The organism is Borrelia parkeri (genome assembly GCF_023035815.1).
GTDB classification, from domain to species: domain Bacteria; phylum Spirochaetota; class Spirochaetia; order Borreliales; family Borreliaceae; genus Borrelia; species Borrelia parkeri.
Genome location: NZ_CP073174.1, coordinates 1 through 57,671, shown reverse-complemented (window position 1 = coordinate 57,671; position 57,671 = coordinate 1). Strand labels below are relative to the sequence as shown.

The following is a 57,671-nucleotide window of genomic DNA, read 5'->3' as shown; positions in this document are numbered from 1 at the left end:
CCGGCATACCTTTAACACATCTAAAAGATCCTTTTATCAAAATATTTTATACTTTTAATAACAATATTATTACTTATACATTAAGTAATGGTCTACAGTTTCAACAATATTCTTTACTCGAACCCAATGTTATTGCTACTTCCATTATTAAAAATTTAAATAAAAATATTTTATCTTCTATTCATGCATACAAAATTAACTACATCGCTAAAAATATATTCAACTTCTCTATCACTACAAAACATATAATTTCTATCTACTCTTTGATTGCTAAGTCTAAAATTACCTTCAATAATATCTATTACAATAATACTCATCTCAATATCCTATTAGATAATCAACCTTGTATACTAGACTTATACGAAAAAATAAACTATATTAAGTCTTTTAACAGACTAAAACTTAATAAAAATAACCTAGATTCTATTTAAAAACCATACTAATAAAACTCTCTCTACTATTGCTTCTCTGGTTGAATCTTTCTTCCTTGATCAAACATCAAACAAAAACCTACATACCCTCAAATCTTATATTAATCTACACCTCAAACAACTTGGTATACCTTATAAATCTACTAATAGATTGCAAAAACTACTATTATCTCATATATTTTTGTAATTATACATTGTACATTTTTGTGACATCTCTTTAAAAAAAATACATAAAAGAAAATAAATTTGTTCACTCAGCAGCAACTATGTACAAATTGATAATAATATATTGCTTGTACTATTGTAATGAAAACCTAAAAAAATTTTTTCGACCCCCTAGCTTAATATCAATTAGTAAAAACTAACTTCATACTCAGTATCACTAAAGATACTGAGTATTTAGATAAAAAAGCAGGAATTCCTGCTTGTAAAAACTTATTCCAATGAATAACCACACTATATTAATTTGTAGGTTTTACTACACTACTGGAATCTTCTTTTATGCAATCATCAACATCTTTTAAACATTTATCAACTGTTCTTCTTACAATAGATACTATCTCATTTACAGTTTTACCAACTACTCCTATTAATACTGCATTTATTCCTTCTTTTGGTGCATCATTAGCCTTGGTTGCCAATTTACCATCTTTAGCCATTGCTCTCAATGCTAAACCTGCTGCTATTGCTGATGCATTTGTTTGAACATGAGTAGCATTCCCGTTACTCTTATTAGCAATTGCAATTTCAAAAGCATTTGTTGCAGCAGTAATTTGGCCAGCAGGTTTACTTGTATCCTTAACTGCTTCAATTGCTGCTAATATATCTGCACCACTAGCTGCAATTACTGCTTTACTAGCTCCGCTTAGTGCCTTGGCATCAGTAACATTAGCAGTAGCATTAAATAAATTTCCAACTTCTTTAGAATCCTCAATCTGCTTATTAGCATTTCCTTTTAGATCAACACCAACTTCCTTTGCTGCCTCATAGATCATACTAATCCCTTCAACAAGACCCTTAACGCTTGCTGTATTTGCTGGTGCTGCATCCTCACCATCAGCAGTAGCATTAGCAATTTTACCACCAGCATCCTTTGAGGCTTCCTTAATTTTATTTTTTCCTTCAACTATCTTTCCCAAAGTATCAATTGCCTTATTAATTGTACTTTCAGCTTTATCTTTTATTAAATTAAACTGCTCATTTCCCTTTAGCTCTTCTAACTTATCTTTAGCTATTTTCACTGCATCACCAACCTTACCCAATCGTTCTCCTACTGCTTTTTTAGTTGTATCTGCAGTAAGACCAAATGCTTCTTTTAGTAAATTTCCAAAAGAAACAAAAGCATCCAAAAATAATTGTCTTGAGCTTGCAATTACTTCACTTAAACTTCCAACGCCTTGTTTATCGCCTCCTGCTGTTCCAGGACTACCTGAGTTTGCAGCCTGTTGTCCACTGCCACAACCAAAAAGTAAAAATAAAGTCATTAATAATGCACAAAAAGTAATTCTTTTCATTATCACGTGCCTCCTTTTTTACTCAAGGGAGCTAGACATAAACAAAAGGAAAACGGTTCTCATGAAGAGAGAAGAGTTTTCCTCAAATGACTTTATTTAGTTATGTATGTTTTATTAATAATTATTTATTGTTGTTGTCCACCAGTTGCTGCTTCTGCAGGTGTAGTAGAATCTGCAGACTTATCTTCTTGTGTAACTGTAGCAAGAGAATCACTTATTGTCTTTAAACCACTATCAACAGTATTTCTTATTGCTATTATAAGAGTACTTAAAGTCTTACCAACAGCACTAGCAGCTGCTCCCTTAGCTGCTTCAGCTTCTGTCTTCTTAGCAGCTGTATCTTTAACAATAAATTTACCATCCTTAGCCATTGCTCTCAGTGCGATACCAGCAGCAATAACTGCATCTTTCTTTGCTGCATCTCCAAGTTGATCATCATTATCAGTAGAAGTACCCTTAGCTAAAGCCAGAGAAGCTGCATCCGTAGCATCCTTAACTTTACCATCTTTCTTAGCATCAGCATTAGAAGCAGCAATAGCTTTTAGGATATCAGCCCCAGTTACAGCCCCAATTGATGCACCAGCAGCAGCTACATGTTTCTCTTCAGCACCTTTATCAGCCTCATTTTTAGCCCCAAATAACTTACCAATATCTTTCTTATCAGCATCAACAGGATCCGTTTTATCTGCTTGTCCATCACCTTCTTTTAAAAACACATCAACAATAGTCTTAATTCCTTTAACAAGAGCATTGACACTTGTAGCGTCAACGCTAGTACCAGCATCAGATTTCACAACTTCACCAATAGCAGCATCAGTTATAGCCCCACTAGCAGCTTTCTTAGCTCCTTCTGCGATCTTGTCTAATGTGTTAGTGATAAATGTATCAACAACTGATTTAACCTTTGAGTAATTTCCATTCTTAGCAACTTCTGCTTGCAACTTCTTTTTAACAGATGTCATAGTGTCAGCAATATCAGTGAAATACTTACCAATGTCAGATTTCTTAGTATCTGCTTTAATGCCAAAGGCACCAGAAACCATATCAGAAAGGGAAGTAAAAACATCTAAGAAACCTTTACCCAAATTAGCAATAGAAGTTAAGAATAAGGTCTTAGGATCTTCCGTCTTAGTACTACCACTCCCACAACTAAGAAGTAAAAATAAAGTCATTAATAACGCACAAAAAGTAATTCTTTTCATTATCACGTGCCTCCTTATTAACCAGGGGACAAATATAAATAAAAGGAAAACAATTCTCATAAAGAGAGAAATAGTTTTCCTCAAATGACTTTATTTAATTATATATATTGTTATTAATTCTGATTATTGGTTTTTAGCTTCAGAGGTTGTATTATCAGTGGTCACAGGAGTATCAGTAGTATTAATATTTATAGCATCTTTAACAGTTTTAAGTCCTGTATCAATAGTATCTCTTATTGCTATTGTTAATGCATCTAAAGCCTTAGTAACTGCACTTACAGCTGCACCTTTAACGATAGGAGCAACACCCCCTTGATCATCAGCACTAGGACCAGTAAATTTACCGCCTTTAGCCATAGCTCTTAAGGCTATAGCCCCTGCTACTTCGGCATCTTTTTTAGCAGCATTAGCAGCATTTTGAGCAGTTGCTAATTTAGCAGCATCACCATTATCTTTAACGATAGCTTGTAAAATGTCAGAACCAGTTACAGCACCAACAGCCTTAGCAGCATCAGCAGCTGATTTTTTTGCAGCATCTGCAGCCCCTGCATTAGCAGAAGCAAATAACTTTCCTGCTTCATTGTCAGTAGCATTGCCACCGGTTCTTGTAGTAGAACCATCTTCAGCCTTTTTATCATCACCCGAATCAGCACTTCCTTCTTTAAGAACCACATCTACAATCGATTTAATGCCTTTTATTAAATTTTCAGTTTCACCTTTAGCACCTGCAGGAGCTGCGTGAGCAGCAACATTACCAAGTAGGTCATCACCTGTAGTACCAATAGCCTCACTAGCAGTCTTAGCCCCCTGGATTATCTTATCAAGAGTATTAGTAATTAGAGCTTTTACAGCGGTATCAGTAGCCTCTGCATTAGGATTATTATCAGATTTCATGTCAGCAACAATTTTATTAAGCTTATCCTTAGTGCCTTGTACAGTATCCTGAACAGTTTTAAAGTAAGCTCCAACATCAGACTTTTTAGTATTAGTATTAAACCCTAAAACCCCTCCAACCATATCAGTAAAAGAAGTGAAAACATCTAAGAAGTCATTACCTAAACTAATAAGAGATTTCAAGAATCTACTCTGAGGATCCTCAGCATTAGTACTACCAGCTCCACAACTCATAAGTAAAAATAAAGTCATTAATAATGCACTTAAAGTAATTCTTTTCATTATCACGTGCCTCATTTTTTACTCAAGGGGAAATGCTTTAACTTGTCCTTCTTGTGATATAACAATTAATTTTATTTAATTGTCCCTAACAAGCAATTAAATAATTTTGATAAGAAAATAACTAATATTATGTAGCCAAATAAATAAGAGGGATAATTAAATAAATTTACTTTACTAATAATGACATTAATGCTAAAAATATTCCTATATTAAGGGTAATAAGGGTACCAAACATCCAACCATGCAGTCTTAATGTACTCTTAAGCTCCATTTTGTTAACATCAATCTTATTATCAAGGTCTTTAATGTCAGATTTTAATTCACTTCTAACTGTATCAATCTTAGTATTAAGATTATTCTCAACAGAATCGATTTTGGTATCAAGGTCTTTAATATCAGATTTTAATTCACTTCTAACTGTATCAATCTTAGTATTAAGATTATTCTCAACAGAATCGATTTTGGTATCAAGGTCTTTAATGTCAGATTTTAATTCACTTCTAACTGTATCAATCTTAGTATTAAGATTATTCTCAACAGAATCGATTTTGGTATCAAGGTCTTTAATATCAGATTTTAATTCACTTCTAACTGTATCAATCTTAGTATTAAGATTACTCTCAACAGAATCGATTTTGGTATCAAGGTCTTTAATGTCAGATTTTAATTCACTTCTAACTGTATCAATCTTGTTATCAAGTTCATTGAATTTAGTATCAATTTTAGTATCCAGATCAGTTTTGATTGATTTAATCTCAGCTTGTAAGAGTGCTTCAACTTTTTCAAGCTTAAGGTTAAAAGTAGTCTCTAAATACTCAATATCCTTGTGTGTAAGCTCATTTTTATAATATCTGTAAGATAAATCAATAGCAATATCTCTATTTATACCAGCTTTAGTAAGTTCAGCTATAACCATTTGTTGAGTAATAACTGGTTGAGCAAGTCCCATAAAAATCTCCTTATGTAATTATTATATAATATCTTAAGTGTTATAGGAACCTTATTTTAGTAAAATGTGATTTAAAAGGGTTCCTATCTTCAACATAAAGTGTTTAGTCTATTTTTTTTAGTTTATCAAAAAGCTGAAATGAAATCTTACCATCAATCTGTTGTTAAAGGATAGCTATCAATACTATTTAGACCTGAGTATTATTACAGATAGTAAAAAAGGAAAACGAATCTCATGAAGAGAAATAGTTTTCCTCAAATGACTTTATTTAGTTATGTATGTTTTATTAATAATTCTTTATTATTGTCCACTAGCTGTTGAGTCTGCAGGTATAGTAGAATCTAAAGATTTATCTTCTTGTGTAACTGTAGCAAGAGCATCACTAATTGTCTTTAAACCACTATCAACAGTATTTCTTATTGCTATTATTAAAGTACTTAAAGTCTTACCAACAGCACTAGCAGCTGCACCATTAACTGCATGAGCTGATTTCTCTTCATTTTGTTTAGCAGCAAATTTACCACCCTTAGCCATAGCTCGCAGTGCAATACCCGCAGCAATAACTGCATCTTTCTTTGCTTCTGCAGTAGAAATTTCATTTTTGCCATCTACAGCCGGAGCAATAGCAATCCCAGCTGCATCTTTAGCTGCATTAATGCCATTAGTATTATCAGCAACAGGATTTTTTTCAGATTTAGCAATAGCTTTTAGAATATCAACACCAGTTACAGCTCCAATTGATGCGCTAGCTGCAGCTGCCTCTGCGTCTGTACCACTTGCTTTCTTTTCAAACAATTTACCAATTGATTTTTGCTCATCTTCTGCAGTTTTAGTAGCAGTAGCATTTCCTTCATTGTCCTTTAAAACCACTCCAACAATTTCTTTAATTCCTTTAACAAGTGAGTTTACACTTGCAGCATCAGCAGGTGCAGGATCCTGACCGCTATCTTTAGTAGCACCACCAATCTTATCTTCTCCTGTAGCCCCTTTAGCAGCTTCCTTTGCACCATCAGCAATTTTTTCTAATGTGCCTGTGATAAAAGTATCAACGACTGATTTAACCTTTGAGTAATTTCCATTCTTAGCAACTTCCTCTTGTAACTTTTTTTTAACTGTGTTCATAGTAGTCTCAATATCACTAAAGTATTTCCCTATATCAGATTTCTTAGTGTCAGCCTTAATACCAAAAGCACCAGTAATCATATCAGAAAGGGAAGTAAAAACATCTAAGAAGCCTTTACCTAAATTAGCAATAGAAGTTAAGAATGTGGTTTTAGGATCCTCAGCCTTAGTACTGCCACTCCCACAACTAAGAAGTAAAAATAAAGTCATTTGAGGAAATCTCTTCTTTTCATGAGATTTCCTCAAATGACTTTATTTAGATTATTTAATTAGATAATTTATTTAGTAGTAGAGGGTTGAGTAGTACTAGATTCAGTTGATTCAGTAGTAGTCTCAGAGTACTGTATCCCTTTAACAGCTTCTCTTATCTTATTTAGATTACTTGCTACTGTTTTCCTAATATTAGGTCAAGTATTCCTAATATTTTATTTACAGCAGTTAAAGCAGCAACATTTACTGCATTACCAGCCTCTCCAGACTTGATTTCTATTCCAGATTTCTTTGCTTCATCAATAATAGCTTTAACTTCTTTAATAATAGAATCAACACTAGTCTTATCAGTAGCCACTGCATCCGCAGCACTAGCAGTATCACCAATGTCAGAACCATCCTTAGTTACATCAGTAAGTTTAGTTAAAGAAGTAATTAGTTGTTCAAAGACATCATTTGCACTGCTAATTGCACTCTTAACAGCTTCAATTGTGCTACCATTAGCATTTTTTGCTTCAGATATTTCACCTGATAGCTCATTTAACTTATTCTTAGTAGTTGAAAGCCCATCACCTATAGTCTTAAAGTGTTCACCTATTTTATTTCTCTTATCACCCGATTTAACTGCTGTAAGTCCAAAAGCATCCCCAATAGCATTACCAAAAACGCCAAAAATCTCTTGAAATCCTTGACCTATTTTGATAAGTGAATCAAAGAAAGAAATTTTAGATTAAGAAGCCAATTTAACTTCTTACACAAACATAGAAGGCAATTTTAGATATAAATCTAAGATTGCCTTCTACTCTAATTACTTAATAATTTAATTCTAAGTATCTATTTTATTGCTGACTTGCTACCTTTGGAGCTCTTGCTTGATCTATTTTTTCTTTTGCTGTTTTAAGCACATTCTTTACTGTCTTCTTAATTATATCTTCTACCGCTACTAATAACTTATTTGCCGCTGTAATTCCTACTCCTTGTACCTCTTTTCCTCCTCCTTGCCCATCTGCTGCTTTTGCTAGTTTGCCATCCTTAATTAATGAACGCAATGCTATTCCTCCTGCTACCGCTGCTGCCTTAGCTTCAGCTTGTGCTACGTTAGCTGCATTATTTCCTCCTTTTGCAAAGGAAATGGCAGTTGTATCTCCATTTGCACCAGCTCCTAGTACTGCATCAGTGTCTTTTGAATTAACTATCGAAGCTAGCATTTCCTCACCACTCACAGTTGATAGTATTGCTGCGGCTTTACCTGCATCTCCTGCTGCTGGATTACCAGCAGAATTTGTTGCTAATATTTTAGCCCCATCCTTATTATCTACTCCAGTTACATTCAATGTTACAGTACCTGTCTCTGGTTTTGAAATACCTGATTTACCTGCTTCTTCTACAATTCCTTTCAATGCTTTAAGGGATTTCTTTAATGACTCCTCGTTTACTGCTGTTCCTTCTTTAGCACCAGCATCACTTGCTGCTTCCCCTACCTTTTGGTTATCATCACCTATATCTTTTAAAGAGTCTAAATGTGTTTTTAATGTGCTTAAAGTAGCCTTAGCAGAATCAACTGCACTTCTAATTGCTACGGCTATTGGTTCATCTTTAGCGCCCTCTCCTTCTCCTTCTGACTTCTTTGCTACTTGTTCTAATTCGTCTGATGCTTTTCCAAGCTTCGCACCTAAGCTGTTAAAATACCCTCCTACATCACTCTTCTTTGTAGTTGATTTAGCAGTAAAGCCTAATGTATCTGAGAGTAACTCTAAAAAAGAATAAAAAGCATTTTCAGCACTTCTACCTACCTCCATTAGGACTTCGCTTAAACTTCTCCCTCCTGTAGCTGCTGAGCCCCCCTTACCTGCTTCTGGTTGTTGACCACTTCCACAGCTAAGAAGTAAAAATAAAGTCATTAATAACGCACAAAAAGTAATTCTTTTCATTATCACGTGCCTCCTTATTAACTCAAGGGGACAAGATGGTTAACAACCTTTGAATAAAATAAAAAAGCTAAAAACATAGAGACTTTAACATTTCAGAGACTGTGTGTAATATAACAATTAATAAAATTTATTGATTTTGATAAGAAAATAATTGATATTATATCAAAGAAAGAAAGGGTTTACTTAACTTAAATTTACTTACTTAACAATGAATAGACTATGGACATTAATGTTAAAAATATTCCTATATTTAGGGTAATAAGAGTACCAAACATCCAATTATGTAATCTTGATGTACTCTTAAATTCTGATGCGGTTTTATCAAGTTTATTATCAAGCTCCACCCTATTAATTTCCATATCTTTTCTAACAAGAGAAACCTCATTTTTAACATTATCAATTTTTTTATCAAGTTCATTAAATTTAGTATTTATCTTAGTATTAAGATTATTCTCAACAGAATCAATTTTAGTATCCAAGTCTTTAATGGCAGATTTTAATTCATTTCTAACTGTATCAATCTTATTATCAAGTTCATTGAATTTAGTATCAATTTTAGTATCAAGTTCATTAAATTTGGTATCTATTTTGTTATCCAGTTCAGTTTTGACAGATTTAATCTCAGCTTGTAAGCTTGACTCTACAGATTTAATTTCAGCTTGTAAGAGTGCTTCAACTTTTTCAAGCTTTATATCAAAGTTTTCTTTTAAGAATTCAATATCTTTGTAAGTCAGTTCATTACGATAGTATCTGTAGGACAGATCAACAGCGATGTCTCTCTTAATACCGGCTTTAGTAAGTTCATTGATGACCATTTGTTGAGTAATAACAGGTTGAGCAAGTCCCATAAAAACACTCCTTATCTAATTATTATATAATATTTTAACTGTTATAGGAACCTTATTTTAGTAAAATATGATTTAAAAGGGTTCCTAAATCTAACATAAAGTGTTTAGTCTATTTTTTTTAGTTTATCAAAAAGCTCAAATGCAGTCTTACCATCAATCTGTTGTTAAAGGATTGCTATCAATACTATTTAGACCTGAGTATTATTACAAATAGTAAAAAAGGAAAACAATTCTTATGAAAAGAAGAGTTTTCCTAAAATGACTTTATTTAGTTATGTATTTGTTATTAAATACTCTTTAGTCCTGATTATTAGTTCTTCTTAGTTTCAGGAACCTGCTTATCAGTAGTAACAGGAGTATCAGTAGAATTAATATTCATAGCATCCTTAAGGGTCTTAAGCCCTATATCAATAGTATTTCTTATTGCTATTGTGAGAGTATCCAACGCCTTAGTAACAGCACTTACAGCTGCTCCCTTAACTGCTTTCTCCGCATCAGTGTCACCATTATTAACATTAGCAAATTTACCATCTTTAGCCATAGCTCTTAAAGCAATACCCCCTGATATGGTCCCATCTTTAGAATTAACATTAATAGCATTAGCAGCACCATTATTCTTAGCTAACTTAGCAGCATCAGCATTTTTAACCATAGCTTGTAATATGTCAGCCCCAGTTACTGCTCCTACTGCTTTAACTGCATCAGCAGCTGATTTTTTTGCAGCATCAGCACTAGCAGCAGCTGCATTACCAAATAATTTACCTGCTTCACCAGCATCGTTACCCCTTACAGTAGAACCATCTTCAGCTTTTTTATCATCTCCAGCCTCAGCACTTCCTTCTTTAAGAACCACATCTACAATTTTCCAATCCCTTCACTAAGAGACTTAACTGAAGCTTCTTCACCAGCAGCACCTGCACCAGCAGCACCACCTTTAACAACATCACCAATTGAGTCACCAGCATCACCAATAGCATCACTAGCGGTTTTTGCACCCTCAATTATCTTATCAAGAGTATTAGTAATTAGAGCTTTTACAGCGATATCAGTAGCCTCTACATTAGGATTATTTTCAGATTTCATGTCAGAAACAATTTTCTTAAGAGCTTCTTTAGTAGATGAAACAGTATCCTGAACAGTTTTAAAGTAGTTCCCAATATCAGACTTTTTAGTATTAGTATTAAACCCTAAAACTCCTCCAACCATATCAGTAAAGGAAGTAAAAACATTTAAGAAGTCATTACTTAAACTAATAAGAGATTTTAAGAATCTACTCTGAGGATCCTCAGCCTTAGCACTACCACTACCACAGCTAAGAAGTAAAAATAAGCAATCTAAATTATTATTAAGTTCTAAAATAATGTAAAATCAAGCCATAAATATAAGTCTAAAAGATAAAAGTAATCATAAGGAATCTTAAAGAAGTAGACTAAAGTAGTCAAGCAAGTAAATAGAGAATAAAAAGAAACAAAATAAGCTAAGAGAAGCAAACTCCTAGCTTATTATTTATAGACTTTATTTTATAAGAAAATAACGATTGATTAAAAAATAATCTTATAATAATTTATCTTTTAATTAAGACTTAGTAGGCTCTAACTTAGTAGAAGTTGAAAGCGAATTAATTGCAGCTGTTGCTGTAGCTTCAGCAGAAGTTAACAAAGTATCAATTGTTGTGTTTAGTTCACCAAGCTCTTTAGCTCCCTTACTGCCATCACCATCGGCCTTATCTATAGCTTTTTTTGAATCTGACTCAGTATTAAGGCTAGCATGTTGTGCTTTAACCTTCTCTATAAACTTATCACCTGAAGATTTAACAGCAGTAATCTTTTGCTTCATTTCATCAGAAATCCCACTTATTGTTTCTAATTTTTTTAACTTAACACTTATAGACCCCACTACATTATATACTCCTGCAACTAATGATTCATTTTTATCCTTATCAGTAGCCTGAGTAAGTTGACCATCGTTGTTAACTTTCTTACCAATAGCTTTAGCGAGCTCATCAATAGACTTAACTAAAGTATGAATTTCTTTAACACTCTTAGCAAAAGCAACAGCCTCTGTTATTTTCGAACTTATTGTAGCTAAATCAATAAGAGTGCCATCAGATTTAGCCGCTTGCCCATCTTTAGGAGAAGAAGCTGAATTATTACAAGACATAAGTAAAAATAAAGTCATTAATAACGCACAAAAAGTAATTCTTTTCATTATCACGTGCCTCCTTATTACTCAGGGGGACAAGATGGTTAACAACCTTTGAATAAAATAAAAACAAAAACTAAAAGCATAGATACTTTAACATTTCAGATACTGTGTGTGATATAACAATTAATGAAATTAAATTGTATTTAATGAATAATTAAATGATTTTTGTAAAAAAATAATTGACATAAAGTCAATTAAATAAGGGGCTAATTAAATAAATTTACTTTACTAATAATGACATTAATGCTAAGAATATTCCTATATTTAGGGTAATAAGAGTACCAAACATCCAATTATGTAGTTTAAGTTTACTATCAAGGTCTTTAATATCAGATTTTAATTCACTTCTAACAGTATCAATCTTATTATCGAGGTCCTTAATGTCTGATTTTAGTTCACTTCTAACGTTGTCAATCTTGGTATCAAGTTCATTGAATTTAGTATCAATCTTAGTGTTAAGATTACTCTCAACAACATTAATTTTATTATCAAGGTCTCTAATATCAGATCTTAAGGTTGTCTCAACCCTTTGAATCTCAGCTTGTAAGCTTGACTCTACAGATTTAATTTCAGCTTGTAAGAGTGCTTCAACTTTTTCAAGTTTTATATCAAAGTTTTCTTTTAAGAATTCAATATCCTTGTAAGTCAGTTCATTACGATAATATCTATAAGATAAATCAATAGCAATATCTCTCTTAATGCCAGCTTTAGTAAGTTCTGCTATAACCATTTGTTGAGTAATAACTGGTTGTGCAAGTCCCATAAAAATCTCCTTATATAATTATTATATAATATCTTAAGTGTTATAGGAACCTTATGTTAGTAAAATGTGATTTAAAAGGGTCCCTAAATCTAAAATAAAGTATTTAGTCTATTTTTTTTAGTTTATCAAAAAACTGAAATGAAATCTTACCATCAATCCGTTGTTAAAGGATAGCTATCAATACTATTTAGACCTGAGTATTATTACAGATAGTAAAAAAGGAAAACAATTCTCATAAAGAGAGAAAAGTTTTCCTCAAATGACTTTATTTAGTTATGTTTATTGATAATTATTTATTATTGTTGTCCACTAGCTGTTGCTTCTACTGTGTTATTAACTTCTACAGATTTATCTTCTTGATTAACTGTAGCAAGAGCATCACTTATTGTCTTTAAACCACTATCAACAGTATTTCTTATTGCTATTATTAGAGTACTCAAAGTCTTACCAACAGCACTAGCTGCTGCACCATTAACTGCATGAGCAGATTTCTCTTCAGCCTTAGCAGCAAATTTACCACCCTTAGCCATTGCTCGCAATGCTATTCCTGCTGCAATAACAACGTCTTTCTTTGCTGAAACCTCTTTAATTTCTTGCTTACCAGCAACAGCCGGAGCAATAGCAATCTCAGCTGCATCTGTAGCTTTTTCAATTCCTTCAGTAGCATCTGTAGCAGGATTTTCTTTAGAGCTAGCAATAGCTTGTAAAATGTCAGCACCAGTTATAGCCCCTATTGATGCACTTGCTGCAGCTGCCTCTGCATCAGTACTATTAGCCTTGGTACCATCAAATAATTTACCAATATCCTTTTTATCATCACCCGTTTTAGTAGCCTCTGCACTCCCTTCATCCTTTTTTAGAACCACATCAACAATGGTTTTAATTCCTTTAACTAGAGATTTTACACTTGCAGTATCTGCCGGTGCAGCATCTTGACCTGCATTAGTAGCACCACCAATCTTATCGTCACCAACAGCCCCTTTAGCCGCTTCTTTAGCACCATCAGCAATTTTATCTAACGTGTTAGTAATAAACGTATCAACAACTGATTTAAGTTTTAAGTAATTCCCGTTCTCAGCAACTTCATCTTGTAACTTTTCCTTAACTGTGTTCATAGTGTCAGCAATTTTAGTGAAATAAGCTCCAATATCTTCCTTTTTAGTCTCAGCCTTAATACCAAAGGCTCCAGTAATCATATCAGAAAGTGAAGTAAAAACATCTAAGAACCCTTTACCTAAATTAGCAATAGAGTTTAAGAATGTGGTTTTAGGATCTTCAGACTTAGAACTACCACTCCCACAACTAAGAAGTAAAAATAAAGTCATTAATAATGCACAAAAAGTAATTCTTTTCATTATCACGTGCCTCCTTATTACCTCAACAAGGGACAAGATGGTTAACAAACTTTGATAAGCATAAAAACAAAAACTAAAAGCACAGATAATTTAACATTTTAGAGATTAAACACAACATAACAACTAATCTATTAATTATCTCTAACAAAATCATTTAATTTTTTTTACAAAAATTAAATGATTTTGATAAGAAAATAACTGACAGAAATTCAATTAAATAAATTTACTTTACTAATAATGACATTAATGCTAAGAATATTCCTATATTAAGGGTAATAAGGGTACCAAACATCCAATTATGTAGTCTTGATGTACTTTTAAATTCTGATACAGTTTTATCAAGTTTATTATCAAGCTCCATTTTGTTAACATCAATCTTATTATCCAAGTCTTTAATGTCAGATCTTAATTCACTTCTGACTGTATCAATCTTATTATCAAGTTCATTAAATTTAGTGTCAATCTTCACATTTAAGTTACTTTCAACAGAATCTATTTTGTTATCCAGGTCTTTAATATCAGATTTTAACTCATTCCTAACAATATCTATCTTATTATCAAGTTCAGTTTTAACAGAAATAATCTCAGATTTTAAACTACGTTCTAACATCTCAAACTTAAGATTAAAATTACTCTCTAAATACTCAATATCTTTATAAGTCAGTTCATTACGGTAATATCTTTTAGAGAGATCATTTGCAACAAAATCTTGCATACCCATCTTTACAAACTCTTGGTATATAATCTCCTCTGTAATATTCCCATTAAAAATCTGTGTACTAGCAACAGAATGTAGTGATGAATTTTGCATAAAATCTCCTTATGTAATTATTATATAATATTTTAACTGTTATAGGAACCTTATCTTAGTAAAATGTGATTTAAGATGGCCCTCAATCTAACATAAATGTTTAGTCTATTTTATTTAGTTTATAAAAAAGCTCAAATGCAATCTTAACATCAAACCGTTATTGAATGATTGCTGTCAATACTATTTAGACCTGAGTATTATTACAGATAGTAAAAAAGGAAAACAAATCTCATGAAGAGAGAAGAGCTTTCCTCAAATGACTTTATTTAGTTATGTATATTAATAATTATTTATTATTGCTGGCCACCAGTTGCTGCATCTGTAGGTGTAGTAGCTTCTGCAGGCTTATCTTCTTGTTTAACGGCTGCTAGTGCTTCACTGATTGTTTTTAATCCACTATCAACTGTATTCCTTATTGCAATAGTTAATGTATTTAATGCTTTAGTAACAGCACTTACTGCAGCGCTAATAACATTATCTTTAACTCCAGCAGCAGCTGAACTAGCGCCATTTTTAACTATTGCTTTTAGAATATCAGCACCAGTTACAGCACCAACTGCTTTTGCTGCATCAGCTACGGCCTTCTTTGCATTAGCACCAGCATTATCATTAGCAAATAATTTACCTGCTTCACCATCAGCATTATTATTTCTTGCAGTAAGACCATCTGCCTTTTTTTCAGTACCAGCCTCAGGATTTCCTTTACCCTGAAGTACTATATCTACAATACTTTTAATTCCCTTTACTAAGTTTGCAACATCCCCACCAGCAGTACCTGCAGCATCACCAGTAGCAACATTAGCAATTGGGTTATTATCAGAACCAATAGCCTCTCCAGCAGTCTTAGCCCCTTCTGCAATCTTGTCTAATGTGCCTGTAATAAACGTATCAACAACAGATTTAAGTTTTGAGTAATTTCCATTAGTAGCAACTTCTGTCTGTAATTTCTTTTTAACTGTGTTCATAGTAGTCTCAATATCACTAAAGTATTTCCCTATATCAGATTTTTTAGTGTCAGCCTTAATACCAAAAGCACCAGAAACCATATCAGAAAGAGAAGTAAAAACATCTAAGAACCCTTTACCCAAATTAGCAATAGAAGTTAAGAATGTGGTTTTAGGATCCTCAGCCTTAGTACTGCCACTCCCACAACTAATAAGTAAAAATAAAGTCATCAATAATGCACAAAAAGTAATTCTTTTCATTATCACGTGCCTCCTTTATTACTCAGGAGGGCAAGATGGCTAACAAGCATTGAACAAAATAAAAACAGAAAATAAAAAAATAGATACACCTTTATTTACAAAGACTTTGGGGAATGTAACAATGCTCAAAGATAAATTATTTATTAATAAAATAATTTATTGGTTTTGGTAAAAAAATAACTGATATATAATCAATTAAATAAGGGAGATAATCAAATAAATTTACTTATTCAACAACGAATAAACTATGGACATTAATGTTAAAAAAATTCCTATATTAAGGGTAATAAGGGTACCAAACATCCAACCATGAAGTCTTAATGTACTCTTAAGTTCCATTTTGTTAATATCAATCTTATTATCCAGATCATTGAATTTAGTATCAATCTTGATGTTAAGATTATTCTCAACAGTATCAATCTTATTATCCAGGTCTTTAATGGCAGATTTTAATTCACTTTTAACATTATCAATCTTAGTATTAAGATTGTTCTCAACAGTATCAATCTTATTATCCAGATCCTTAATGTCAGATTTTAATTCACTTCTAACTGTATCAATCTTAGTATTAAGATTATTCTCAACAGAATCAATTTTAGTATCAAGGTCTCTAATATCAGATTTTAAGGTTGCCTCAACCCTTTGAATCTCAGCTTGTAATAGAGCTTCAACTTTTTCAAGCTTAAGGTTAAAAGTAGTCTCTAAATACTCAATATCCTTGTGTGTAAGCTCATTTTTATAATATCTGTAAGAGAGATCAATAGCAATATCTCTATTTATACCAGCTCTAGTAAGTTCTGCTATAACCATTTGTTGAGTAATTACTGGTTGTGCAAGTCCCATAAAAATCTCCTTATGTAATTATTATATAATACTTAAAGTATTATAGGACCCTTATTTTAGTAATATGTGATTTAAGAAAGTCCCTAACTATAACATAAAGTATTTAGTCTATTATCTTTAGTTTATCAAAAAGCTCAAATGTAGTTTTACCATCAATCTATTGTTAAAGAATTCCATCACTATGCTTTCGACCTGAATGATTATAAGATAGTAAAAAAGGAAAACCCCTCTCTTCATAGGGATTGTTTTCCTTTTGTTTTACCTACCCTCTGATTGTACAGGAGTCTCAATAAAATGAAGAATTTATTAAAAATTAGTAAATAATAATTTAATAAGTATTATTAAAGGGTTTTCGGGCAATATAGGTAATTCTCTAATGGAATTAGATAAAAGTGTTGAGAATTTCTTTTACGCATTTATGGAGTTATTCTAAGGTGCTTTGGATTGGATATTAATATAACTGTAGCTACAACTAAAGATGGAGTAGGATAACATTTGAAAGATTTAGGTAAAAAACTTGAAGGAACACCAGAAGAATTAGAAAAAATAGCAGATAAAGTAGAAAGATGTAGATAATGGCGGTTTATCAAACAAGTAAATTAGGAATGAGGTTGAAAAATCTAAGTCTACTTTAAATACATTTAAATATATTAAAAACAAATGTAAATTTGTTAGAAACAATAGGTGATAGTAATGTAGTAGGGGTATACACATATTTTTGCTTGTTCAGGAACAATAACATCGGATGATGAATTAAAGAAAACCTTGAAAGTATTTCAATCAATAGTAAAAGTCACAATGAATTTAGCTTTTAAAACACTAGGAAAGGATCTATAACATTATAATCAGTTTGGAGGGATAGATAATAAGGATAGAGTTAAGATATTAGCTACAAGTAAGTAATTCAGAAATACAAGAAGCAGGTAATGCAGCAGTAGCAGGGAAAATAACATTAAGTTTATTTGGTTACAGTATGTAAACTGGCATCAATTGTAGCAAGTACTGTAAAAAGAGGGGAATAAAGAAGTACAAGGAGTAAGAATAACAGCTAATAAATAAATTATTGGTAGCAGTGCAAGAGTTAATTATTAAGACATTAAAGAATACATTTGAAGTTGTAAGGATAAAATAAATTTTATGTGTTTGTGTTACACATATTTTTTATGTAAATATAGTTTTTTTTGATATGTCTTAAACATTAGATTTTATTTTCAATATTTCTGCCAGTAATTGAAAAATAATTTTGAGATTAGGTTTGTATAAATTTATATACATTATATATACATTATTTTGCTAGTTTAGTTGTAGTATTGTATTTAAACCCAACCTTTAATGCTGTTACCTTTGTTTTGAAATTTCATATATTTTTATATTAAAGTTTATTTATAATAAAGAAATTTGAAATATATTTATAGTATTCTTCTCTTAAAAGAAAGGAGGGATGTTTAATGAGAGGCTTATTAAGTGTTGTATTAATAATGGTTTTGTTTATAGGCTGTAATAGTGATGCAGCTGTTAGTTTATTAAGTGAAATTATGAAGTCTGGGACTTTTAAGCCTTATAAAAATATGATGTTAAATGAAGTTAGCCCTAATGATAATGAAATTTTAACGGTTTCTTCTGAGGCTATTGATAATTCTTTGGAAAAAGTTAGAGCAGCTTTTTATAGAGCTTTCGAAGCTAGAGATAAAGTTAATAAACTTTATACCCAAGGTTATTTTAAGGAAAGGGAGCTCAATTATGCTCGTATTGAAGCTTATGAAAATTGGCAAAAGTATTATAAAAATATGAGAGGAGCTGAAGAGGCTTTGGAATGTCTTTTAGATAAAGCTAGAGAAGCTTATGCTAAGAATAAGAATGAAAAAGGTGAGAAAGGAGCCCTTGAAAGTTGGATTATTGATAAAGATAAAGCTTTTGAAACTTTAGAAAAGCCTTATGAAGAGGAAGAAAAAGCCCGTAAAAATTTTGTGAAAGCTAACTCAGCTTATTCTGAATTTTATAGAACAGAGGAAGAGAATTTTAAGCAAGCTGTTGATATTTTGAAGAGAGCTGAAGAAGAAGCTTATAAATTGGCAGAGAATGTTCTTAAAAATTTGAATAATTCTGAGGAAATGAAAAAGGCTGTTGAAACTATTAAGGAAGATTATGAGGACTGAAATAAATAAAAGCTTACTATAAAAGTAGTTTAATATTGCAAAATGGATCGATTATCTTTAATTGTTTTGATAATAGCTATTTTATGGTAATGACATTAAATATCCTTAGTGAAATAATTTTTAATTTTAATTAAAAATTATTGTTAATGAAATACTTAAATTTATTGCATTTAATTTAGTTTTTTTTGTTTGTCTAATAATTTACTGAGTTGTCCGTAGGAACTATCAGGATTTTTGTTAACGTTTACTGTAATATTAAAGAAATGAATAAGGATTCATGGGTGATAACTATTGATAATAGGTGTTCTGTTATTCCCCTTGCTAAATGTGATTAGTGTATCAGGTTCAGTATAATATCTTAATGTTCTTTCATTTATTTCATCTCCTGAAAGTGGAAAAAATATCTCTTAAACTATAGATAATCATAAATGTTTCCTTTTTGATATTTTTTAGTTTTTAATGTTATAGAACATATTTTTATAAAAATAGAGCATAGTGAAAAAATGTATAAAAAAAGAGTTTTTATTTTTGTGTAAATAATATAATAGTTTAATTTTAACTAATTACAGGAGTGTTTCAAGCAGTATTCACTATAAGACTAAATTAACAGCATGAGTAGTGAAAATAGCTGAAGGAATTTTTGGTAAATTAAAGGCACAAGTTACTGCGACTGAGAAAGCAAATCAAACATTCTTAGACAAATTGAAAGTACGACTGGGGAGCGGGGAGGGACCTTGGTAAAGATGTTTCGACTTATGAGTATGCAAAAGAGGCTCTAATGAAGGAAAGTTTTGAAGATATTGAGTATGCTAACAATAGCAATAAGAATCACAATAGATCTAGGATTGAAGAATATTAAAAAGTGTTTGCTGCTGGTACTGGCACATTTTTACTTGAAGTCATTAAATGCATTTTAAAAGAAATTCCAAAGCAAACTGGAAAACAAAAAGACTACATTAATGATCATATACTTAAAAATATATATGGTTTTGAATATTTAATGGCACCATATGCGATTGCTCATTTAAAATTATGTCAATTCTTAAAGGAATTTTATGATTTCAAGTTTCCAAATGAATACTTAAGACCACAAATATTCTTAACAAATACTCTTCATATAACATCAATCTCAAGTCAGGAAAGTTTTAAAGCGTTCTTTCCTGCAATTAGCGCAGAGAATAAACTCGTTAATGAAATTAAAAATAAACCTATTTTGGTAATTCTTAGTAATCCTCCTTACAATACAGGATCAAAAAATAATAATGCTTATATCCTAAACTTAATTAAAAGTTATAAAACAATAAAGAATGAACCATTTAATGAAAAGGCAATAATTTCATTAAATGATGATTATGTAAAGTTTATTAGATTTTCAGAACATAAAATTGAAAGTGCTGATGAAGGCTTTCTAGGTATCATTACCAATAATGGATTTTTAGATAATATCATATTTAGAGGAATGAGATATCATTTACTTCAAACTTTTGATGAAATTTACATTACTAATTTGCATGGTAACTTAAGAAAAAAAGAAAAAACAGATGATGGTAGTAATGATGAAAATATATTTGATATTCAAACAGGTGTTGCAATTAGTATTTTTATTAAAAATAAAGACGAAACAAAGAAAAAAAACTTAGTCATCTAAGAATTAATCTAATAAACGCTCACCTACTAAAAGATACCAGTAAATTAGATAAAAATATTGGTATTCATATTTCAAATACCAATGAAAAACGTCTTGTACAAAAAATTGAATACGTAAAAGAAACAAAGGAACTTATTTATAATAATCACAGTAAATTTATAAATGTGCCTTGCAATGTATATGAATTTGTTATAGGCAGTTATCAAGTACTTAAAAACTATCTTAAATATAGAAAAGGAAGAGAATTAAGTATTGATGAAATTGAGCACCTTGAAAAGGTTATTCAAATAATTCAATATACGATTGATGTTCAAAAACAGATTGATTTGATAATTTATAATCTACAAGAATTTGATAGCTAACACTGCAAACTATAAACCAAACTATTATCTTATCACAAAACATTAGTATCGTTGCTTTATGATAAAGAAACTTGCAAGACAAAGAAGTACTTAAATAAACAAAGTTGCTTTAGCTCTCATCAAATAGGTAATCAAATTGTATATCTTGAATCAAAACTATAAACAAATTTATCTTCCTAAACTCTTCAAACAATTTAGGTAACAAATGTATTCAATTAACAATATCAAATGGAAAATACTTTCAATCCCATTTGCATCACTTGAGATAACTACCTTTAATTTTAAATTACTAATAATTACAATTGTGCCCTATATTTGAACGTACTATATGTGTATAGTATAAACTAAATGCTATTTTTCAAAAAAACACATAAGACAATATCTTTAGAACAAACTACCCATTTTTGCCTTAAAAAACTTTCAAGCATTGAACAATTATTTTATAATTAGCCTTAGCATTCAAACCGTGAAAACGACTTATATAGCATTAATAAAAATTTTTATTTAAATTCTACAATTTTAAATTTTTCCCAAGCTTCTATCTCATCAAGAAGGTATAATTCATCTTCATGTATTTTACCCACCACATTAACGAGACCATTATTAGGTGTATCTTTGAGTGCTATTTGAAATTCTCCACTATATCCTAAATATTTTGAAGAATCTATTAATAAATCGCCTCTTTTAATCTCCTCAGGTGAATGTACTATTAAGTTTTCATCCTTATAGTATTCTCTGGACTTGGTTGACCTAATTCTATAAGAAGTAATATCTCCTCTGTTAAAATGTAAATTATCTAAAATTATTTCTCTTTCTATATAAGTTATATTAGGATTTAATCTGGCTCTCAATTCTAATATATACCTATTTACTCTAGATACTTTCTCTAGCTCTAAATCACTTGGAAAGCAATTTGAGATTAATACAGTGTCCATACCTTCTCTAAAGAGATCTTTAGTTTGAATCTCAATGTCTTTATTTCTATGTTCTTCTAATGTTGGAACACCATCTTTGTTAATTCCTCTTACATCTTCTTCTGCTACAGTTGAAGTTACAAATGCGGCTGTTGGTACCGAGTTAAGCTTAAATGCTTGCGTTTTTTTTCTAAAAAACTCTCTTGAAAGGCCTGTATATTTATGAGGATAAAAGTTATGACATCCAAGTAAATTATCCTTATTTGGCCTAAAAAACATTATTGTATTCATATGATTGTTGATGCTAGTCATATTTAATTCAATTTTTAAGTCATGATCATTAAAAGTCATTAAGGCTTCTTCAATTCCTGTAAATGAATCGTCAAGTCTAATACCCCATACCCCAAGTTTTTTGAAATAATCAAGTTTATAACAATTTCTCAGATCTCTTAAGTCAATGTTAAGTTTCCTAAAAATTTCAGGAGTAACATCTACAACTGACCTCATATTATATTGTCTTGCTACATCAAGCACTTCCTTAAAGGCAATAAATTCATCACCATCAATATAAAGCAACGATGTAAAAACTCTTGTAAAACCCAAAGATGCACTTTTTTCAATATACTCCTTAATTTTACTTGTTGAACTTACAGTTGGATATATCGATATTCCTATTTCTCTCATTTCATACCTCCTAAACTTTATTTGCAGACAATGCATTAATAGCAAGCTTTAGTACATTCTCACCATTCATTGTTCCATAATCAATTGTATTTATTAATTCAAGGGGAATCCCTTTTGGTTTTGTGATTTCTTCTAGTTTACCTTTTTTAAATCTTATTTGTGGTGCTACCAAAGCAATATCAAAATTATCAATTATTTCAATAAATTTTGCTTCTGCTACCGAATCAATATTTGCATCTATATTATTATCTTGAGCATATTTTGCCATTCTTTGCATTAACATACTAGTAGACATACCAGCTCCACATACAAGTAATATATTCATAATTCCTCCTTATTTTTTAAGTTCGTTAATCGCTTTATAAACAGTTATTAATTCCTCAAAAATACTTAAGTCAGAAACTGCTGACATCAAATGATCTTCAGCATGAATTAAGATAAATGGTATTTTAATAAACTCTGGATTTGTTACTGAATATTGAATCACATCTTTATGTGAATCATATGCTTTTGCAAGAGACGCCCTACTCATCTCCATCATTTCTTGTGATTTTTCATAATTCCCAGTTTTAGCTGCATCTAGCGCTTCTCTTAAAAAGCTTTTAGCTTCCCCAGAATATGCTACAACAGGCATACTTACATTATCTATTAACTCTTCGGTCGTATATTTTTTATTAATCATAACATGTTAAACTATAAATATATAGTATTTACAGTTTAACATGTTATGATTAATAAATACAATTATTATTAATAAATTTAATTAAATTTAATTAAATTTAATTATTAAATAAGGAGATTTTTATGAACTTTCAAGAATTTATTGAGAATAAATTAATACCTATTGCAAGCACAACTGCTTCAAATAAATACTTAAGTGCCATCAAAAATGGATTTATAGCATCAATGCCGTTTTTAATAGTAGGGTCTTTCGTACTCCTTTTAGTTAATTTACCTTTAGTTGATCCTAATAATTTTTTATACCAACAGTGGTATGTTGATTTGATGAGTAAATATAAAGTAAATCTTATTCAACCATTTTATGTAAGTATGGGTATTATGACTATCTTCGTGTCCTTTGGCATTGGATATAGTCTGTCAATCTCCTATAAGATAAATGGTATTACGGGTGGTCTTTTATCTCTCTTTACATTTCTCATTTTATGCGGTCAATCAGATCAGATACCTTATGGAGGAGATGTGCCTAAATGGGCAATTTTACCTGGAACATCGTTTCCCATTATCGATGCTAGATATCTTGGTGCACAAGGAATATTTACAGGTATTATTGTTGCCATTTTATCAGTTGAACTGTATAGGTTTTTAATGAATAAAAGAATAATAATCAGGCTTCCAGAAAGCGTGCCTCCTGCAGTTGCAAGATCATTTGAAGCCTTAATTCCTGTAATTTTACTTACAATCATTGCTCAAACTATAAATATTGTGGTTCAAAGCACAACTGGTACTTTACTGCCAGAGATAATGATGAATATATTCAGACCAATGCTGAATATTAGTGATACTTTATTTGGCTCTTTAATGATTGTCTTCATAATTCACATATTTTGGTTTTGTGGTATTCATGGAGGTGCTCTTGTTTCAGTCTTTTTAAGTCCAGTAAGTTTGACAAATCTTGAAATTAATGCAAGGGCTTTGTCAAATAATCTCCCACTGCCTCATATTTTATCTGGAGGATTTCTTGATGCGTTTGTACATATCGGTGGAAGTGGAACAACACTTGGACTTACTATTGCCATGATAATGAGCAAGGTTCCACACCTAAGAAATATTGGTAAACTTGCACTGGCTCCTGCCATTTTTAATATCAATGAACCTATCATTTTTGGTGCCCCAATAGTTTTAAATCCCATCTTAGGCATTCCTTTTATATTAGTTCCTTTGATCAATACAACTATTGCATACTGCTTAACAAATTTTGAATTAATTGAGAAAGTTAGCACTTTACTGCCTTGGACAACTCCATCAGCAATTTCAGCTTTTATTTCTACAGGCCTTGATTTGAAAGCCCTTTTATTGTCCTTATTATTATTGACACTCTCTATTTTAATTTATTTACCGTTCCTAAAAGCTTATGAAAAAGTACTCTTAAAACAATCAAAAAAGTTATAAAAAAAATATTAAAATAGAAAAAATTAGAGATAATAATAATTTCTATTCAATAATGATTAAAGATTAATCAAACTAAAAGAATAAAAATTAGACTTAAAAGTTAATAGCAAGTTAAATTTGACATTTAATAAAAAAATTATATAAAAGTAATACAATTTAATGCAAACATTTAGATCTTTATAGATAACTCTTGAAAAAGAGTTATCTATAAAGATCTAAAATCTTCATAGACGATCCATAAAGGATGTGTCTAAAATGAACACATGCCATTAATAATAAATTACATCAAATTTAAAATAATATCAACTATTGTTTTTAACAATTTACATTTTTTCAAATTTCAATAAAAATGATCATTGATAGACAGGTGTTTTATATTGCTTTAAATCAATTTTTTTTTAAAATAAATATGTTCTTTTAAAAACTCTTTTATAGATTATTTATCTTAATACCTAAATTTTCTAGCCTATTGCTAAATTCCATTTTAACGAATTCAATACCTTTTTTAAACTTTCCCTATATTAATAATTTGTTGTTCTAACAATTTTATCCTTTCTCTTAAGACTGCACAGCTATAATCGTCACTATGAAGGAAAATAAAATCTATCATTTCAACAAATAAACCTCTCATTCCAAACCTCTTCTCCAACCTTCTGTTCTATACACTAAATTACTCATAAAGACTCCTCATTCAGCTTTTTTACTTCTCAAAACCTTTAAATTCATTTATAAATTCCTTTAGTAAATCTTTTTTATGCAAAAATAGTCTATCTAATATAAACTCAGTAAGTCTTACATTTTTCTTATAAAAATCATAACTTTCTTGATTTTTAAGTTGAAATCTTAATGCTTTTATTGGACTTAGTCTTACTTGTTTTAGCGTTAAACCTTCCTTAGCGTGTATATAGTGAAGAGAATCATGGATACCATTCTCAATTATATATTGTTCTTCAACCAATCCTTCCTGCATGGCATTTGCTATTTTCAAATAAACGTAGACTTGACTTTTTGCAAGTCTATAACTTTTTATAAAACTATCAAAAGTCTTATATCCATCCAATTTATAAAACTCATTATCTTTTATTTCTTTTAAAATTTTAATACTATCTATTTTATGAAAAATCTCTTTTCTAAAATTGGCTTTTAATCTCTCTTTCAAAGCATTATAATACAAAATTTTTTCTTCATTAGTAGATAACAATTTTTGCTCATCAGGATCTTCTTCATCTACTAAAACCCTTTTATTTAGCTCAATCTTCATACAAATTCCTCCGTTAACACAATCCGTCCGGAATCCGGACAATCATGCTCAATATATTCTTATATTTGCTTTAAAAGTTTTGATAATGCATCTTCGTATTCCTTGATATAATCCTTACTTAAATCAAAGTTTTCATTTTTTGCAATTTTTTTATTTAAATCTTCTCGTTCGTGAATAAACCCTAAAAATCCTTTTTTCGACTGAACATATTTTAACAACTGTTTATGAGTATTATTTTTTTTAAATCTTGTTATAAGAATGAAAATCGGAAGTTTTATCCTTAACTTTTTCATATAAAATTCCAACAAATCCAGACTTTCAATTGACCACTTTTCAGCTGTCATTGGAACTATTACATAATCACTGGATAATAGGGCATTTGCCAATGTAAACTCTAAACTAGGATTTGTGTCAATTATTATATAATCATATTCTGTTTTCAAAAAAAGCAAATTATCTCTTAATCTCAACTCCTTAAGAGGTATGGATTCACTAGCAAACTTATGTAAGCTTAAATAACTAGGTATTAAATCTAAATTGTCTTTGAGATTCACAACAGATTCATTAATATCTAATCTTTCTTTCAAAACTCTATATATATTTTTACTTACAATACTAATTTTTTTATTTGTAAATTCTTTATAAAAATAACTAGTAGTTGATGCTTGTGTATCGATATCAATTAATAATACTTTGTACTTTCTTGCTAGGAGCGTCGCCAATATAATTGCACTTGTACTTTTCCCAACACCTCCTTTAATTGATGCGATCGTTATTACTTTTGTTTTTTTTCTATCCATTTAACTATATTTCCTTTTTCTGATAATGCCTTGTCATAAAACTCATATACTTCCTTTTCTAGTCTCATTATTATCGCAAGTAATGTTTGGCAATACGTTGTATTTATTTTTTCTCGTTTAATCAAAGAAGAAATTCCTTTAATATAGCAAAAGATACTTCCCTTTTTGAATCTAAACTCCATGTAATAGACCTTTGAAAAGGTGGATGTTTTGAGGATTCCATTATCTTCATATCTTCTTATAATATTTCTTATTGGTTTTCTATATCCGTAGTGTATGCCTAAAAATTTATCATCTCTTTTCAAAGGAAATAGATAGAATATACATTTTTTGTCTTTAAAAAGTTCCTTTAAAATAATAAAGAATTTATCGTTTTTACTTTTGTCTACTCCAAATATATAGAAATCCTTTGTGATTTTTGTGTGATATAGTGTCCTATCGTTTTTTGTCTCTACCTGAATGAAAATATTATTTTTTCTTTCAACTTTGTTTAATGTACATGCCATATTTTATTTTTTTGACTCCATTTGATCGTCATAAAATTTAATGGTGAATTCTTTAATATCTAGATATTCTAACCATTTTTTTGTTCTTATTACACTGTCTTTATATCTTTTTTTGTTTGCATTTTCTTCTATTTTGTCTAAATATCTCATTGTTTTCCATTTAGACACATTCCTTATCAGATAATCTGTGTTGTTTGTTAGTTCACTTTTTATTTCTTTTTCTATTTTTTCTTTATTATTTATATATTTTTTATTATTAGTTATATTATGACTAACATTTTTGGTTGCGTTTTTAGATTTAAAAATTTTAACCCCCTTGTTTTTTAAGTATCTTTTTTGTGTTTCTTTTGTAAATGTGAATATTTTATTTGCATCGTATTCGATAATTTCTTGTTTGGCTTTAAGTAGCCTTTTTAAATTGTTAACACTATATTTGGTTATTGTATATCTTATATATGAACCGTTTCCTTCACCTAGTCTTAATAAAGTTTTTTTAATAATGCTTTTATTGCATAAAAAGGTTAAATCTTTTCTTAAAGTTCTAAGTGTAATTTGTTTAAGATCATCTTTAGATAAAAAAATGTTTAATGTATTTAAAATTATTGTTTGATTGTATTTAATTGATTTTTTCTGAAAGTATCTAAGTATTGATAGTATTTTGTAATACCTATTATGATAGTCCTTTAATGGTTTTGTGTAGGTATTATCCTTAAAGTTTGTGTTGTTCATTTGTTTTCTCCTTTATGGATATTTATATCATTCATAATAACGCAATACCCGTTAAAAAGTAAACTGTTATTTTAATAAAAATATTTTTTGTTAAATTATTTTTATTTGTGTAACATATTGCTTGTAGAGTATCTATTGTTAAGGGTAATAGGTGTTTTTTAGGCAAGAGCACAAGGTGTTCTCGGGACCCTTTAATAAATCCTGACTATTGTACTTTACAATTGCTCTATTTATCATTTTAGTAGTTTTGTACTTTGTAATGATATTTGTTTACTTTTAAAATTTAATTTTTTCTACTCTGTCAACTACAAATTATTTTTTTCTCTTCTTTGAAGATTTTTGTAATCAGTTTAGATTGACTTAGTTGTGTCTCTCTTAAATCTCTCTTTTTAATTGCCTTTCTTAAATACATTTTTTTAAATTTTACCTTTATTTTTTTATTCTTATTTATTTGTTGTCATAAGAATAACTACCTAGTATGTTACACATGTTAGGTAGTTATTATATTATTTAATTATATTATTTAATTATATTATTTAAATTACCAAATTTCTTTATCATTATTCCTTTGTTTAAAGGCATAACCGATGAATTTTTTCATTGTAAAAGTTGGAACAGATTTCCTGAACCATAGTATGAAAGATCTCTTTTAAGGTTTTCAAGTATTGTTTCATTACTATGTTCATTAGAAATGTGCTCTGGAGTAGATTTAAAAAATATGTATATAGCGTTAATTCCATCATGACCATATTTATTACCATCGTCACCTTGAGAAGGTTCGGTTTTATTGACGTGACAGTCAATAGCATCACTTATATAAATATCAAAATCTTTATTACTTGCTTTTAATTTTTTTTTATCATCTAAAAATTTATAAGCAATAGTAAAAGCATTAGCTAATTCTTTTTGTTTTGGTATTTTACCATAAAGTCAATTCAAAAAATTTAAGTATTTATTCAGTCTATTTTTGTTAAGTTGATGCTGTGGTGCTAAAAGTACCTTGTTAAATGCATTTTTTAGTGAATTAAATTTTCTTTTTTCATCATCGGTCAGAGTTATAACCGTTTCTATGTTTCTAGGATTTCTTTTTTGTAAACCATTTCTAGTCTCTTTAGAGCTATTTAGTGATTGCACTGTATCTGCTTCATTTTTTTGTATTTTTGCAAAAAAAATGTACCGCAAAGTATTAATAGTTTTATAAATTTAACCATATCATTCTTTCTCCTTTTTTAACCTTTAGATAATAGGATAAACTAGTTATTTTAATAATGTATAGATATTTGTGTGAATGTAAGTGGTATATTGATTGTGTAAAGTTTACTTTTTGTTATGGAGTTTATGTTTACTTAAATGGCGGTCAAAGAAGTATGAATAGGTTAAAGGAATTATTTGATGAGTATGTTGCATCTTTCAGTGAAGGTAGGCTTAACGGATACTCAAATTGTGCTTATTTATAAAAACTCTGAGTATCTTAAAGAAGAGTTTGATATAAAGTGAAAATACTTGGAGGATAAAATTAAGAATGTTAAAGAGAAACTTAGTGGTAAAATAGATACTAAAAATTTAATGAGCTTGATGATAAGATTGATATTAAAAAAATGGAATTTGGTAGTGCATTAAGACTATATAATTGAATATTTGAAATAATTATTACTATGAATTTAGGAATTTTTATTGACACTAATCTTTGAATAAGTAATTTTAAGTAATTAAAATCCTTATTACCTTTTTTTTAAACAAAAAAAATTAGCAAAAAAATTAATTATTGAATTATGTTTAGTCTTCTTAAAGGTTAAGAGAATTTAATGGGTTTAGGCAGAACCCTAAAAAAATATGAAAACAAGTGCAGTGTATTATTTACTTGGTGTGAGTGTGATATGGCCGCTAAATTAGAATTAGCACATACTTTCACTGCTTCATATATCTTATAAAGAGTAAATTGCCTGAAGACCAAATTTAGATGAGTGTGTATAAAATATCATCAAAATGTGTTATCCTCAAGAAGATAAATATTATTTTTACTATAATGGACAAGCCATATTACGCAGAAAATCATCCTGTTTACCGTCATAATAATGGTTTTTATGGTTATACTTATTATTAAGGAGAAGGTGAGGAAAACAATATTTGTGAAATGATGGATAATGACAATCATCAAAGATAGTAAAGATAATAGTGTTACTTTAGATTTATTATTAAGTTTATTTATTAATGAAGATGTTTCTCTTTTAGGTATGCTTAGAGGCCAGTTTCAAATTGAAGTAGATGATAGTCTTTTTTAGCAGTTGCTTGATATCGTAATATTTGCACAGAATAAGAAAATATATGAAGAATTAATATTATTTGCTCAAGTATGGCTATTATTGATATAATGTTTTATTTTGGAGGTGAATATGAAAGGATTAATTCTTTAAATAAGCGAATTGGTATTAGCAATCATGATTTTTCATATCATTTTATTAATTTTAAAAAAAATAAATTTTGTAATTGTAATAAAAATTTATGATAGAGTGTAAGCATCAAAGATATTATTTTTATTCATTATTTTTATCAGAATTTGCAAGGACATTGCCACATGCTGTTTTAACTATTATTTTAATAAATAAAGGTTTGCAATTGAGAGATATTGCTATAGTGCAAATGTTTTATATGTTAGCAATTATTTTTTTTGAACTTCCTTCAGGTATAATATCAGATATTTTTGATAGAAAAATTGTTTATTTATCATCGATTTTTTTATCAATGATTGCTTATTTTATTATTTTTCAAACATCATCATTTATAATTCTTTGTATTGCTTGGTTTATATATGGTATGTCATCTGCAGTTAATACTGGTACAATTGATATTAGTTTTACTCGTGTATATCAAAGTAATTCGAAAAAGTTAAAAGCATTTATATCATCTATGAAAATAATTTTAGGTATTGGTGCTATTTCAGGTGGATATGCAGGAAGTGTATTATTTTTATATGTTGATAAAAAAATTTATCTTATTTCATTATTTCTGTATCTAGCCTCATCTTTAATTACAATTTTTTTTATATCAAGTGATAAAAATACGGATCATAAGAAGGAATGTTTAAAATTATATATTAATCAATTTAAAAATAATGTGATCACTTTATTAAAGTCTAAAATACTCATAGAGTTATTTATTTTAATAAGTTCTATTCAGTTTTTTTTTCAACCTTTTTATTTGTACTGGCAAGCAATTTTTATTGACAAAAATGTTCCTATTAGTATATTTGGAATTATATATATATTATTTCGTTTATCAAATATTATAGGAGCATGGGTATTTAAAAAACTTAAACATTCAAGTTATGATTCTTATGCTATTTTGAGTATAATATTTTTATTATCAATTTTAATAAAAATAGTTTCACATATTTACATATTTATTACTGTAATGACGTTTCTAGTAGTTTTAGTTTCTATTTATTCTAATAATTTAGAATATTTTTTACGAAAAAATATAGATTCAAAAGTCTTAGGGACTATAACTTCTATTAATAGTACAATATCTCGTTTATTTTCGCTTTTAGTATTGACAGCATGTTCAATTTTAGCTAGCTTTATGAGCATAATAAATACATTTATTTTATTAATACTTATTTTTTGTATTTTGTCTATTCTTGTGATATATGAGTTTACGGATTATAAAAAATAAGACATAAAATAAATAATGAATACTTTCATCAAGTAGTTATATGATTTTGGTATATTGGCACAAATTTATAGTTTTTTATTAGTTTTCCTCTATAGCGTTTAATCTCTTTTTTTCCTTTTTATCACAACTTAACTTTTTTCTCTTCTTATAACATTTTTGTAATCAATTTAATTTATTCCTTTCTCTAATTCTTTTGTGAGAATTTTTATTTATTTGTTTCGTTTTGTTCTTGTTTTTGCTTGCTTTATTCTCTCTTAAATCTTTCTTCTTTAAATACGCTTTCTTGATTTTTCCCAAAATAACACCTGAATTTTGTGTTATGGGTCTTGTTTATCCATCTGTTTCACAAGCGCTTGATGCTTGTTCTTTAAATTTATATAAATCATTACTATTACCTTCAAATGAATCTTTTACTACTTGTTTAAAAATTTCATTTTGTTGGCTAGCATTATGGCCTGTACATTTTGCAATCTCACTTTGTATATGATTTAGTGCAAACTTTATCTTAGATTTGTCAAAACTTAAAAATTTTTTGAAATCATTATCATCACCCATAGCTCCTTTTAAGAAGTCTAATCCTTGTTTTCGGTTATACTTATTAAATCAATTGTAGATGTGGTTCTTAAAGACAAGGGGAATCCTGAGGCGGGGGATAATAAAAAGGCTGAAGATGGTGATAGCGCAAGGAATAATGACGGTGCAGGTAAATTGTTTTATGGTAGTACTGGAGCTGGTGCGGATGATAAAAAAGCAGCAGCTGATGCAGCTAAAGCTGTTGGTGCTGTAACTGGCGCTGATATTTTACAAGCCATTTCTAAAGGTAATGAAAGTGGTGCTGCTAGGTTAGCTAAGAATTCTGCTGGTATTGCTGTTTCCGGTGTTGCTGCTCCTAAAGATGCGAAAGTTGCAGGAGGTATTGCTTTAATAGCTATGGCTAGAGATGGTAAATTTGCTAATGCAAGTGCTGATGATCAAGGGGCTGTTGCTTCTGAAATTAAAGGTGCAGCAATCAGTGCAGTAACTAAGGCTTTAGATACTTTAACTATTCCAATAAGAAATACTATTGACGTGGGACTTAAGGAAGTTAAAGATGCAATAAAAATTAATTCTACTAATACTCCTGTAACTACTGATAAGCAGGTTCCTGAAACTAAAAGTTAATAATCAGAATTAATAACAATATACATAACTAAATAAAGTCATTTTAGGAAAACTATTCTCTTCATGAAAACCGTTTTCTTTTTATCTATATCTTGTAATAATACTCAGGTTTAAATATTATTGATAGCAATCCTTTAACAACAGATTGATGGTAGAACTACATTTGAGTTTTTTTATAAACTAAAGAAAATAGACCTAACACTTTGTGTTGAAGATAGGGATGACGTTTTTGGTCATGGGAATGTGACTAAAACATTTCTTAAACTTAGAGCGGGTATGAGTCATAATTTTAAAATTGCTCCAATTAAACCTATAAGTAATAAATTTACTAGAATTGCTACGTTAATAGAACCATTTGCTACATCTAAACTTAGTATTATGGATTATTCAAGTAAGTCAGCTATATCTGATATTTATAAATACAAAGGAGATGGTAAGGGTGATGATTCATTAGATAGCATGTAAGCATCATATATGTTATTGACTTTGGGTATTCGTAATCTTAAAGCACATTTTACTAAGATAAGGTTCCTATAACACTTAAGATATTATATAATAATTAAATAAGGAGTGTTTTTATGGAACTTGCTCAACCAGTAATTACTCAACAAATGGTTATAGCAGAACTTACTAAAGCTGGCATTAAGAGAGATATCGCTATTGATCTGTCTTACAGATATTATAAAAATGAACTGACTTATAAAGATATTGAGTATTTAGAGACTACTTTTAACCTTAAGCTTGAAAAAGTTGAAGCTCTATTACAAGCTGAGATTCAAAAGGTTGAGGCAACCTTAAAATCTGATATTAGAGACTTGGATAATAAATTCGATACTAAATTCAATGAACTCGATAATAAGATTGATACAGTTAGAAGTGAATTAAAATCTGACATTAAAGATTTAGATAATAAGATTGATGTTAACAAAATGGAACTTAAGAGTACACTAAGACTGCATGGTTGGATGTTTGGTACCCTTATTACTCTTAATATAGGAATATTCTTAGCATTAATGTCATTATTAGTAAAGTAAATTTATTTAATTATCCCTCTTATTTAATTGACTTTCTGTTAATTATTTTTTTTACAAAGTTATTTAATTTTTTGTTAAAAACAATCATTAGAATTAATTGTTGTATCACACACAGTATCTGAAATGTTAAAATATTTAATGCTTTTAGTTTTTGTTTTTATTCTTATCAAAGTTTGTTAGCCATCTTGCCTTCCTGAGTTGAGTAAAAAAGGAGGCACGTAATAATGAAAAGAATTACTTTTTGTGCGTTATTAATGACTTTATTTTTACTTATATCTTGTAATAATTCAGCTTCTTCTCCTAAAGATGGACAAGCGGCTAAATCTGATGGCACTCTTATTGATTTAGCTACAATAAGTTCGAAAATAACAGAGGCTGTTGCTTTTGCTAAAGATGTTAAAGAAGTTCATACCTTAGTTAAATCCATTGATGAGCTTGCTAAAGCTATCGGGAAGAAAATTAAGTCAGATGGGCAGTTTGATACTGAGTCAGGTAAAAATGGATCATTGCTTGCAGGAGCACAAAGTATAATGTTAGCTGTAAAGGCTAAGTTAGGACATTTAGAGAATAAAGAAGGATTTTCTACTGAACTAAAGCAAAAGATTACTGATTCTAAGACAAAAACAGAAACTTTCTTAACTAAATTGAAAGACAATCATTCTGATCTTGGTAAAAATGAAGCTACTGATGATGACACAAAAAAAGCTATAAAGAAAGATAATGATGATAAAACAAAAGGAGCTGAAGAACTTATTAAACTAAACACAGCAATTGATGCGTTGTTCACAGCTGCTGAAGATGCAGTAACAGCTGCAATTACACAGCTTTCAACCCCTGCTAAGTCAGCATCTTCTGCTAAATCTAACTAAGGATAAACAAGTTAATTTATTATTATAAGATTACTTTTTAATCAATCGTAATTATCTGATAAAATAAAGTCTATAAATAATAAGCTAGGAGTATGTTTCTCTTAGCTTATTTTGTTTTGCTTTCTCTATTTACTTGCTTTACTACTTTATTATTATATTTTTTAGATTTCTTTGATTTCTTTTATCTTTTAGACTTATATTTATGCATTGATTTTATCTTGTTTTATCACTTAATAATAACTTATATTTCTTATTTTTACTTATTAGTTGTGGCAGTGGTAGTGTTAAGGCTGAGGATCCTCAGAGTAGATTCTTAAAATCTGTTATTAGTTTAAGTAATGACTTCTTCAATGTTTTTACTTCCTTTGCTGATATGGTAGGTAGTGTGTTAGGGTTTAATACTAATACTAAAAAGTCTGATGTTGGGAACTACTTTAAGACCGTTCAGAATACTGTACAAGGAACTAAGGATAAGCTTAATAAAATTGTAGAAGACATGAAATCTGAGAATAATCCTAATGCAGATGCTACTGATATCGCTGTAAAAGCTCTAATTACTAATACTCTTGATAAGATAATTGAGGGTGCAAAAACCGCTAGTGAAGCTATTAGTGATGCTGGTGCGGCTGGTGATGCTAACAATTTGAAAAAAGTTGCAGCTGATGCAGCTAAGGCTGTTGGTGCAGTAACTGGGGCTGATATCTTAAAAGCTATGGTTAAAAATACTGATGCTGTTAAATTGGCTACTAATAATACCGTCTCTGCTGTTGGTGTTGCTACTGCCAATAATTCAAAAGATGCAATTGTTGCAGGAGGTATTGCACTGCGAGCTATGGCTAATGATGGTAAATTTGCTGGTTCTAGTGATAATGCTAATGCTGATGCTAAAAAAGTAGTAGAGGGAGCAGCTATAAGTGCAGTAACTAAAGTACTAGATACTTTAGCTATTGCTATAAGAAACACTATTGATACAGAATTTAAGACCGTTAAAGAAGCAATGAAAATTAATCCTAATAATACTCCTTTAACTACTGATAATACAACCTCTGAAGCTAGAACCAATAATCATAATTAATAATAGATACATAACTAAATAAATTCATTTGAGGAAAATTTTTCTTTTCATAAGAACTGTTTTCCTTTTAGTTATATTATACTAATAACTTTATTTTTACTTCTTAGCTGTGGCAGTGGACAACTTCAGGCTGAGAAATTGGCTGCTGAGAGTAAGAATACTTTCTTAGATTCATTAGTTAAGATATAACATGGGTTTTACGAGATTTTTGGTAATGCTTTTGGATTTACAGCAGTTAAATCGGGTGATAAGAGAAGTAAAGTTGGTGAACACTTTGAGAAGATAAAAAAAGGTTTAGGTGATACTAAGAATAAGTTAAATGAGTTATCAAATAAAATATCTGAAGCAAAAAATGCTAATAGCAGCACAATTGAAGCTGTTAAGGGTGTAATTAGCAATGCAAATGATGTCTTTGAACAACTAATTACTTCTTTAACTAAACTTACTGATGTAACTAAGGATGGTTCTGACATTGGTGATACTGCTAGTGTTGCGGCTGCAGTGGCTGCTGATAAGACTAGTGTTGATGCTATTATTAAAGAAGTTAAAGCTATTATTGATGAAGCAAAGAAATCTGGAATAGAAATCAAGTCTGGAGAGGCTGGTAATGCAGTAAATGCTGCTGCTAGTGCTCCTGCTGCAATTGGAAGTAATAATGCAGGTCAGGGAGCTGGTGCGGCTACTAATGCTGACTTAGCTGCTGCTGGTGATGTTGAAGCAGTTAAAGCAGCTGCTGTAACTGCTGTAAATAAAATATTAGGAATACTTGACTTAATAATTAGGAAAACAGTATCAATCAATCTAGATAAAGTAAGAGAAGCAGTTAAGGGAATACAATATTCTGAAACTACAACTGAATCAACTGAAGCTAGTACGACTACTCAACCTACTGCTGCTAAATAAATTCTCTAATTAAATAATTTGAATAATAAAGTCATTTTAGGAAAACTCTTCTTTTCATAAGAATTGTTTTCCTTTTTTACTATTTGTAATAATACTCAGGTTTAAATAGTATTGACAGCAATCCTTTAACAACAGATTGATGGTAAGGTTACATTTGAGCTTTTGATAAGATAAAAAAAACAGACTAAATACTTTATGTTATAGTTAGGGACTTTCTTAAAGCACATTTTACTAAAATAAGGTTCCTATAACACTTAAAATATTATATAATAATTACATAAGGAGTGTTTTTATGGGACTTGCTCAACCAGTTATTACTCAACAAATGGTCATCAATGAACTTACTAAAGCCGGTATTAAGAGAGATATTGCTATTGATCTGTCTTACAGATATTATAAAAATGAACTGACTTACAAGGATATTGAGTATTTAGAGACTACTTTTAACCTTAAGCTTGAAAAAGTTGAAGCAACCTTACAAGCTGAAGTTAAATCTGTCAAGATCGAACTGGATAATAAGATTGATACTGTTGAGAATAATCTTAATACTAAGATTGATAATGTTAAAAGTGAATTAAAATCTGACATTAAGGATCTGGATAATAAGATTGACACTGTTGAGAATAATCTTAACACCAAGATTGACACTGTTGAGAATAATCTTAACATCAAGATAGATACTAAATTTAATGAACTGGATACTAAGATTGATGTTAACAAAATGGAACTTAAGAGTACATTAAGACTTCATGGTTTGATGTTTGGTACCCTTATTACCCTAAATATAGGAATATTTTTAACATTAATATCCATAGTCTATTCATTGTTGAATAAATGAATTTAAATTAATTAAACCTTTTCTTTCTTTGACTACATATCAGTTATTTTTTTAGAAAATTATTTAATTTTTTGTTAGAGACAATTAATATCTGCTAATTTTCTCATTGTATTTAGTTTTTGCAAGGTTACAGTATCTATGCTTTTAGCTTTTTTTATTTTGTTCGAAGCTTGTTAACCATTTTGCCCCTTGAGGTAATAAGGAGGCACGTGATAATGAAAAGAATTACTTTTTGTGCGTTATTAATGACTTTATTTTTACTGCTTAGTTGTGGAAGTGGTAGTTCTAAGACTGAGGATCCTAAAACTATATTCTTAACTTCTATTGCTAATTTAGGTAAAGGGTTCTTAGATGTTTTTACTTCCCTTTCTGATATGATCACTGGGGCTTTTGGTATTAATGCTGACACTAAAAAATCTGATATAGGGAAATACTTTACTGATATTGAGACTACTATGAACACAGTTAAAAAAAAGTTACAAGAGGAAGTTACTAAGAATGGTAACTATCCAAAGATAAAGGGAGTAGTTGATACATTTATTACTAACACGTTAGATAAAATTGCTGAAGGAGCTAAAACAGCAGCTAAAGGGGCTGAAGGTAGTGATGCTATTGGTGGTGCTCCTACAACTGGTCAGGATCCTGCACCTGCTGATGCTACAAGTGTCAAAGCACTTGTTAAAGGAATTAAAACAATAGTTGGTGTAGTTTTAAAAGACAATGAGGGAAATGCTGCTGCTACTAAAACAGCAGAAGATGATAAAAAAGACATTGGAAAATTATTTGAAAAGAAGGATAGTGGTACTGAAACTGAGGCTGCTAAGGCTAGTGCATCAATAGGAGCAGTAACTGGGGCTGACATATTGCAAGCTATTGCGAAATCTGGAGAGACTGCTGATAATAACAAAAATATTGAAGATGCTACAGATGCTGCAAGTATTGCTGCTGCTAAAAAAGAAGATGATAAAAAAGAGATTAAAAATGATGCAAAAAAGGATGCGGTTATTGCTGCTGGTATTGCACTGAGAGCAATGGCTAAGGATGGTAAATTTGCTGCTAAGGCTGAAGAGAAATCTGCTCATGCAGTTAATGGTGCAGCAGCTAGTGCTGTTGGTAAGACTTTGAGTACTCTAATAATAGCAATAAGGAATACTGTTGATACTGGTTTAAAGACAATAAGCGATGCTCTTGCTACAGTTACACAAGAAGATAAGTCTGCAGATTCTACTACACCTACAGATGCAGCAACTGGTGGACAGTAACAATAAAGAATTATTAATAAAACATAACTAAATAAAGTCATTTTAGGAAAACTATTCTTTTCATGAGATTTGTTTTCCTTTTTTACTATTTGTAATAATACTCAGGTCTAAATAGTATTGATAGCAATCCTTTAACAACGGATTAATGGTAAGACTGCATTTGAGCTTTTTGATAAACTAAAAAAAATAGACTAAACACTTTATGTTAGATTTAGGAACCCTTTTAAATCATATTTTACTAAAATAAGGTTCCTATAACAGTTAAAATATTATATAATAATTACATAAGGAGTGTTTTTATGGGACTTGCTCAACCTGTTATTACTCAACAAATGGTCATCAATGAACTTACTAAAGCCGGTATTAAGAGAGACATCGCTGTTGATCTGTCCTACAGATACTATCGTAATGAACTGACTTACAAAGATATTGAATTCTTAAAAGAAAACTTTGATATAAAGCTTGAAAAAGTTGAAGCACTCTTACAAGCTGAAATTAAATCTGTAGAGTCAAGCTTACAAGCTGAGATTAAATCTGTCAAAACTGAACTGGATAACAAAATAGATACCAAATTTAATGAACTTGATACTAAAATTGATACTAAATTCAATGAACTTGATAATAAGATTGATACAGTTAGAAATGAATTAAAATCTGACATTAAAGATTTGGATACCAAAATTGATTCTGTTGAGAATAATCTTAATACTAAGATAAATACTAAATTTAATGAACTTGATAATAAGATTGATAATGTTAAAAATGAGGTTTCTCTTGTTTAGAAAAGATATGGAAATTAATAGGGTGGAGCTTGATAATAAACTTGATAAAACCGCATCAGAATTTAAAAGTACATCAAGACTTCATAATTGGATGTTTGGTACTCTTATCACACTTAATATAGGAATATTTTTAACATTAATGTCCATAGTCTATTCATTGTTAAGTAAGTAAATTTAAGTTAAGTAAACCCTTTCTTTATTTGATATAATATTAATTATTTTCTTATCAAAATCAATAAATTTTATTAATTGTTATATTACACACAGTCTCTGAAATGTTAAAGTCTCTATGTTTTTAGCTTTTTTTATTTTATTCGAAGCTTGTTAACCATTTTGCTCCTTGAGGTAATAAGGAGGCACGTGATAATGAAAAGAATTACTTTTTGTGCGTTATTAATGACTTTATTTTTACTTCTTAGTTGTGGGAGTGGTAGTGCTAAGGTGGAAGATCCTAAAACTATATTCTTAACTTCTATTGCTAATTTAGGTAAGGGTTTCTTAGATGTTTTTACTTCCCTTTCTGATATGGTTTCTGGCGCTTTTGGTATTAAAGCAGAAACTAAAAAATCTGATATAGGGAAATACTTTAGTGATATTGAAACTACTATGATATCAGTAAAAAATAAATTAAACACTGTGATGGCAGAGAATAGTAACTATCCAAAAGTAAAAGAAGTAGTTGCGCAATTTATTACAGGGACATTAGATAAAATTGCTGCAGGAGCAAAGAAAGCTGCTAGTGGAGCTACTGATGGAGTATCAATTGGTGAGGTTGTGAAATCTGATTCTGCTGGGAATGGTCCTGATGCAGATAGTGTGAAAAATCTAGTTGTGGGAATAAAAGAAATTGTTGATTTGGTTATAAAAGAAGGTGATGGACAAGCGGATAAAACTATTCCAGTTGATGATGATAAAAAGAATATTGGTAAGTTATTTGGAGCTGAGACCGCTGCTGATAAGGGAGCTGAAGATAAACATGTAGCTGCAGCAAGTGCATCAATAGGGGCTGTAACTGGTGCTGACATATTAAAAGCTATTGCTGCTGCTAATGCTGATGCTACGAAGGGTGGTAAAGTTAAGGAAGTGAAAGATGCAGCAGGTTTGGCTTTAGCCAAGGGTACTGGTACTGCTGATGATGATAAACTTGGGGATTCAGCAAAGAAAGATGCAATAATAGCAGCTGGTATTGCTTTGAGGGCTATGGCAAAAGGTGGTAAATTTATTGTTAAGGATACTGGTGCAAATAAGACTGAAGCTGAGTCTGCTAAAGGAGTTGCAGCAAGTGCTATAGGCAAAACATTAAGTACTCTTATTATTGCTATTAGAAATACTGTTGATACTGGTTTAAAAACAATAAGTGATGCTCTTGCTACAGTTACACAAGAAGATAAGTCTGTAGAAGTTACTACACCTGCAGACGCAACAGCTAGTGGACAGAAGCAATAAATGATTATCAATAAACATAACTAAATAAAGTCATTTGAGGAAAACTTTTCTCTTCATGAGATTTGTTTTCCTTTTATCTATATTATACTGATGACTTTATTTTTACTTCTTAGTTGTGGGAGTGGTAGTACTAAGGCTGAGGATCCTCAGAGTAGATTCTTAAAATCTATTATTAGTTTAAGTAATGACTTCTTAAATGTTTTCACTTCCCTTAGTGATATGGTTGGAGGGGTTTTAGGGTTTAATACTAATACTAAGAAGTCTGATGTTGGGAACTACTTTAAAACTGTTCAGGATACTGTACAAGGTACTAAGGATAAGCTTAATAAAATTGTTGCTGATATGAAATCTGATAATAATCCTAATGCTTCTGCAGTTGATACCGCTGTAAAAGCTCTAATTGCTAATACTCTTGATAAGATAATTGATGGTGCAAAAATCGCTAGTGAGGCTATTGGTACTACAGGTGATGAGTTGCTTGGTAATGTTGCTGCTGCAGGTAATGATGCAGCAGCAGGTGGTGTTAAAGGTGATGGTATTGAAAACTTAGTAAAAGGGATTAAAAGTATAGTAGATGTGGTACTTAAAGGCAAAGGAAGTGCTGAGGCTGGTGATAATAATAAGGCTAGTGATGGTGGTGCAAGAACTGTTAATGCTGCTGATGGTGAAGCAGGTAAATTATTTGCTACTGGTAATGGTCCTGCTGGTGATCAAAACAATTCCAAAAAAGTTGCAACTGATGCTGCTAAAGCCGTAGGAGCTGTAACTGGCGCTGACATTTTACAAGCTATGGTTAAAGATGGTGGTGCTGCTACGTTAGCTAAGAATAGTGCCGAGCAAGTTGCTGGTGCTAATGCTAAAGATTCAATTATAGCAGGAGGAATGGTACTGAGAGCAATAGCTAAGGGTGGTAAATTTGCTAATGGAAATAATGCTGGTAATGCTGATATTGCTACTGCAATTAAAGGAGCAGCAACAAGTGCAGTTACTAAAGCATTGGGTACTTTAACAATAGCGATAAGAAATACTATTGATGTGGGACTTAAGGAAGTTAAAGATGCTATGAAATTTAATTCTACTGATACTCCTGTAACTACTGATAATCAGATTCCTGACACTAAGAAGAACTAAGAGTCAGGACTAAGGAGTATTTAATAACAATATACATAACTAAATAAAGTCATTTGAGGAAAGCTCTTCTTTTCATAAGAATTGTTTTCCTTTTGTTTTACCTGCCCTCTGATTATGCAGAGTTCCAATAGTATGAAGAATTTTTTCAAAATCACAAATGAAACTTTAATGGGTATTATTATGTTGATAGTTTCCTATTTATTTGTTGTTGTCAGCAATCTGATGTTGGGAAGACTGGTCCAGATAAAGGGACTGGAAGTTTAAGTTCAGTGCTAATGGAGGTAGGTAGAAGTGCTGAAAATGCCTTTTATTCATTTTTAGAGTTACTCTCAGATACATTAGGCTTTACTGCTAAATCAACTACAAAGAAGAGTGATGTAGGAGATTATTTTAACAGCCTAGGTGTTAAGCTTGAAGCAGCAGCAAATGACTTGGAACAAGTAGCAGTTAAATCAACAGCAGATCTTGATACAAGCGATACATCCAAAAATCCTATTAGAGTAGCTATTGATGCTGCTAAGACTACTTTAAACACATTAAAAGGTCATTTAGATTCTTTAAAAGATATAGGTGATGCTAACAAGGTAGGTGAAGCAACAAGCAATCAAAGCGGAGTATCAGCAGATGAAAATGCATTAAAAGTAGCATATAAAGCATTGAAAGGAATAGTGGACACAGCCAAGACAGTAGGAGAAATTAAAGAACCAATTGCAAGTAATGTAACAGTAGCTCAAGCATCAATAGGAGGAACTGATGCAAAAAATGGAGTTAAGGTCTTAACAGCAGGTGCTGTGGCAGGAGGAACTGCGGGACCAGAAGCAGCATTAATAGTATCATCTGTGAGGGGAGAAGAAATATTAGCAGCGATTGTTAAATCAGCCGAAGGAGATGCGACTGGAACAATAGGGGGTAATGCAGATGGTTCAACAAGTGCACTAAAGTTTGCAAGAGGAGGAGCTACTGCAGCTAATTTAGCACAAGATGCAGCGTTAACAGGTGCGGTGAGTGGAGGAATAGCCCTACGCTCTTTGGTTAAAGATGGTAAATTAGCTTCACATAATGCGAATAGCGATGAAAAAGCAGTACAAGCAGCAGGAATAACCGCAGTAAATAAATTATTAGTAGCAGTAGAAGATATAATTAAAAAGACAGTAAAGAATGTTCTTGAAAAAGCAAAAGGAGAAATAGATAAAGCAAGAGCTCCAAAACCAGAAGGTCAGTAATAAGATAAATAATTAGATTAATTACTTAAAAGTAAGATTAGAAGGCATCTTAGATCGATATCTAAGATGCCTTCTATATTGTTGTAATTAACTTTAAGAAGTTAAAGGCTGTTGAATCTAAAATTTCTTTCTTTGATTCACTTATTAAAATAGATCAAGGATTTCAAGAAATTTTTGGCGTTTTTGGTAATGCTATTGGGGATGCTTTAGGACTTACAGCAGTTAAATCGGGTGATAAGAGAAGTAAAGTTGGTGAACACTTTGAGAAAATAAAAAAAGGTTTAGGTGATACTAAGGATAAGTTAAATGAGCTATCAAATAAAATATCTGAAACAAAAAATGCTAATAGCAGCACAATTGAAGCTGTTAAGGGTGCAATTAGCAGTGCAAATGATGTCTTTGATAAATTAATTGATTCTGTAACTAAGCTTGCTGGAGTAACTAAGGAAGATACTCCTATAGTCAATGTTGGTACTGCTGGTAATGCTTCTGCAATAGCTGCTAATGTTACTGATGTTAATACTGTTATTGAAGAAGTTAGGAATATAATTGGAACTGCCGAAAAGTCTGGAGTAAAAATTGAAAAAGGTGCTGCTGGTAATACTATAGCTAATGCAGATGGAGGGCTTAAAGCCTTGACTAATAATGCTCAAGCTACTGCAGGTGATGCTACTAAGCTAGCTAATGAAGTGGCTAAAGCTGATCCATGGGCAATGATTGATAAGATTAAAAATTCTAAGAATGTTACTGCGTCTGCTGCCCCTGCTGCTGACGATGATGCTGGCAAATTAGCTACTGGTAATGCTGCAGCTGCAAATGATAATGGCACAGCGGCGACTAATGCAGACTTAGCAGCTGCTGTTGCATTAAAGGCTATTCTCAAAGATGGTAAGTTTACTCAACCCGCTGCCAATGAAGATGGTGCAGTTAAAGCTACTGCTGTAAGTGCTGTAAATAAGGTATTAGGAGTCATCGACGTGATAATTAGGAAAACAGTAGCAATCAATCTAGATAAGATAAGAGAAGCTGTTAAGGGAATACAATATTCTGAAACTACTAATTCTGAAACTACTACTGAATCAACTGAAGCTAGTACTACTACTCAACCTGCTGCTGCTAAATAAATTATCTAATTAAATAATCTACTAAATAAAGTCATTTTAGGAAAACTCTTCTCTTCATGAGATTCGTTTTCCTTTTATTTATGTCTTACCCCTTGCCTCCTGAGGTAATAAGGAGGCACGTGATAATGAAAAGAATTACTTTTTGTGCGTTATTGATGACTTTATTTTTACTTATGTCTTGTAATAATTCAGGAAAAAATCTTAAAGATGACGAAGTGGCTAAGCCTGATGGCACTGTTATTGATTTAGCAAAAGTAAGTGCAGAAATAAAAGAGGCTACTGTCTTTGTGGCAGGGCTTAGAGAGGTTCAGGTTTTAGTTTTTTCAATAAATGATCTTGCTAAAGTAATTGGGAAAAAAATTGATGCTAATGGTAGTCTTGTTGATGATTCTAATCATCATGGACCGTTGGTTTCTGGAGCATACCAAATTATAACTTCTGTAAATACAAAATTGAAAGCATTGGAATTAGAAGCTGAAAAATTTGATGGAATGAAGTCTAAGATTATAGCTGCTAAGACGTTAGGAGAAGGATTTTTAACTAAATTGAAGACAGCTCATTCTGATATTGCTAAAAACGATGCTCAAGATACCGACGTAAAAAAAGCCCTAGTTAAAGATAATGATGATAAAACAAAAGGAGCTGAGGAACTTGGTAAACTAAACACAGCAGTTAATGATTTGGTAAAGTCAGCTAAAGAACTTGCAGAAAATGCAATCAAGAAGCTTACAGCATCTGTCAAGAAGACTCCTACTCAGTCAAGTTAAATAATTTAAGTAATGATTATAAGATTAGTATTTAATTAAAAGGTAAGTAAGTGTAAAATAAAGTCTATAAATAATAAGCTAGGAGTACACTTCTCTTAGCTTATTTTGTTTTTTTATTCTCTCTTTGCTTGTTTTACTATTTTATTATACTTCTTAGATTACTTTTATCTTTTAGATTATATTTATGCATTGATTTTAATTTTATATTATTTTTACTTCTTAGTTGTGGGAGTGGTAGTACTAAGACGGAAGATCCTAAAACCACATTCTTAACTTATATTGCTAATTTGGGTAAAGGGTTCTTAGATGTTTTTACTTCCCTTTCTGATATGGTTTCTGGTGCCTTTGGCATTAAAGCAGATACTAAGAAATCTGATATTGGTAAGTATTTCACTTCTATTGAAAAAACTATGAATACAGTTAAAAAGAAGTTACAAGATGAAGTTGCTACGAATGGAAATTACTCAAAAATTAAGACAGTTGTTGATACTTTTATTACTAACACATTAGACAAAATTATATTAGGAGCAAAGGAGGCATCAAAAGGGGCTACTACTGATACTGTTATTGGTAATGCTACTTCGGCTGGACATGGGGCTACTCCTGCTAGCAAGGAGTCAGTTGTTTTACTGGTTAAAGGGATTAAGACTATTGTTGATGTGGTTTAAAGTCAATTAGTGAAGCACTAGCATCCGTTACACAAGAAGATAAGTCTACAGATTCTACTACTCCTGAAGAAACAACAGCTAGTGGACAGTAATAATAAAGAATTATTAATAAACATAACTAAATAAAGTCATATAAGGAAAACTCTTCTTTTCATAAGAATTGTTTTCCTTTTTTACTATCTGTAATAATACTCAGGTCTAAATAGTATTGATAGCAATCCTTTAACAACGGATTAATGGTAAGACTGCATTTGGTCTTTTTGATAAACTAAAGAAAATTAGCCTAACACTATATGTTGGAGATAGGGATAACGTTTTTGGGCATGGAAATGTGACTAAAACATTTCTTAATCTTAGAGCAGGTATGAGTCATAAGTTTAGGATTGTACCAATTAAACCTATAAGTAATAAATTTACTAGAATTACTACGTTAATAGAATCATTTGCGACATCTAAACTTAGTATTATGGATTATTCAAGTAAGTCAGCTATATCTGATATTTATAAGTACAAAGGAGATGGTAAGGGTGATGATTCATTAGATATCATGTAAGCATCATATATGTTATTGACTTTGGGCACTCGTAATCTTAAAGCACATTTTATTAAAATAAGGTTCTTATAACAGTTAAAATATTATATAATAATTACATAAGGAGTGTTTTTATGGGACTTGCTCAACCAGTAATTACTCAACAAATGGTTATAGCAGAACTTACTAGAGCTGGTATAAATAGAGATATTGCTATTGATCTCTCTTACAGATATTATAAAAATGAGCTTACTCACAAGGATATTGAGTATTTAGAGACTACTTTTAACCTTAAGCTTGAAAAAGTTGAAGCAACCTTACAAGCTGATATTAGAGACCTTGATAATAAAATTGACAACGTTAGAAATGAGTTAAAATCTGATATTAGAGATCTTGATAGTAAAATAGACTTTGTTGAGAATAATCTTAACATCAAGATTGATACTAAATTTAATGAACTTGATAATAAGATTGATACAGTCAAAAGTGAATTAAAATCTGATATTAAAGACTTGGATAATAAGATTGATGTTAACAAAATGGAACTTAAGAGTACGTTAAGACTACATGGTTGGATGTTTGGGACTCTTATTACCCTTAATATAGGAATATTTTTAACATTAATGTCCATAGTTTATTCATTGTTAAGTAAGTAAATTTGAATTTAGTAAACCTTTTCTTTATTTGATTATCCCCCTTATTTAATTGACTTTCTGTTAATTATTTTTTTTCGTCATTTTTTTTATCAAAATCATTTAATTATTGTTAATAACAATTAACAATAATTAAATGTTATATCACGCACAGTTTCTGAAATATTAAAGTATCTATGTTCTTTATTTACTGTTTTTATTTTATTCAAAGGTTGTTAACCATCTTACCCCCCTGAGGTAATAAGGAGGCACGTGATAATGAAAAGAATTACTTTTTGTGCGTTATTAATGACTTTATTTTTACTTCTTAGTTGTGGTAGTGGCAGTACTAAGTCTGAGGATCCTAAAACCACATTCTTAAACTCTATTGCTAATTTAGGTAAAGGGTTCTTAGATGTTTTTACTTCTCTTTTCGATATGATTACTGGTGCTTTTGGTATTAAGGCTGACACTAAAAAGGAAGATATTGGTAAGTATTTCACTTCTATTGAAACTACTATGAACACAGTTAAAAAAAAGTTACAAGATGAAGTTGCTACGAATGGTAACTATTTAAAGATAAAGGAAGTAGTTGATACATTTATAACTAACACATTAGATAAGATCGCTGATGGGGCTAAGACAGCAGCAACAGGAACTACTACTGGCGATGCTATTGGTAATGCTGTACACAATCAAGATGCTGTAGCAGCAGATGCTACAAGTGTCAATGCTCTTGTTACAGGAATTAAACAAATGATAGGAGTAGTTTTAAAGAAAGGTGAAGGAAATGCAGATGCAGATGCTACTAAAGGTGATAGTAAGAAAGATGTTGGCAAATTATTTACTGCTACCACTGATGACAATAGAGCTGATAATGCTGCAGCACAAGCTGCTGCAGCGTCGATCGGAGCAGTAACTGGGGCTGATATCTTGCAAGCTATAACTAAATCTAAAGAAAATCCTAAAGCTGATAGTACTGATGGCATTGAAAAAGCTACAGATGCAGCAGAGATTGCTATTGCTCCGGCTGTTAACAACAAGAAAGAAATTAAAGAGGCAGAAGCCAAGAAAGATGCAGTTATTGCTGCGGGTATTGCACTGCGAGCAATGGCTAAGGGTGGTAAGTTTTCTATTAAAAATAATGAGAATGAAGCTGTTAGTACGGTTAATAGTGCAGCAGCTAGTGCAGTCTCAAAGACACTTGGCACTCTTATGCTTGCAATAAGAAATACTGTTGATAATGGTTTAAAGACAATAAGTGAAACACTTGCTACAGTTACACAAGAAGATAAAACCGCAGAGGCTACTACACCTGCAGAATCAACAGCTAGTGGACAGTAACAATAAAGAATTATTAATAAACATAACTAAATAAAGTCATTTGAGGAAAACTTTTCTCTCTTCATAAGAATTGTTTTCCTTTTATCTATATCTTGCCCCCCTGATTAATAAGGAGGCACGTGATAATGAAAAGAATTACTTTAAGTGCATTATTAATGACTTTATTTTTACTGCTTAGTTGTGGTAGTGGTAGTGCTAAGGTGGAAGATCCTAAAACCACATTCTTAACTTCTATTGCTAATTTAGGTAAAGGGTTCTTAGATGTTTTTACTTCCTTTTCTGACATGGTTACTGGTATTTTTGGCATTAAAGCTGAGACTAAAAAGAGTGAAGTAGGGAAGTATTTTACTGATATTGCAAATACTATGACATCAGTTAAAGAGAAATTACAGACAGAAGTTGCTAAGAATGGCAATTATGTAAAGATAAAAGAAGTAGTTGATAAGTTTATCACTAACACACTAGACAAGATCGCTGAAGGAGCTAAAGAAGCGGCTAAAGGGGCTACTAGTGACGATAAGATTGGTAGTGCTCCTACTACTGGTCAGGATGCTGCACCGGCTGATAAAACAGCAGTAAATTCTATTGTTAAAGGGATTAAGACAATGGTTGATATTGTTTTAAAAAACAATGAAGGGAATGCAGAGGCTACTAAGACTGCAGATACTGAGAAAAAATCAATTGGTAAGTTATTTGGTGGCAAAGATAATGATGGAACAGAAGCACAAGCTGCTGCAGCAAATGCATCTATTGGCGCTGTAAGTGGAGCTGATATATTACAAGCTATTGCTAAGTCTGAGGAGGCTGGTGCTGATGAGATTAAAATTGAGACAGCAAAGAATGCTGCTGAGATTGCTGCTGCCAAGAAAGAAGATACTAAAGATTTAAAAGCAGACCAAAAGGACGCAGTTGTTGCAGCTGGTATTGCACTGCGAGCAATGGCTAAGGGTGGTAAATTTGCTGCTAAGAATGAAGAGAAATCTGCTCATTCAGTTAATGGGGCAGCAGCTAGTGCTGTTGGTAAGACATTAAGTACTCTAATAATAGCAATAAGAAATACTGTTGATAGTGGATTGAAAACAATAAATGCAGCTTTTGCTACAGTTACACAAGAAGATAAATCTTTAGATTCTACTACACCTGTAGGCGCAGCAGATAGTGGGCAATAATAAATAATTATCAATAAACATAACTAAATAAAGTCATTTGAGGAAAACTTTTCTTTTTATAAGAATTGTTTTCCTTTTATCTATATCTTACCCCCTTGAGTAAAAAAGGAGGCACGTGATAATGAAAAGAATTACTTTTTGTGCGTTATTAATGACTTTATTTTTGCTTCTTAGTTGTGGCAGTGGACAACTTCAAGCTGAGAAATTGGCTGCTGAGAGTAAGAATACTTTCTTAGATTCATTAGTTAAGATAGGACATGGGTTTTACGAGATTTTTGGCGTCTTTGGTAATGCTATTGGGGATGCTTTGGGATTTACAGCTGTTAAATCGGGTGACCAGAAAAGTAAAGTTGGTGAACACTTTGGGAAAATAAAAAAAGGTTTGGTAGATACTAATGGGAAATTAAAAGAGCTATCAGATGAAATATCTGAAGCAAAAAATGCTAATAGCAGCACAATTAAATTAGTTGAAGATGCAATTAACAGTGCTAGTGACGTTATTGCAAAGCTAATTGACTCTGTAACCAAAATGGCTAGTATAACTAATGATAGTTCTTCTATTGGTGATAATGTTGATAATCCTCCTGCTGCAGCTGAAGAGGTTGGCGTTGATACTATAATTAAAAGTGTAAGTTCAATTATTGAAGTAGCAAAGAAATCTGGCATAGAAATCAAACCCGGAAATGTTGGTAATCAGATAGCTGTAGCTGCTAATGCTACTGATGCTATTGCTGTACTTGGAGGGCATACTGCCAAGGCTTCTGCTGGAGCTGGTGATAAGTTAGCAGTTGAAGTATCTAAAGCAGATCCATGGGCTATGATTGACAAGATTAAGAATGCTAAGGCTACTGCTGCTGCTAAGCTTAATGCTGGTACGGATAATGAAGCAGGAGCACTAGCTGCTTCTAATAATAATGCAGATGCAGGAGCTGGCGCAAAGAGTAACGCAGATCTAGCAGCTGCTGTTGCTCTTAAGGCTATGACTAAAGGTGGTAAATTCAGTGCTAATGCTGCAGATACTGAAGCAGTTAAATCAGCAGCTGTAACGGCTGTAAATAAGGTATTAGGAGTTCTTGATTTTATAATTAGAAAAACAGTATCAAGCAATCTAGATAAGATAAGAGAAGCTGTTAAGGGAATACAGTACTCTGAAACTACTACTGAATCAGCTGAAGCTAGTTCTACTACTCAACCGGCTGCTGCTAAATAAATTATCTATTTAAATAATCTAAATAAAGTCATTTGAGGAAAACTTTTCTCTTTATGAGAACTGTTTTCCTTTTAGCTATATCTTGCCCCCTTGAGTTAATAAGGAGGCACGTGATAATGAAAAGAATTACTTTTTGTGCGTTATTAATGACTTTATTTTTACTTCTGAGTTGTGGTAGTGGTAGTACTAAGACGGAAGATCCTAAAACCACTTTCTTAACTTCTATTGCTAATTTAGGTAAAGGGTTCTTAGATGTTTTTACTTCTCTTTCTGATATGCTTGCTGGCGCTTTTGGTATTAAGGCTGACACTAAAAAGGAAGATATTGGAGCTTATTTCACTAAAATTGCAGAGACTATGACATCTGTTAAAAAGAAATTACAAGATGAAGTTGCAAAAAATGGAAATTACTTGAAACTTAAATCAGTCGTTGATACTTTTATCACAGGAACATTAGACAAGATCGCAGAAGGGGCTAAGACAGCAGCAACAGGAGCTATTGGTAGCGATGCTATTGGTAATGCTGTACACAATCAAGATGCTGTAGCAGCAGATGCTACAAGTGTCAACTCACTAGTTAAAGGAATTAAAGAAATTGTCGGGATAGTTTTAAAATCAAATGAGGGAAATGCAGGAGTTACTAAAACTGCCGAAGCTGAGAAAAAGTCAATTGGTAAATTGTTTGGGACTAAAGACGCTGATGGAACAGAAGCACATGCAGCAGCTGCTAGTGCTTCAATTGGTGCAGTAACTGGGGCTGACATATTACAAGCTATTGCTAGCTCTGCTGAGGCTGGTACTGGTGAGATTAAAGTTGAGACAGCAAAGAATGCTGCTGAGATTGCTGCTGCTAAGGCAGAAGCCGCTAAAGAGATTACAATAGAATCAGCAAAGAAAGATGCAGTTATTGCTGCGGGTATAGCACTGCGAGCAATGGCAAAGGGTGGTAAATTTGCTGCTAAACAAAATGAAGAGAAATCAGCTCATGCAGTTAATGGTGCAGCTGCTAGTGCTGTTGGTAAGACTTTAAGTACCCTTATTATTGCTATTAGGAATACTGTTGATAGTGGTTTAAAGACAATAAGTGCAGCTCTTGCTACAGTTACACAAGAAGATAAATCTGTAGAAGCTACTACACCCGCAGAAACAGCAACTAGTGGACAGTAACAATAAATAATTATTAATCAACATAACTAAATAAAGTCATTTGAGGAAAACTCTTCTTTTTATAAGAACTGTTTTCCTTTTACCTATATCTTGCCTCTTTGAATGATAGGGAGGCACGTGATAATGAAAAGAATTACTTTTTGTGCGTTATTAATGACTTTATTTTTACTTCTTAGCTGTGGTAGTGGTAGTACTAAGGCTGAGGATCCTCAGAGTAGATTCTTAAAGTCAGTTATTAGTTTAGGTAATGACTTCTTAAATGTTTTTACTTCCCTTTCTGATATGGTTGGAGGGGTTTTAGGGTTTAATACTAATACTAAAAAGTCTGATGTTGCAGCTTACTTTAAAACTGTTCATGACACTGTTTCATCTACTAAGACATCCCTTGAGAAAATTGTTGCTGATATGAAATCTGATAATAATCCTAATTCAGAGGCTACTGATACCGCTGTCAAAGCTCTAATTACTAATACTCTTGATAAAATAATTGATGGAGCTAAAACTGCTAGTGAGGCTATTGGTTCTGATGCTAGTGACTCGCTTGCTAATGTTGCTGCTGCCAATGCTGCTGGTGTTGCAGGGACTGGGGTTGATAAGTTAATAAATGGAATTAAAAGTATAGTAGATGTGGTTCTTAAAGATGTAGGAAATGCTGATGCTGGTGATAATAAAAAAGCTGAGGAGCTTAATGTAAGAAATAATGATGGAGCAGGTAAATTGTTTGATGGTAGTACTGGTGCTGCTGGAGATGATAAAAAAGCAGCTGCTGATGCTGCTAAAGCTGTTGGTGCTGTAACTGGCGCTGACATCTTGAAAGCCATGGTTAAAGATAATGGTGATGCTGCTAAACTAGCTAAAAATTCTGCCGCTATTGCTGGTGTTGCAGCTAATGCTAAAGATGGAACTATTGCAGGGGGTATAGCTTTAAGAGCCATGGCAAAGGATGGTAAATTTGCTAATGGTAACAATGCTAATGATGCAAAAAAAACAATAGAGGGAGCAGCAACAAGTGCAGTAACTAAGGCATTGGGTACTTTAACTATTGCAATAAGAAATACTATTGACGTGGGACTTAAAGAAGTTAAAGATGCTATGAAATTTAATTCTATTGATACTCCTGTAACTACTGATAGGCAATTTTCTGAAACTAAAGGTCAATAATTAGAATTAATAACAATATACATAACTAAATAAAGTCATTTTAGGAAAACTCTTCTTTTCATAAGAATTGTTTTCCTTTATCTATATCTAATAATTCAGGTTTAAATAGTATTGACAGCAATCATTCAACAACGGATTGATGGTAAGATTGCATTTGAGCTTTTTTATAAACTAAAGAAAATTGGCCTAACACTATATGTTAAAGATAGGGATAACGTTTTTGGTCATGGGAATGTGACTAAAACCTTTCTTAACCTTAGAGCAGGTATGAGTCATAAGTTAAGCTTGTACCAATTAAACCTATAAGTAATAAATTTACTAGAATTACAGTATTATGGATTATTCAAGTAAGTCAGCTATATCTGATATTTATAAGTACAAAGGAGATGGTAAGAGTGATGATGATTCATTAGATAGCATGTAAGCATCATATATGTTATTGACTTTGGATCCCCGTTTTCTTAAAGCCCATTTTACTAAGATAAGGTTCCTGTAATACTTAAGATATTATATAATAATTACATAAGGAGTTTTTTATGGGACTTGCTCAACCAGTAATTACACAGCAAATGGTTATAGCTGAACTTACTAAAGCCGGTATTAAGAGAGATATTGCTATTGATTTATCTTACAGGTACTATCGTAATGAACTGACTTATAAAGATATTGAATTCTTAAAAGAAAACTTTGATATAAAACTTGAAAAGGTTGAAGCTCTTTTACAAGCTGAAATTAAATCTGTCAAGACTGAACTTGATAACAAAATAGATACAGTTGAGAATAATCTTAACACTAAGATAGATACTAAATTCAATGAACTTGATAGCAAAATAGATACTAAATTTAATGAACTTGATAATAAGATTGACAACGTTAAAAGTGAGTTAAAATCTGATATTGCATCTGTGAGCAATGAGGTTTTTCTTGTTAGAAAAGATATGGAAATTAATAAAATTAAGTTTGATAGTACATCAAGATTACATAATTGGATGTTTGGTACCCTTATTACCCTTAATATAGGAATATTTTTAGCATTAATGTCATTATTAGTAAAGTAAATTTATTTAATTATCTTCCTTCTTTAAATGACTTTCTGTCAATTATTTTTTTACAAAAATTATTTAATTATTTGTTAGTAACAATCAATTTTATTTATTGTTGAATCACACACAGTATCTGTAAGGTTACAATATTTATGTTTTAGCTTTGTTATTTTGTTCAAAGCTTGTTAACTATCTTACCCTCCTGAGTTGAGTAAAAAATGAGGCACGTGATAATGAAAAGAATTACTTTAAGTGCATTATTAATGACTTTATTTTTACTTCTTGGTTGTGGGAGTGGCAGTACTAAGGCTGAGGATCCTCAGAGTAGATTCTTGAAATCTATTATTAGTTTAAGTAATGACTTCTTAAATGTTTTTACTTCCCTTTCTGATATGGTTGGAGGGGTTTTAGGGTTTAATACTAATACTAAAAAGTCTGATGTTGCAGCTTACTTTAAGAAAGTCCATGATGTTGTACAAGGCATTAAGGATAAGCTTAATAAAATTGTTGCTGACATGAAATCTGAGAATAATCCTAATTCAGAGGCTACTGATACCGCTGTCAAAGCTTTAATTACTAATACTCTTGATAAAATAATCCAAGGGGCTAAGACTGCTAGTGAAGCTATTGGTTCTGATAGTAATCCAATAGCTAATGTTGCTGACCAAAATGCAGGTGCTGCTGGTGAAGAAGCTTCAGTTAAGTCTCTTAGTGAAGGAATTGGAAAGATTGTAGGTGTAGTACTTAAAGAAGGAAATCCTGAGGCGGGGGATGATAAAAAGGCTAGTGATGGTTCTACTGCAAGAACCGCTGCTGCTGGGGATGGTGAAGCAGGTAAATTATTTGCTACTGCTAATGTTGGCACTGCTGAGAATGCAAAAAAATCAGCTGCTGATGCAGCAAAAGCTGTTGGAGCAGTAACTGGTGCTGATATCTTAAAAACTATGGTTAAAGAAAGTGGTGATGCTGCTAAGCTAGCTAAAGAAACAACTGGGAATGCTGGTGCTATCCCTAAAGATGCAACTATAGCAGGTGCTGTAGTTTTAAGGTCTATGGCTAAAGGTGGTAAATTTGCTGGTCCTAGTGATGCTGCTAGTGTTGATGCAAAGAAAGCAGTGGAGAATGCAGCAGTAAGTGCTGTTACTAAGGCGTTAAGTACATTAACTATTGCAATAAGAGATACTATTGACGTGGGACTTAAGGAAGTTAAAGATGCTATGAAATTTAATTCTACTGATACTCCTGTAACTACTGATAATCAGATCCCTGAAACAAAAGTTAATAATCAGAATTAATAACAATATACATAACTAAATAAAGTCATTTGAGGGAAACTTTTCTTTTCATGAGAATTGTTTTCCTTTTATCTATATCTTACCCCCTTGAGTAAAAAAGGAGGCACGTGATAATGAAAAGAATTACTTTAAGTGCGTTATTAATGACTTTATTTTTACTTCTTAGCTGTGGAAGTGGACAACAGGCTGCTGATGCTGGGAAGACTGGTTCAGAGAAAGGGACTGGAAGTTTAAGTGAAGTAATTGCAAGCTCAAGACAATTATTTTTGGATGCTTTTGTTTCTTTTGGAAATTTACTAAAAGAAGCATTTGGTCTTACTGCAGATACAACTAAAAAAGCAGTAGGAGAACGATTGGGTAAGGTTGGAGAAGCAGTGAAAATAGCTAAAGATAAGTTAGAAGAGCTAAAGGGAAATGAGCAGTTTAATTTAATAAAAGATAAAGCTGAAAGTACAATTAATAAGGCAATTGATACTTTAAGAAAGATAGTTGAAGGAGCAAGTAAAATTAAGGATGCTACTGGTAGTGCTAATGGTAAAGTTGGTGGTAATGTTGGTGATACTGAGGATGCAGCACCAGCAAATACAGCAAGCGTTAAGGGTCTTGTTGAAGGGATTAACTTAATTTATGAAGCAGCAAAGGAAGCTGATACTGAGCCAAAAGGAAATGCTAATAAGCAGATTGAGGATTCTAAAGAGATTGCAAAGTTATTTAAAGGCACTGGTGATGTTGGTGGTGATGCCAAGGCACTAAGTGGAGCCAGGAGAGCAGTAATTGCAGCTAGTGGTGCAGATATATTAGCAGCAATTGAAGCAGCTAAGGATACAAGTAAGCAAGCAGGTAATATTAGTGCAGCAACAAATGCTTATGACATTGCAGTTGCTACTAAAGATGATACAAATGCTCATGATGATATTAAAACAAATGCATCAGCAATAGCAGCAGGTTTAGCATTGAGAGCAATGGCAAAGGATGGTAAATTAGCAACTGTTGCTACTCATGCACCAGGACAAGCAGTGAATGCAGTATTAATAGGAGTAGTTGGTAAAACTGTAAATGAGATAGTATCTATTGTAAGAAGAACAGTTGATAAATGTTTAAAAGATGTTGATGATTGCATAAAAGAAGATTCCAGTAGTGTAGTAAAACCTACAAATTAATATAGTGTGGTTATTCATTGGAATAAGTTTTTACAAGCAGGAATTCCTGCTTTTTTATCTAAATACTCAGTATCTTTAGTGATACTGAGTATGAAGTTAGTTTTTACTAATTGATATTAAGCTAGGGGGTCGAAAAAATTTTTTTAGGTTTTCATTACAATAGTACAAGCAATATATTATTATCAATTTGTACATAGTTGCTGCTGAGTGAACAAATTTATTTTCTTTTATGTATTTTTTTTAAAGAGATGTCACAAAAATGTACAATGTATAATTACAAAAATATATGAGATAATAGTAGTTTTTGCAATCTATTAGTAGATTTATAAGGTATACCAAGTTGTTTGAGGTGTAGATTAATATAAGATTTGAGGGTATGTAGGTTTTTGTTTGATGTTTGATCAAGGAAGAAAGATTCAACCAGAGAAGCAATAGTAGAGAGAGTTTTATTAGTATGGTTTTTAAATAGATCTAGGTTATTTTTATTAAGTTTTAGTCTGTTAAAAGACTTAATATAGTTTATTTTTTCGTATAAGTCTAGTATACAAGGTTGATTATCTAATAGGATATTGAGATGAGTATTATTGTAATAGATATTATTGAAGGTAATTTTAGACTTAGCAATCAAAGAGTAGATAGAAATTATATGTTTTGTAGTGATAGAGAAGTTGAATATATTTTTAGCGATGTAGTTAATTTTGTATGCATGAATAGAAGATAAAATATTTTTATTTAAATTTTTAATAATGGAAGTAGCAATAACATTGGGTTCGAGTAAAGAATATTGTTGAAACTGTAGACCATTACTTAATGTATAAGTAATAATATTGTTATTAAAAGTATAAAATATTTTGATAAAAGGATCTTTTAGATGTGTTAAAGGTATGCCGGAAGCCATAATAATGCCGAGTAAATTGTGAATAGTGCTAGAAGAGAGAATAAGATAATTACTAATGAGAATAAATTCATCAGGATTAATTTTATGAATAGGGATATAAGGTATATTATTAGTAAATAAATTTTTTAGAGAGAACATATATATATAAATATAATACTATTAATCTAGCAAAGAGGGAGGTAACTATATATTTTTTAAAGCAACTATTGAGTTTTTTATGCAAACTATTAATTTTGTATAAAAAGGTAAATTAAACTTATGAGTTTTTTGTGTAAACTATTAATTTTTAGTAGCAAACTTATGAGTTATATGTGGAAACTTATGAGTTATATAAATGGATAAACATTCTAT

The 57,671-nt window shown here is 31.1% G+C and carries 52 protein-coding genes and 7 pseudogenes (1 of these 59 running past the window's edge); 34 read left to right on the top strand and 25 right to left on the bottom strand.

Annotated elements, in window-relative coordinates:
• A protein-coding gene (locus bpSLO_RS07665) for a hypothetical protein (RefSeq protein WP_246990232.1) crosses the window boundary here: on the top strand, window positions 1–431 show its 3' portion. The gene continues 145 nt to the left of window position 1, outside the view; the window shows 431 of its 576 coding nt (coding positions 146–576); its start codon lies beyond the left edge, outside the window; it ends in the stop codon at window positions 429–431.
• A gap of 461 nt (window positions 432–892) precedes the next feature.
• Here bpSLO_RS07665 and bpSLO_RS07660 read toward each other — a convergent pair whose 3' ends face one another.
• The 15 genes and pseudogenes from bpSLO_RS07660 to bdr (bpSLO_RS07590) form a co-directional block, all read right to left on the bottom strand.
• The gene (locus bpSLO_RS07660) at window positions 893–1,945 is read right to left on the bottom strand and encodes a variable large family protein (RefSeq protein WP_246990142.1); all 1,053 of its coding nucleotides are present in this window, start codon (window positions 1,943–1,945) and stop codon (window positions 893–895) included.
• Window positions 1,946–2,070: 125 nt separating this feature from the next.
• Window positions 2,071–3,150: a variable large family protein gene (locus bpSLO_RS07655; protein ID WP_246990242.1), complete on the bottom strand. Its 1,080-nt coding sequence runs from the start codon at window positions 3,148–3,150 to the stop codon at window positions 2,071–2,073.
• A gap of 120 nt (window positions 3,151–3,270) precedes the next feature.
• The gene (locus tag bpSLO_RS07650) at window positions 3,271–4,323 is read right to left on the bottom strand and encodes a variable large family protein (RefSeq protein WP_432432502.1); all 1,053 of its coding nucleotides are present in this window, start codon (window positions 4,321–4,323) and stop codon (window positions 3,271–3,273) included.
• Between the two features lie 166 nt (window positions 4,324–4,489).
• Window positions 4,490–5,272: a Bdr family repetitive protein gene (bdr, locus tag bpSLO_RS07645; RefSeq protein WP_025407552.1), complete on the bottom strand. Its 783-nt coding sequence runs from the start codon at window positions 5,270–5,272 to the stop codon at window positions 4,490–4,492.
• 300 nt (window positions 5,273–5,572) lie between these two features.
• Window positions 5,573–6,604 (bottom strand): variable large family protein, encoded by a 1,032-nt coding sequence (locus bpSLO_RS07640; RefSeq protein WP_246990231.1) that lies wholly within the window; start codon window positions 6,602–6,604, stop codon window positions 5,573–5,575.
• Between the two features lie 68 nt (window positions 6,605–6,672).
• Window positions 6,673–7,334, bottom strand: a pseudogene (locus bpSLO_RS07635) (variable large family protein); the annotation flags it as partial.
• 109 nt (window positions 7,335–7,443) lie between these two features.
• Window positions 7,444–8,553 (bottom strand): variable large family protein, encoded by a 1,110-nt coding sequence (locus bpSLO_RS07630; protein WP_246990241.1) that lies wholly within the window; start codon window positions 8,551–8,553, stop codon window positions 7,444–7,446.
• Between the two features lie 176 nt (window positions 8,554–8,729).
• On the bottom strand, window positions 8,730–9,383 hold the full coding sequence (bdr, locus tag bpSLO_RS07625; RefSeq protein WP_246990229.1) for a Bdr family repetitive protein: 654 nt from the start codon (window positions 9,381–9,383) through the stop codon (window positions 8,730–8,732).
• Window positions 9,384–9,693: 310 nt separating this feature from the next.
• Window positions 9,694–10,745 (bottom strand): annotated as a pseudogene (locus tag bpSLO_RS07620) (variable large family protein).
• 213 nt (window positions 10,746–10,958) lie between these two features.
• A complete protein-coding gene (locus tag bpSLO_RS07615; protein WP_246990228.1) occupies window positions 10,959–11,591 on the bottom strand; it encodes a Vsp/OspC family lipoprotein in 633 nt (210 codons plus the stop codon).
• A 217-nt stretch (window positions 11,592–11,808) separates the two neighbouring features.
• Window positions 11,809–12,351: a Bdr family repetitive protein gene (gene bdr, locus bpSLO_RS07610; RefSeq protein ID WP_246990227.1), complete on the bottom strand. Its 543-nt coding sequence runs from the start codon at window positions 12,349–12,351 to the stop codon at window positions 11,809–11,811.
• 296 nt (window positions 12,352–12,647) lie between these two features.
• Window positions 12,648–13,709, bottom strand: coding sequence for a variable large family protein (locus bpSLO_RS07605; RefSeq protein ID WP_246990240.1), 1,062 nt, complete (start codon window positions 13,707–13,709; stop codon window positions 12,648–12,650).
• A 220-nt stretch (window positions 13,710–13,929) separates the two neighbouring features.
• On the bottom strand, window positions 13,930–14,517 hold the full coding sequence (gene bdr, locus bpSLO_RS07600; protein WP_246990226.1) for a Bdr family repetitive protein: 588 nt from the start codon (window positions 14,515–14,517) through the stop codon (window positions 13,930–13,932).
• Window positions 14,518–14,810: 293 nt separating this feature from the next.
• Window positions 14,811–15,725, bottom strand: coding sequence for a variable large family protein (locus bpSLO_RS07595; protein WP_246990239.1), 915 nt, complete (start codon window positions 15,723–15,725; stop codon window positions 14,811–14,813).
• A gap of 219 nt (window positions 15,726–15,944) precedes the next feature.
• Window positions 15,945–16,565 (bottom strand): Bdr family repetitive protein, encoded by a 621-nt coding sequence (gene bdr, locus bpSLO_RS07590; protein WP_246990224.1) that lies wholly within the window; start codon window positions 16,563–16,565, stop codon window positions 15,945–15,947.
• Between the two features lie 1,448 nt (window positions 16,566–18,013).
• Here bdr (bpSLO_RS07590) and bpSLO_RS07585 point away from each other — a divergent pair.
• The 3 genes from bpSLO_RS07585 (at window position 18,014) to bpSLO_RS07575 (ending at window position 20,731) form a co-directional block, all read left to right on the top strand.
• Window positions 18,014–18,721, top strand: a complete 708-nt coding sequence (locus bpSLO_RS07585) for a hypothetical protein (RefSeq protein ID WP_246990223.1) — start codon at window positions 18,014–18,016, stop codon at window positions 18,719–18,721.
• 862 nt (window positions 18,722–19,583) lie between these two features.
• A complete protein-coding gene (locus bpSLO_RS07580) occupies window positions 19,584–20,369 on the top strand; it encodes a hypothetical protein (protein ID WP_246990221.1) in 786 nt (261 codons plus the stop codon).
• Window positions 20,370–20,371: 2 nt separating this feature from the next.
• Complete coding sequence (locus bpSLO_RS07575; protein ID WP_348648869.1) at window positions 20,372–20,731, top strand: type ISP restriction/modification enzyme; 360 nt, start codon at window positions 20,372–20,374, stop codon at window positions 20,729–20,731.
• A 500-nt stretch (window positions 20,732–21,231) separates the two neighbouring features.
• Here bpSLO_RS07575 and bpSLO_RS07570 read toward each other — a convergent pair whose 3' ends face one another.
• From bpSLO_RS07570 to bpSLO_RS07560, 3 genes are read right to left on the bottom strand one after another with little or no spacing between them, the layout of a single operon-like run.
• Complete coding sequence (locus bpSLO_RS07570; RefSeq protein ID WP_246990220.1) at window positions 21,232–22,329, bottom strand: DUF871 domain-containing protein; 1,098 nt, start codon at window positions 22,327–22,329, stop codon at window positions 21,232–21,234.
• Window positions 22,330–22,339: 10 nt separating this feature from the next.
• Window positions 22,340–22,654, bottom strand: a complete 315-nt coding sequence (locus bpSLO_RS07565) for a PTS sugar transporter subunit IIB (protein WP_246990219.1) — start codon at window positions 22,652–22,654, stop codon at window positions 22,340–22,342.
• A gap of 9 nt (window positions 22,655–22,663) precedes the next feature.
• On the bottom strand, window positions 22,664–22,963 hold the full coding sequence (locus bpSLO_RS07560) for a PTS lactose/cellobiose transporter subunit IIA (protein ID WP_246990218.1): 300 nt from the start codon (window positions 22,961–22,963) through the stop codon (window positions 22,664–22,666).
• Window positions 22,964–23,133: 170 nt separating this feature from the next.
• On the opposite strand from bpSLO_RS07560, the gene celB reads away from it, so the two are divergent.
• Entirely contained in the window at window positions 23,134–24,459 is a 1,326-nt protein-coding gene (gene celB, locus bpSLO_RS07555) for a PTS cellobiose transporter subunit IIC (RefSeq protein WP_246990217.1), read from the top strand.
• 700 nt (window positions 24,460–25,159) lie between these two features.
• Here celB and bpSLO_RS07550 read toward each other — a convergent pair.
• The 5 genes from bpSLO_RS07550 to bpSLO_RS08170 all read right to left on the bottom strand — a co-directional run bounded on the left by bpSLO_RS07550 (window position 25,160) and on the right by bpSLO_RS08170 (window position 28,673).
• A complete protein-coding gene (locus tag bpSLO_RS07550) occupies window positions 25,160–25,720 on the bottom strand; it encodes a chromosome replication/partitioning protein (protein WP_246990216.1) in 561 nt (186 codons plus the stop codon).
• A 59-nt stretch (window positions 25,721–25,779) separates the two neighbouring features.
• Entirely contained in the window at window positions 25,780–26,520 is a 741-nt protein-coding gene (locus bpSLO_RS07545; protein ID WP_246990215.1) for a ParA family protein, read from the bottom strand.
• On the bottom strand, window positions 26,496–27,026 hold the full coding sequence (locus tag bpSLO_RS07540) for a DUF226 domain-containing protein (RefSeq protein WP_246990214.1): 531 nt from the start codon (window positions 27,024–27,026) through the stop codon (window positions 26,496–26,498). Before bpSLO_RS07540 ends, bpSLO_RS07545 begins: the two co-directional genes overlap by 25 nt.
• A gap of 3 nt (window positions 27,027–27,029) precedes the next feature.
• Window positions 27,030–27,755 (bottom strand): plasmid maintenance protein, encoded by a 726-nt coding sequence (locus bpSLO_RS07535; protein ID WP_246990213.1) that lies wholly within the window; start codon window positions 27,753–27,755, stop codon window positions 27,030–27,032.
• A gap of 597 nt (window positions 27,756–28,352) precedes the next feature.
• Window positions 28,353–28,673: an Mlp family lipoprotein gene (locus bpSLO_RS08170; protein ID WP_432432510.1), complete on the bottom strand. Its 321-nt coding sequence runs from the start codon at window positions 28,671–28,673 to the stop codon at window positions 28,353–28,355.
• Window positions 28,674–29,023: 350 nt separating this feature from the next.
• On the opposite strand from bpSLO_RS08170, the gene bpSLO_RS07530 reads away from it, so the two are divergent.
• The 3 genes from bpSLO_RS07530 to bpSLO_RS07520 all read left to right on the top strand — a co-directional run bounded on the left by bpSLO_RS07530 (window position 29,024) and on the right by bpSLO_RS07520 (window position 31,427).
• The gene (locus bpSLO_RS07530; RefSeq protein ID WP_246990212.1) at window positions 29,024–29,212 is read left to right on the top strand and encodes a hypothetical protein; all 189 of its coding nucleotides are present in this window, start codon (window positions 29,024–29,026) and stop codon (window positions 29,210–29,212) included.
• 687 nt (window positions 29,213–29,899) lie between these two features.
• Complete coding sequence (locus bpSLO_RS07525) at window positions 29,900–30,037, top strand: hypothetical protein (protein WP_246990210.1); 138 nt, start codon at window positions 29,900–29,902, stop codon at window positions 30,035–30,037.
• Between the two features lie 220 nt (window positions 30,038–30,257).
• The gene (locus bpSLO_RS07520; RefSeq protein WP_246990209.1) at window positions 30,258–31,427 is read left to right on the top strand and encodes an MFS transporter; all 1,170 of its coding nucleotides are present in this window, start codon (window positions 30,258–30,260) and stop codon (window positions 31,425–31,427) included.
• Window positions 31,428–31,757: 330 nt separating this feature from the next.
• On the opposite strand, the gene bpSLO_RS07515 is transcribed toward bpSLO_RS07520, so the two are convergent.
• Complete coding sequence (locus bpSLO_RS07515; protein ID WP_246990208.1) at window positions 31,758–31,982, bottom strand: Mlp family lipoprotein; 225 nt, start codon at window positions 31,980–31,982, stop codon at window positions 31,758–31,760.
• 42 nt (window positions 31,983–32,024) lie between these two features.
• Between bpSLO_RS07515 and bpSLO_RS07510 the strand changes: the two are divergent.
• From bpSLO_RS07510 to bpSLO_RS07390, 26 genes and pseudogenes are all read left to right on the top strand, one after another.
• Window positions 32,025–32,588, top strand: a pseudogene (locus tag bpSLO_RS07510) (variable large family protein); the annotation flags it as partial.
• Between the two features lie 243 nt (window positions 32,589–32,831).
• Complete coding sequence (locus bpSLO_RS07505; RefSeq protein ID WP_246990207.1) at window positions 32,832–33,053, top strand: hypothetical protein; 222 nt, start codon at window positions 32,832–32,834, stop codon at window positions 33,051–33,053.
• Between the two features lie 113 nt (window positions 33,054–33,166).
• Window positions 33,167–33,622, top strand: coding sequence for a Bdr family repetitive protein (gene bdr / locus bpSLO_RS07500; RefSeq protein WP_246990206.1), 456 nt, complete (start codon window positions 33,167–33,169; stop codon window positions 33,620–33,622).
• 224 nt (window positions 33,623–33,846) lie between these two features.
• The gene (locus tag bpSLO_RS07495; protein ID WP_246990204.1) at window positions 33,847–34,491 is read left to right on the top strand and encodes a Vsp/OspC family lipoprotein; all 645 of its coding nucleotides are present in this window, start codon (window positions 33,847–33,849) and stop codon (window positions 34,489–34,491) included.
• 262 nt (window positions 34,492–34,753) lie between these two features.
• Window positions 34,754–35,566: a variable large family protein gene (locus bpSLO_RS07490; protein WP_246990237.1), complete on the top strand. Its 813-nt coding sequence runs from the start codon at window positions 34,754–34,756 to the stop codon at window positions 35,564–35,566.
• A 75-nt stretch (window positions 35,567–35,641) separates the two neighbouring features.
• Window positions 35,642–36,469, top strand: a pseudogene (locus tag bpSLO_RS07485) (variable large family protein).
• 292 nt (window positions 36,470–36,761) lie between these two features.
• Window positions 36,762–37,307 (top strand): Bdr family repetitive protein, encoded by a 546-nt coding sequence (gene bdr / locus bpSLO_RS07480; RefSeq protein WP_246990203.1) that lies wholly within the window; start codon window positions 36,762–36,764, stop codon window positions 37,305–37,307.
• 212 nt (window positions 37,308–37,519) lie between these two features.
• Entirely contained in the window at window positions 37,520–38,569 is a 1,050-nt protein-coding gene (locus tag bpSLO_RS07475) for a variable large family protein (RefSeq protein ID WP_246990236.1), read from the top strand.
• Between the two features lie 299 nt (window positions 38,570–38,868).
• On the top strand, window positions 38,869–39,351 hold the full coding sequence (bdr, locus tag bpSLO_RS07470; RefSeq protein WP_432432509.1) for a Bdr family repetitive protein: 483 nt from the start codon (window positions 38,869–38,871) through the stop codon (window positions 39,349–39,351).
• Window positions 39,344–39,523 (top strand): hypothetical protein, encoded by a 180-nt coding sequence (locus tag bpSLO_RS08165; RefSeq protein ID WP_432432508.1) that lies wholly within the window; start codon window positions 39,344–39,346, stop codon window positions 39,521–39,523. Before bdr (bpSLO_RS07470) ends, bpSLO_RS08165 begins: the two co-directional genes overlap by 8 nt.
• 191 nt (window positions 39,524–39,714) lie before the next feature.
• Window positions 39,715–40,797: a variable large family protein gene (locus tag bpSLO_RS07465; protein ID WP_246990235.1), complete on the top strand. Its 1,083-nt coding sequence runs from the start codon at window positions 39,715–39,717 to the stop codon at window positions 40,795–40,797.
• A 90-nt stretch (window positions 40,798–40,887) separates the two neighbouring features.
• Window positions 40,888–41,928 carry a variable large family protein gene (locus tag bpSLO_RS07460; protein WP_246990201.1) on the top strand — a complete coding sequence of 347 codons (1,041 nt, stop codon included), beginning with the start codon at window positions 40,888–40,890 and terminating at the stop codon, window positions 41,926–41,928.
• Window positions 41,929–42,108: 180 nt separating this feature from the next.
• A pseudogene (locus bpSLO_RS07455) lies at window positions 42,109–43,151 on the top strand (variable large family protein).
• Between the two features lie 107 nt (window positions 43,152–43,258).
• Window positions 43,259–44,275: pseudogene (locus bpSLO_RS07450) on the top strand (variable large family protein); the annotation flags it as partial.
• 125 nt (window positions 44,276–44,400) lie between these two features.
• The gene (locus bpSLO_RS07445; RefSeq protein ID WP_246990200.1) at window positions 44,401–45,042 is read left to right on the top strand and encodes a Vsp/OspC family lipoprotein; all 642 of its coding nucleotides are present in this window, start codon (window positions 44,401–44,403) and stop codon (window positions 45,040–45,042) included.
• A 188-nt stretch (window positions 45,043–45,230) separates the two neighbouring features.
• Window positions 45,231–45,707 (top strand): annotated as a pseudogene (locus bpSLO_RS07440) (variable large family protein); the annotation flags it as partial.
• Between the two features lie 334 nt (window positions 45,708–46,041).
• Window positions 46,042–46,263, top strand: coding sequence for a hypothetical protein (locus bpSLO_RS07435; RefSeq protein ID WP_246990199.1), 222 nt, complete (start codon window positions 46,042–46,044; stop codon window positions 46,261–46,263).
• Between the two features lie 113 nt (window positions 46,264–46,376).
• On the top strand, window positions 46,377–46,898 hold the full coding sequence (bdr, locus tag bpSLO_RS07430; protein ID WP_246990198.1) for a Bdr family repetitive protein: 522 nt from the start codon (window positions 46,377–46,379) through the stop codon (window positions 46,896–46,898).
• Window positions 46,899–47,150: 252 nt separating this feature from the next.
• Window positions 47,151–48,218, top strand: coding sequence for a variable large family protein (locus tag bpSLO_RS07425; RefSeq protein ID WP_246990234.1), 1,068 nt, complete (start codon window positions 47,151–47,153; stop codon window positions 48,216–48,218).
• A gap of 125 nt (window positions 48,219–48,343) precedes the next feature.
• Window positions 48,344–49,387, top strand: coding sequence for a variable large family protein (locus tag bpSLO_RS07420; RefSeq protein ID WP_246990173.1), 1,044 nt, complete (start codon window positions 48,344–48,346; stop codon window positions 49,385–49,387).
• Between the two features lie 118 nt (window positions 49,388–49,505).
• Window positions 49,506–50,597 (top strand): variable large family protein, encoded by a 1,092-nt coding sequence (locus bpSLO_RS07415; protein WP_246990117.1) that lies wholly within the window; start codon window positions 49,506–49,508, stop codon window positions 50,595–50,597.
• 113 nt (window positions 50,598–50,710) lie between these two features.
• Window positions 50,711–51,763 (top strand): variable large family protein, encoded by a 1,053-nt coding sequence (locus bpSLO_RS07410; RefSeq protein ID WP_246990119.1) that lies wholly within the window; start codon window positions 50,711–50,713, stop codon window positions 51,761–51,763.
• A 123-nt stretch (window positions 51,764–51,886) separates the two neighbouring features.
• Entirely contained in the window at window positions 51,887–52,924 is a 1,038-nt protein-coding gene (locus tag bpSLO_RS07405) for a variable large family protein (RefSeq protein WP_432432500.1), read from the top strand.
• A gap of 536 nt (window positions 52,925–53,460) precedes the next feature.
• Window positions 53,461–53,982, top strand: a complete 522-nt coding sequence (gene bdr / locus bpSLO_RS07400; RefSeq protein WP_025407669.1) for a Bdr family repetitive protein — start codon at window positions 53,461–53,463, stop codon at window positions 53,980–53,982.
• 218 nt (window positions 53,983–54,200) lie between these two features.
• A complete protein-coding gene (locus bpSLO_RS07395; RefSeq protein WP_246990108.1) occupies window positions 54,201–55,262 on the top strand; it encodes a variable large family protein in 1,062 nt (353 codons plus the stop codon).
• A 113-nt stretch (window positions 55,263–55,375) separates the two neighbouring features.
• The gene (locus bpSLO_RS07390) at window positions 55,376–56,422 is read left to right on the top strand and encodes a variable large family protein (protein ID WP_051480053.1); all 1,047 of its coding nucleotides are present in this window, start codon (window positions 55,376–55,378) and stop codon (window positions 56,420–56,422) included.
• Between the two features lie 274 nt (window positions 56,423–56,696).
• Here the strand turns inward: bpSLO_RS07390 and bpSLO_RS07385 are convergent, their stop codons facing one another.
• Window positions 56,697–57,458, bottom strand: coding sequence for a hypothetical protein (locus tag bpSLO_RS07385; protein ID WP_083253466.1), 762 nt, complete (start codon window positions 57,456–57,458; stop codon window positions 56,697–56,699).
• Between the last annotated feature and the right edge of the window lie 213 nt (window positions 57,459–57,671).

Coding starts and splice junctions, on each gene's coding strand:
- bpSLO_RS07550 (WP_246990216.1), bottom strand. CDS start 25,720: ATGAAGATTGAGCTAAATAAAAGGGTTTTAGTAGATGAAGAAGATCCT.
- bpSLO_RS07405 (WP_432432500.1), top strand. CDS start 51,887: ATGAAAAGAATTACTTTTTGTGCGTTATTAATGACTTTATTTTTACTT.
- bpSLO_RS07495 (WP_246990204.1), top strand. CDS start 33,847: ATGAAAAGAATTACTTTTTGTGCGTTATTAATGACTTTATTTTTACTT.
- bpSLO_RS07515 (WP_246990208.1), bottom strand. CDS start 31,982: ATGGGTGATGATAATGATTTCAAAAAATTTTTAAGTTTTGACAAATCT.
- bpSLO_RS07545 (WP_246990215.1), bottom strand. CDS start 26,520: ATGGATAGAAAAAAAACAAAAGTAATAACGATCGCATCAATTAAAGGA.
- bpSLO_RS07395 (WP_246990108.1), top strand. CDS start 54,201: ATGAAAAGAATTACTTTAAGTGCATTATTAATGACTTTATTTTTACTT.
- bdr (WP_432432509.1), top strand. CDS start 38,869: ATGGGACTTGCTCAACCTGTTATTACTCAACAAATGGTCATCAATGAA.
- bpSLO_RS07535 (WP_246990213.1), bottom strand. CDS start 27,755: ATGAACAACACAAACTTTAAGGATAATACCTACACAAAACCATTAAAG.
- bdr (WP_246990227.1), bottom strand. CDS start 12,351: ATGGGACTTGCACAACCAGTTATTACTCAACAAATGGTTATAGCAGAA.
- bpSLO_RS07660 (WP_246990142.1), bottom strand. CDS start 1,945: ATGAAAAGAATTACTTTTTGTGCATTATTAATGACTTTATTTTTACTT.
- bpSLO_RS07385 (WP_083253466.1), bottom strand. CDS start 57,458: ATGTTCTCTCTAAAAAATTTATTTACTAATAATATACCTTATATCCCT.
- bpSLO_RS07525 (WP_246990210.1), top strand. CDS start 29,900: ATGACAATCATCAAAGATAGTAAAGATAATAGTGTTACTTTAGATTTA.
- bpSLO_RS07615 (WP_246990228.1), bottom strand. CDS start 11,591: ATGAAAAGAATTACTTTTTGTGCGTTATTAATGACTTTATTTTTACTT.
- bpSLO_RS07530 (WP_246990212.1), top strand. CDS start 29,024: ATGTATAGATATTTGTGTGAATGTAAGTGGTATATTGATTGTGTAAAG.
- bpSLO_RS07540 (WP_246990214.1), bottom strand. CDS start 27,026: ATGGCATGTACATTAAACAAAGTTGAAAGAAAAAATAATATTTTCATT.
- bdr (WP_025407669.1), top strand. CDS start 53,461: ATGGGACTTGCTCAACCAGTAATTACACAGCAAATGGTTATAGCTGAA.
- bdr (WP_246990203.1), top strand. CDS start 36,762: ATGGGACTTGCTCAACCAGTTATTACTCAACAAATGGTCATCAATGAA.
- bpSLO_RS07460 (WP_246990201.1), top strand. CDS start 40,888: ATGACTTTATTTTTACTTCTTAGTTGTGGGAGTGGTAGTACTAAGGCT.
- bdr (WP_025407552.1), bottom strand. CDS start 5,272: ATGGGACTTGCTCAACCAGTTATTACTCAACAAATGGTTATAGCTGAA.
- celB (WP_246990217.1), top strand. CDS start 23,134: ATGAACTTTCAAGAATTTATTGAGAATAAATTAATACCTATTGCAAGC.
- bpSLO_RS07570 (WP_246990220.1), bottom strand. CDS start 22,329: ATGAGAGAAATAGGAATATCGATATATCCAACTGTAAGTTCAACAAGT.
- bpSLO_RS07420 (WP_246990173.1), top strand. CDS start 48,344: ATGAAAAGAATTACTTTAAGTGCATTATTAATGACTTTATTTTTACTG.
- bdr (WP_246990226.1), bottom strand. CDS start 14,517: ATGCAAAATTCATCACTACATTCTGTTGCTAGTACACAGATTTTTAAT.
- bdr (WP_246990229.1), bottom strand. CDS start 9,383: ATGGGACTTGCTCAACCTGTTATTACTCAACAAATGGTCATCAATGAA.
- bpSLO_RS07520 (WP_246990209.1), top strand. CDS start 30,258: ATGATAGAGTGTAAGCATCAAAGATATTATTTTTATTCATTATTTTTA.
- bdr (WP_246990206.1), top strand. CDS start 33,167: ATGGAACTTGCTCAACCAGTAATTACTCAACAAATGGTTATAGCAGAA.
- bpSLO_RS07390 (WP_051480053.1), top strand. CDS start 55,376: ATGAAAAGAATTACTTTAAGTGCGTTATTAATGACTTTATTTTTACTT.
- bpSLO_RS07585 (WP_246990223.1), top strand. CDS start 18,014: ATGAGAGGCTTATTAAGTGTTGTATTAATAATGGTTTTGTTTATAGGC.
- bpSLO_RS07560 (WP_246990218.1), bottom strand. CDS start 22,963: ATGCCTGTTGTAGCATATTCTGGGGAAGCTAAAAGCTTTTTAAGAGAA.
- bpSLO_RS07565 (WP_246990219.1), bottom strand. CDS start 22,654: ATGAATATATTACTTGTATGTGGAGCTGGTATGTCTACTAGTATGTTA.
- bdr (WP_246990198.1), top strand. CDS start 46,377: ATGGGACTTGCTCAACCAGTAATTACTCAACAAATGGTTATAGCAGAA.
- bdr (WP_246990224.1), bottom strand. CDS start 16,565: ATGGGACTTGCACAACCAGTAATTACTCAACAAATGGTTATAGCAGAA.
- bpSLO_RS07650 (WP_432432502.1), bottom strand. CDS start 4,323: ATGAAAAGAATTACTTTAAGTGCATTATTAATGACTTTATTTTTACTT.
- bpSLO_RS07445 (WP_246990200.1), top strand. CDS start 44,401: ATGAAAAGAATTACTTTTTGTGCGTTATTGATGACTTTATTTTTACTT.
- bpSLO_RS07640 (WP_246990231.1), bottom strand. CDS start 6,604: ATGACTTTATTTTTACTTCTTAGTTGTGGGAGTGGCAGTACTAAGGCT.